The following is a 57,671-nucleotide window of genomic DNA, read 5'->3' on the forward strand; positions in this document are numbered from 1 at the left end:
TAATCCGCGATGAACCTTTTCTTTTGGTTCAGTATTCATTATTTATAACGAATGCCGCGCTCCACTTCTGGGTCTTCCATGGTCTTAAAGCGCTTGTGCAGCCACATCCACTGTTCTGGTGCTCTTAAGATAATCTTCTCAAGGTAGCGGTTCATGTAGGCGGCAGCCGCTTTCTCATCTTTCTGTGGATAGTCATCTTCGATCGATTCATCGGCCATGATCTCATACTTGCCATCGGCATTTCTAAAACCAGAACCCGGAACAAGTGCGCATCGGCTCGTATAAGCCAGAATACTAGTGCCTGTTGTAGTACATGCATCTTCTACCGCGAAGAAAGGCACAAACACTGCTTTGTTACGGCCGTAATCATGATCCGGAAGGTAGAAAAGGATCTCACCCTGACGCAGGATTCGAATCATACGCTTCACGTCTTTACGGTGAATCAGGCGGTTGCCGTTTTGAGTACGACCACGGTATTGAATGAATTCATAAGCCGGATTGTTGTGCGGGCGATAAACACCTAAACCTGAAATACCGAGAACAGCCATTGCTCGCGCAGTGATCTCTAGGTTCAAGGCATGCACACAACACAGCAGAACACCTTTGCCGTTAGCTTTATGTGTACGCAGCATTTGAGTGTCTTTATCTACTAAGATTCGCTTGAAGCGCCACGTCGGCCAAAACCAGGTAATGCCGGTTTCGATGAGTGCCATACCTGTGTTCTTAAAGTTCTCACTGACCATTGCCGCGACTTCATCTGCTGGCTTGTCTGGGAAGGCGAGCTCCAAGTTACGTGTTGCTACCGCGACGCGCTTTTTACCATAGCGAGCACCCAAAGAGCCTAACGATCGGCCTAACAGCAGTAAGAGGCGATAAGGGAGAACGTTAACAATAAGCGCCAATAACCCAAAACCAAACCATACACCCCAATATTTAGGGTGAAGTAGAGCTAGAGTAAAAGGCGGCTTAGTAATCACGTGTTGTGCTGTGCCGTTTGCTGAAGAAGTTTTCGTCGTCATAACCATCACTTAAGATTTGATTGCCACTTAATTTGATTGCTACTTAATCTGAGCGCTTAGCAGTGCCCAATAAGCATCAAAGTTTTCTGTTGGTTGATATTTGAAGTCTGAGCGAACAAATCGATTCAAGCTGCCTTCAACTTGACCGAGCAGTTGAGCGGCTAAGATTTTCTCATCAACCGGGAATGATTTCCCTTCACGAAGCTTTCTTTCACGCAGGATCTGGCGAAGTTGCGTCTCAATGCGTTCGAAAAGTTGGTTGATGCGATCACGCAGGCGTTCATTTTCAAACATTAGAGCATGACCAGATAAAATTCGAGTCAGGCCTGGGTTACGTTCTGAGAAAACTAAGATAAGTTGTAGTACTAGGCGTATGCGCTCTAGCGTGTCTTTCTCTTCATCCAGAATACGGTTGATTCGAGACATCAACGCTTCTTCAATGAACTCGATCAGGCCTTCAAACATGCGGGCTTTGCTTGGGAAGTGGCGGTATAACGCAGCTTCAGAAACACCCACTTGCTTGGCCAACTTTACCGTTGTGATACGAGAAGCACCTTCGGTCGATTCCAACATTTGTGCGAGAGCTTGTAGGATTTCTTCACGACGGTTTGATTTTCGAGTACCAGCCATCTATTTACTTCCTTTCCTAAAGATGAGGATTGAGTGAAGAAGGATTATAAACACCATTCAATTCTGTTTCCTAGTTTTGTAAGCCCTAGGTCAACAGAATCGAGAGGTGTCAGCAGATTATCAGAGCAAATTTGTGCGTTTATACATTAATAAGCTGTTGGATCTGATCGAGGATCTGGAAACCAAGTGTGTCTTTGCTTTCCAGTGGCAGAGATTTATCGCCGCCTTTCCAATAAAGGTGCAGCTCATTGCTACTGCTATTGAAGCCTTGTCCTTCAACTGAGACGTCGTTGGCGCAGATCATATCGAGGTTCTTTCTTTCCAGTTTACCGCGTGCGTACTTCTCAACATCTTGAGTTTCTGCTGCGAAGCCGACAGTAAATGGGCGACCTTCGGTCATTGAAGCGACAGAAGCGACAATATCTGGGTTTTTAACCATTTGAATGGTCATGTCGTCTTTACCGTCGACCTTTTTAAGCTTTTGGTCTGCAATGGTCTCAGGGCGGTAATCGGCAACTGCGGCGCAGCTGATGAAAATATCGTGTTGAGAAGCGTTAGCAGTAACGGCATCAAACATCTGTTGTGCGCTGTCGACATCAATACGATTAACTTTATTTGGCGTTGCTAATGAAACAGGGCCGCTGATTAGAGTCACTGTTGCGCCTTGTTTCGCGGCTGCTTCAGCCAGAGCATAGCCCATCTTGCCCGAGCTGTGGTTGGTAATGTAACGCACAGGGTCAATGGCTTCACGAGTTGGACCCGCCGTGATTAACACAGAGCGACCAGCAAGAGGTTTAGGTTGGAAGAAGTCTTCACAGCGGTGCACGAGCTGCATAGGCTCTAGCATGCGACCCATTCCCACATCACCACACGCTTGTTCGCCAGCCGCCGGTCCCCAAATCTCACAACCACGACGTTTTAGTGTTGCGATGTTCTCTTGAGTGGCAGGGTGGCTGTACATCTGTTGGTTCATTGCCGGAGATACCGCAACTGGCGCATCGGTTGCTAGAACCAAAGTGGTCAGTAGGTCGTTACCCATGCCAGCTGTCATGCGCGCAATCAGATCAGCGGTTGCTGGCGCTAGTAATACCAAGTCAGCCCACTTTGCGAGCTCGATGTGCCCCATGGAAGCCTCAGCAGCAGGATCAAGCAAACTATCAGACACTGGCCTTCCAGAGACTGCTTGCATGGTGAGAGGAGTGATGAACTCCTTGGCTGCATTTGTCATCACGACTTGTACTTGTGCTCCACGCTCAATTAAGCGTCGAGTCAGTTCGGCACATTTATACGCAGCGATACCACCACTAATGCCAAGTAGGATTTTTTTCCCAGCTAGGCCTTGTAGGTCAGCGTTATCCAGTTGATTAACCAATGTTTGCATGATTCTGTTCCTTAATTTCTCTGGGACTTACGATATCAGAACAAAGGATTAGTGCCTAGAAGCAGAATTAGAACAGATTTGACGCTCATCAAGTTGGTGTTATCAAACTTATCAATTACACGGTTTTGCTAGTGACTCATTTCCTTTGATCTCTATCGAAGGATCTCTGATTACGATCTCATTAAGGTGATGGGTTGTGTTCATGACCAATGATTGTCTTTATATGCCAATAGATAAAATACCTGCCGAATCGATGCCGAGAGAAAAGTTATTGAGTCGAGGGCCTGATTCTTTGAGTGATGCGGAATTGCTCGCGATATTTCTGCGAACAGGGACACAAGGAATGAACGTGTTGGAACTTGCTGACAAGTTGATCAAAGACTTTGGCTCGCTCCGTCATCTTTTTTCAGCAACGCAGGAAGAATTTTGTGCCCATAAAGGGATGGGGCAGGCCAAGTATGTTCAATTACAGGCTGTGTTAGAGATGACACAGCGCTATCTAGCAGAGACGTTATCTCGCGGAGATGCACTCACTAGCCCTAGTCATACTAAGCTTTATCTTTCGAGCATGTTGCGTGATCGCCAGCGAGAAGCCTTCTATATATTGTTCCTCGATAACCAAAATAGGGTAATCAAAGACGAAGTTATGTTTGAAGGAACCATCGATGCCGCATCGGTTTACCCACGGGAAGTGGTTAAACGGGCACTTCATCACAATGCGGCGGCATTAATCTTGGCTCATAACCATCCTTCGGGTGTCGCGGAGCCCAGCCAAGCGGATAGGAGGATTACACGCCGATTGACCGACGCATTAGCGCTGGTGGACATCCGAGTTCTCGACCATTTTGTCGTTGGAGATGGCGAAGTTGTCTCTTTTGCAGAGCGTGGATGGATTTGAATCACATTTTAGGTTGTTAGTTGCGTTAAATCTGCTATTATTCCGGCCACATTTTTAGACCTAAAATCAGCTCTGATTACTCAAGCAAGCTGCGCTGCACAAAAAAAGATCACGAAATCCGTAAAAAGGATCTGTTCGGGTCTTGAGCAATGCGTGTCAAGTTAGTATAATGCGCGACCTTTGATAGCCTTGTATGGATTTTCCATAACGGTTTTTACCTTCTATTTTAATTGATAGAGAGGTTCGGCCACCAAGGTTGATATCGAGCTGAAACGATTGGAGAAGACATTCATGTCCCGAGTATGCCAAGTAACTGGTAAGCGTCCAGTAACGGGTAACAACCGTTCACACGCACGCAATGCTACTAAGCGCCGTTTTCTGCCGAACCTACAAACTCATCGTTTCTGGGTAGAGAGCGAAAAACGTTTTGTTAAACTACGTCTAACTGCTAAAGGCATGCGTATCATTGATAAGAAAGGCATCGATGCTGTTCTTGTTGATATCCGTGCACGTGGCGAAAACGTTTAAGAGGAATTAAGCAATGGCTAAAGGCATTCGTGAGAAAATTCGTCTAGTATCTTCTGCAGGTACTGGTCACTTCTACACAACTGATAAGAACAAGCGTAACATGCCAGGCAAATTTGAGATCAAAAAGTTTGATCCAGTAGTTCGCCAACACGTTATGTACAAAGAAGCTAAAATCAAGTAATTGATGCTTTTTTTGCTCTTCTTCAGTAGAAGAAAGAATTGAAAAACCCAGTTTAATCGCTGGGTTTTTTTATATCTACAATTTGAGGAACTCAATTATTCTTGCTTGATATAGCCTCTGATAGATAGAAATCTGTACAACATAGAAAGTATTGCCACTTTCACGATATACTGAATGTTCAATAGGTTAGATGAGCAGAATCAGATGAGATATCGTGGACGCCGGTGGAACAACATACTCATGTTCAGTGTGATCGCTTTTATTGGCGTGTTAAACCTTCCAACATTGATCAAAGCGTACCTTATCGAGCCTGAACCGCAGGTTGATAGCCCTTATCCTTATCTCCTGAACCCAACAGCAAAGCTTCAAGCGTTACACTTTGCTAAGTGGTCTGTCATTCAACAAGATAATCAATGGGTTTACCAGTTCGAAGATACTGACTTTCCTCAAGCCACCAATGCACAAGAGCTGTCACAACGTTGGAAAGAGCTTGTGGGCACGGAAGTCGACTCACAGACCTACACAGACCTTACGCCTCGGTTAAATACACCACACACCATCGAAGTATGGTATCAAGACCAAGAAGAGCCCCAGCGTATTACCTATTATCAATTGCCTAAGTTCTGGTTGTTAAAAAACTGGAATGATCAGTGGTTGGCGGTGTCTATTGAAGAGAGCTACCTGTTTCCAAGCTTTAACGCTAACCACTCCTCTAAATCGGACGACTAACTATGCCTGAATTACCCGAAGTCGAAGTAAGCAGAATGGGGATCTCGCCTCATTTAGTCGGTGAGACCATTAAAACTCTTACTTTTCGCACGCCCAAGCTGCGTTGGGATATCCCACAAGAGTTAAAAGCATTAGAAGGGCAGGTGATTCGCTCTATCTCGCGTCGTGCAAAGTACCTATTGATTGAAACGGATACTGGCACTGCCATTGTTCACCTTGGTATGTCTGGCTCACTACGCGTATTAGACGCTGACTTTCCAGCAGCCAAGCACGATCACGTGGATCTTAAGCTCACCAATGGCAAAGTATTGCGCTACAACGACCCTCGCCGCTTTGGCGCTTGGTTGTGGTCGGCGCCTGATGAAGTCCACTCTGTGTTGCTTGGTTCTGGTCCTGAGCCGTTAACGGACGACTTTAACGCTGATTACATCGCTGAGAAAGCAGAAAAGCGTAAAGTCGCAGTCAAGCAGTTCATCATGGACAACAAAGTAGTGGTTGGTGTGGGTAATATCTATGCCAATGAAGCGCTATTTGCTTCACGTATTAGCCCTTTGCGCCCTGCAAGCAAAGTGACAAAACAAGAGTGGGTCTTGTTGACCAAAGAGATCAAACAAGTGCTCGCCACCGCCATTAAACAAGGCGGTACTACGCTAAAAGATTTCGCACAAGCAGATGGCAAGCCGGGGTATTTCGCCCAAGAGCTGCAAGTGTATGGGAAAGCGGGTGAAAAGTGTCCAAGCTGTGAAGCTCTGATTCAAGAATTGAAAATAGGGCAAAGAAATACGTTTTTTTGCGAAGAGTGCCAAGTATAAAAAAACTGAACGCGCGTTCACTTTTTACTGCTAGTAGATATAAGTGCTAGTCGCTACAATTACATTAATGATATGAATTGAGAATAGTAGAATGAAATATTTAGTAACTGGCGTTGCCGGTTTTATCGGATCTGCAGTGTCAGAGCGACTATGCGCAGCAGGCCATGAGGTTGTCGGTATTGATAACTTGAATGACTACTACGAAGTCTCTTTAAAGCATGACCGCCTTAAACGTATCGAACATGAAAACCTGACCTTTATTGAGCTGGATCTTGCTGATAGAGAGGGCATGGCGAAGCTGTTTGCTGAGCAAAAATTTGACCGTGTGATTCATTTAGCAGCGCAAGCTGGCGTTCGTTACTCAATTGATAACCCAATGGCGTATGCCGATAGCAACCTTGTCGGTCACTTAGCTATTCTTGAAGGCTGTCGCCATAATAAGGTTGAACACCTCGTTTATGCTTCATCGAGTTCCGTTTATGGCTTGAATCAAAAAATGCCATTCCATACAGCAGACAGTGTTGATCACCCGATTTCACTGTACGCCGCGACTAAGAAGTCGAATGAGTTGATGGCGCATACCTATTCTCATTTATACGACGTACCAACGACAGGTCTTCGCTTCTTTACGGTTTACGGCCCTTGGAGTCGCCCTGATATGGCGATGTTCAAGTTTGCGAATCTAATCGTAGCGGGCAAAGAAATCGACATTTATAACAACGGCGACATGATGCGTGACTTCACTTATATCGATGATATTGTTGAAGGTATTATTCGTGTTCAAGATCGTATTCCAGCCAAGCAACCAGATTGGACCGTTGAACAAGGGTCACCAGCAACCAGTTCTGCTCCGTATCGCGTGTTTAACATCGGTCACGGCAGCCCGGTTAAATTAATGGACTACATCGAAGCATTAGAAGGTGCTTTAGGTATTGAAGCGAAAAAGAACTTCATGCCAATGCAACCAGGTGATGTGTACGCGACTTACGCTGATACGGAAGATTTGTTTGAAGCGGTTGGCTACAAGCCTCAAGTGAAGATCCAAGAAGGCGCAAAAGCTTTTGCGGATTGGTATAAAGCTTACTACTCACTATAAGAGTTAGTTTCTCTTATAAAAATAGCGCTCAATGAGCGCTATTTTTTTCGGTGTAGGTAAAGAGAATTACTTGGCAGTCTTCAGCTTTATCTCGGCTGCCACCTTTTGTGGTACAAACTGGCTAATATCCCCTCCGTGTATAGCGACTTCACGAACAATGGTTGAAGAGAGGAAAGCATACTCTTCTGAAGGGGTCAGAAATACGCTTTCAAGGCCAGGTAGGAGCTTACGATACATGCTAGTGAGACCAAACTCGTACTCAAAGTCCATGGTTGTTCTTAGACCACGTACTAATACGTTTGCTTGCTGCTGTTTAGCAAAGTCGACTAGTAACCCTGAGAATCCCTCTACAGATACGTTAGGTAAGTGAGACACCGCATCACGTAACAACTCTACACGTTCATCTAACTCAAACATGGTTTTTTTACTTGGGCTCGCTGCTACTCCAACAGTGATATGGTCAAACATGCTAGCGGCACGAACAATGATATCAAGGTGGCCATTGGTCACCGGATCAAAAGTTCCTGGATAAATAACGTGTGTGCTCATTTTAGCTGTCCTTGCTTAATGTAGTGTTCGAATTCGGTGCTTTACTAGAGTTTAAGGCCTTATCGAGTTGCTGCTTTACCATATCGAGTGTGATGTCTTTCATCAGGTCATCGCCTTTAGCACGGGTTCCCCATGGAAGGTCTGCGACTGGTTTACCTTGTTGTGCTTCTACGTGCTGTTGATAAACACTCACTACGATATCGAGATCGTTGTAAGGTCCTGTTCTACGAGGGTCGCTGTGTGCGTACAAGCCGATTACAGGCGTTGACTGCGTAGTTGCCAAGTGGGCTGGGCCAGTATCAGGTGCCAATACCACCGTTGCATGTTTCAGTACGGCAGTCAGTTGCTTCAAGTTCGTTTTTCCAATCAAGTTGGTTACTGGCGACTGGCATAATTTTTCGATGTCGCTACCAAGGTTAACTTCTCTTGGTGCCGGAGAACCACATAACACCACTTGCATGCCTTGTTCGACAGCATAATCAGCAATAGCTGCATATCGCTCAGTTAACCAATTGCGTGAATCTTTGCTTGCAGCTGGGGAGATAACCAAGGTCGGCTTGTCTGCCATGGTGCTAATTGCGAGTTGTTCATCTTCAGGTGTTAAAGGGATATCCCATTGAGGCTTATCGAAGGGGGCACCAATGTAGCGAGCAAATTCGGCAAAGTTATCCAACACATGAAACTTATCTGAAATAGGTAGATGGTGGTTGGTAAAGAATGACTGCATTTCACGAGTACGGTTTTTACCAAATCCCACTTTGCACTTCGCCTTTATCCCCCAAGATAGCACGCTGGCTCTGAGTGCGGCTTGCATATGCAGAAGTGCATCAAATTTACGATCAGATAGCTGACGCCATAATTCACGCATTCCTTTGAAGCCTTGTTTCTTATCGAAAACAATCACCTCAATACCGGGTAGATCGCCGATCAGCATGGCTTCTATTTTGCCCGTTATCCAAGTGATTTTCGTTTCAGGCCACTGCTTCTGGATGGCTTGAACCACAGAAATAGCATGACAAACATCGCCAATCGCGGAGAGGCGAAGTATGCAAAGAGATTGAGGTGCAGTTGAGAACAGTGACATAAAGTGCCCGAAAAAAGTGAATAACATCAGAATTATGCAGATACTCGCATTAGTTGTAAAATAGCAATGACGAAAAGCGACCCAAAGGCCTCATAGATGGAAACGATTAGCACCAAGAACCAAACAATTTGGTACGACCCTGAACTTTTGGCTCAGGTACCAGAGGGCGATATCGCTCAGATTTTTGAGGCTGAATATTGGCAGCAACAAGACGCCATTTCAGGCAGTGCTCAAGGACGCGGTACCACATGGTTCATTCAGCTTGATGGAATACAGGCCGCATTGCGCCATTATCGCCGTGGCGGATTGTTTGGGAAGCTAGTCGAAGACCAATATCGCTTCTCTGATTGGGAAAGCACGCGCTGTGCGATGGAGCTTAATGTTCTCAAGGCATTGGCAAACTCAGGTGTGAATGTACCGAAGCCCATTGCTGCTAGAGCCATTAAAAGCGGACTACTTTATCGAGCGGACTTAATGTCTGAACGAATTCCCAATGCCAAAGATCTGGTTGATGTCTTGGTCAATGGCCCGATAGATGCGGATGTTTATCGTCGAATTGGCCAAGAGGTACGCAAGATGCACGATGCTGGGGTTAATCATACCGATCTCAACATTCATAATATCCTGCTTGATGACTCGCAAAGGGTGTGGATTATTGACTTTGATAAGTGTGGTCAGCAAGCGGGTGATGACTGGAAAGAAGGCAACTTGAATCGCTTAAAGCGCTCGTTCTTAAAAGAAGTGAACAAGCGCCAGATTCAATGGCAAGAGTCGGATTGGGAGCCGATATTAAAGGGTTATCAAGGTTAGATGTTAAAGGGCTACCAAGGCTAATTAGGTCAAATAGTTGTTAGCTAAGAATGTATTCCAAGGTTTTATCCAACGCCCCTCGGTTCTGCTCAACTACTTGATAAGCCGCTAAGCCTTTAGTTTTGCGCAGCTCTGATTGTTTGAACAGTCGTTGGAGTTGGCCTGCGATATCTTGGCTATCTTGACATATAACCACGGCATTGGCTTCCAGTAGCTTGTCTGAGATCTCGCTGAAGTTAAAGTAGCTAGGACCATTCAATAAAGGTAGTTGTAGGGCTGCTGGTTCTAGAAGATTGTGGCCACCTACCTTATCGCCTACAAGGCTTCCTCCCATAAAACACACATCAGCACCACCGAGTAAGGTCAACATTTCTCCCATCGTATCAGCAATATACACTTCAACATCAGAGGCGATAGGTTGTTGACTTGTTCGAGTGATGGTGTTGAATTCTTGCTGTTTAGCCAGTTCCGTCACTTGGCTGAATCGTTCAGGGTGACGAGGCACAATCATCAGCAAGGTATTTGGATTGTCTTTAAGGAGCTGTTTATGAGCGTCTAAGATAATTTCATCTTCGCCTTGATGAGTGCTGGCTGCTATCCACACACAGCGTTCAAAGCCAATTTGTTCACGTAACGCTTTGCCTTTTGATACTTGTTCAGCTGAAACTTCAATATCAAACTTGATCGACCCAGTCACATGCACAGATGCTTTATCTAACCCTAATCGTATAAAACGCTCAGCATCACTTGGGTATTGGCAAAGTACTTGAGAGAGATTTTTGGCTAAGAGATCAAAAACGGCTTGGAATTTAGCATAACGCTGGCACGAGCGTTCAGATAGGCGAGCGTTGAGTACCGAAATGGGGATTCCAGCTTTCGCGACGCAGTGCAGTGTGTTTGGCCATAACTCGGTTTCCATGATTAGCATCTGTTTAGGCTGAACAGTCTTCAAAAAACCTCGAATACACCAAGAAAAATCAATCGGCATGTAGCGATGCTCGACTAAATCACCGAGTTTTTCTATCTGCTCTGCACCCGTGCTGGTTGTCGTGGTAACGATAATGGCTTGGTTTGGATTGCGTCGCTTCAGTTGCTTTATGATCGGTACGGCGGCAATCGATTCACCAACCGATACTGCGTGAATCCAGATAGGATTCTTACCTTGAGTTTGCGGTGTGATCCCGAAATGTTCTTTCCAACGCTGACCAAAACTTGGCTTTCCAGGTTTGCTCTTATAAAGCCCATACAGCAGTAGCGGAGAAGCTAATGACAATATGAGAGTATAGATAAGTCGTATAAGCATAAGAACAGTGACACCAGAAGGCAAAATCAATATTCAGAAGAGTATTTTCTTCAATCTCGAAAGTAAAGAGCGTTATAATTAAATGCTTAGTTGCGCTTTCAAACGGACATGGTGAATTTTATCTCATCGCTTATGCAAACCGATCAAACCTATCGTTTCTTGCTCTACGTCGAGCAAAATTATTCATTTGCTATTCTTCGCCCATTCTATGATTACGCGAAGCAACTCGGCCATGAGGTTAAGTGGTTGCTTGTTGGTGAAGACGCTTCTGAACATCTTTTACTGGATCAAGAGCAGAGCGTCTCTTTGACAGAAGCTATTGCCTTTAATCCTTCTGCCGTTCTAGTGCCCGGCGATCGTGTTCCAGCGTTTATTCCAGGGTTGAAGGTACAAGTATTTCATGGTTTGAACGAGAGCAAACGTGGGAACTTATACCCTGAACGTGGTCTATTTGATTTGTATTGCACCGAAGGCCATGAAAGAACAAGCTCGCTTGAGCCGCTAGCTAAGCAGCGCGGCTATTTTCAAGTTAAAGAGACCGGGTGGCTGAAGCTCGATAGCTTGTTTAATTATCAAACCAGTGACAAGCATTTTGAAAGACCTCAAATTCTATTCGCTTCCACTTTTTCGCCAAGTTTATCCTGTGCTGAATTGGTTTATGAAGAGCTTAAGCGCCTAAGCAAACTGAGCCAGTGGCAATGGTTAGTCACATTGCATCCTAAAATGAAGCAAGAGACACGAGAAAAATACCAGGCGTTGGAAGGGGACAACCTTCTGTTCTTCGACAATGATCGAGTGATTGAAATGCAGCATCGTGCTGATGTGATGGTATGTGACAACTCATCGATCTTTCAGGAGTTTTTGTTGCTCAATAAGCCGGTTGTTACGGTAAATAACCGAGAGCCTCAAGCGAGCTTCATCAATATTACCCAAGCAGAGCAGTTAGAATCAGCAATTCAACAAGCTATGCTGCCTGATGAAACAAGAGATAAAGCCATTGCTAATTATGGTCCGTCAATAACGCCATATTTGGACGGTCAATCCTCAGCGAGAGTTCTGAGTGCTATTACGGATGTGCTAGAAAGCGGTTGGCAGGATAAAAAACCAAAAAATTGGATTCGTAACTTTAAAATCCGTAAATCATTAAACTATTGGAAATTCTAGGGCTGAATAATGAAAATATTAGTTTGTGCATCATATCTACATGCCTGGAATAGTATTCGCCCTGAAGCGGAGATATTTGTAGAACTAGCAAATCAAGGACATAACGTGACGGTTATGACCCAAGGTGAGTCTGAATACGTAGAGCGGCTTCGAACAAACGGTGTGAAGGTTATTGACTGTTATCCTAAAAGAAAGGTTTGTTTTGAGACGATCAAGAGTATTCGAAGTGAGTTAAAGAGTGGTGAATATGACATCTGTTATGCCTTTAACTCAAAAACTATTCCGAATGCCGCATTTGCATGTATCGGGCTTAAAGTGAAGTTGATCGCCTACAGAGGAACAACGGGTGGCTTGTATCGACACGATCCAAGTGCTTACTTAACTCAACTTCATCCCCGTGTCGATGGCATCGTTTGCGTATCTGAAGCTGTTCGACAGGATGTAATCAAGCGAGTTTGGAAGAACAAAGATAACGTTGTCACCATATATAAAGGGCATCAACTAGAGTGGTATCAAGTCGACCCCACTTCTAGGGAGTCGCTTGAATTGAATCAGACCGATGTTGTTGCTTTTTGCGCTGCGCATGTGCGCCCCAGCAAGGGAATATCTATTCTCCTCGAGGCGACTAAATATATCACAGTACCCAATTTTCATCTGGTTCTTGCGGGTAGTGGTTATGAGCCCCACTTCGACGAGATGAAAAGTAGCCCGATCTCAGATAGAATTCACTATATTGGTCATCGTAAAGACATTCCATCATTAATGGCCATGGCAGATATTCAGGTACAGCCATCCGTTAGTGGTGAGGGGCTGCCTCGTACAATTATTGAAGCGATGGCTAATGGAACAGCATCAGTTGTTACCACTACAGGCGGAGCGCCAGAGCTTGTCGATGATGGAAAAACAGGTTTTATTGTTCCCACTGCTGATGCTCAGGCACTAGGTGAAGCGATTAATAAAATTGCTCAGGATAAACAACAATGTTCTGATATGGGGCTTGCTGCAAAAGAGAGGCTAGCACGTCACTTTAGTTCTAAAGTAACGGTTGCTGAACACTTAAAGTATTTTGAACGCTTACTAGGTCATTCAAACTAGCTCAATGAAAAAGGTATATTGATTCAATGAGAACATTATCAGCGTTAATTATTTGTAAAAACGAAGAAGACCGTATTCGACCTTGTTTCGAATCGTTAAAAGGTTTTGCTGATGAAATAATTGTTTATGATTCTGGTAGTACGGATAAGACAGTTGAAATAGCAAGAGAATATACGGATAAAGTCTGGGTTACCGAAGATTGGCCTGGTGATGGTTATCAGAAGGCTAGAGCTTTTGAACAGGCTACGTGTGATTGGGCACTAATTATTGATGCAGATGAATACTTGGATGAAGATATGAAATCCGAGATAACACTTCAGTTAAGTGATCCGAATTTAGAAGAAGTAGCCTTCAAGCTACCTTGGGGTAACCTTATCTTAGGTAAACAAATGCGTTTTGGTCGTTCATCCAGAGCCCCTAAACGTCTTTTTAAGCGTGAAGGAGCCTCTATTACTAAAGTTGTAGTACATGCAAATGTAGAAACTGAAGGGAAGGTATCTACACTGAAAAAAGGTTTTTTGATGCATAACTCGTTGCGTGGCTTTGATCATTTGATGGAAAAAAGCCGAGTATATGGTTGGGAAACCACAAAAAAATATTACAGCAAGGGTAAGCCAAGTTTAGGGATTCCTTTCGCTATTGTGCGCTCAGTTTGGACATTTTTCCTAATTTATATTATCCGATTAGGATTTTTAGACGGTAGTCGTGGTCTATTAATGGCAGTGAACTTTGCTCAATCCTCATTTAACAAATATGCGGGTCTGTGGTACCTAGAGCAAGAAGCCAAGCTGAAAAACAATAAGCATTCAGATAAGAATTAATAGAGATTTTAGTATGTTAAACAATAAGACAGTATTAATTACAGGTGGCACAGGGTCGTTTGGTAAGCAATTTATTAAAACAATTCTAGAACGATACCAAGACGTGAAGAAGATCATTATCTTTTCTCGTGATGAATTGAAGCAGTTTGAAATTAAACAGCAATACCCTGCTAAGGACTTCCCTCAATTACGTTTCTTCATCGGTGATGTGCGTGATCGTAACCGTATGATTCAAGCCTGTGAAGGTGTTGATGTAATTATTCATGCTGCGGCAATTAAGCAAGTTGATACAGCAGAATACAATCCGACCGAGTGTATTCGTACTAATATTGATGGGGCTGAAAATGTAATTAATGCCGCACTACAGTGTGGTGTAAAAGATGTAGTAGCACTATCTACGGATAAAGCGTGTGCTCCGATTAACTTATATGGTGCTACGAAACTTGCATCGGATAAGCTATTTGCCGCTGCGAACAATATTAAAGGCTCAAAAGACATTCGTTTCAGTGTCGTACGTTACGGCAATGTTATGGGCTCTCGTGGTTCGGTTATTCCATTCTTTATGCAGAAAAAAGAAGAAGGTGTACTGCCAATTACACATGAAGAGATGACGCGTTTTAATATTTCTCTTCAAGATGGCGTGAATATGGTCATGTATGCACTTGAAAACCATTTGGGTGGTGAGATCTTTATTCCTAAGATCCCTTCGTACAAAATTCTAGACATCGCTGAAGCTATTGCGCCGGGCATGGCAACGAAGGTTGTTGGCATTCGCCCAGGAGAAAAACTTCATGAAGAAATGATCACTGATACTGATTCTCTCAATACGATTGATTTAGGTCGTTATTACGCGATCCTTCCTTCTGTCTCTTTTACATACACAGAAGATGAGTACATGAATCACCATAAGGCTGAGAAAGTGCCTTTTGGTTTTAAATACAACTCAGGCACCAATACTGAGTGGGAAACGATTGAAGGTCTACGTGACCTAATCAAAGAACATGTTGATCCTAAATTTACAGTGTGAGTAGAACAGTGATTCCATACGGCAAGCAAGATATCAGTCAGCAAGACATTGATAGTGTAGTTGATGTCCTTAAATCTGATTTTCTAACTCAGGGGCCACAAGTTCCTGCGTTTGAAAAAGCGTTAACAGAACATACTGGTGCTCAGTATGCGTTAGCAGTGAATAGTGCAACCTCGGCTCTGCATATCGCTTGTTTGGCTTTAGGTTTGGGGGAAGGTGACTGGTTGTGGACAACGCCTGTTACTTTTGTTGCGTCTGCAAACTGTGGTCTTTATTGCGGAGCTAAAGTGGACTTTGTTGATATTGATTCAGCAACTTATAACATGTGCCCTAAAAAGCTAGAGCAAAAGCTAATTACTGCTAAAGCTACAGGAACTCTACCTAAAGTCGTAGTTCCTGTTCACTTATGTGGTCAGCCTTGTGATATGGAATCCATTGCTAAGCTAGCCAAAGAATATGGCTTTAAAGTCATTGAAGATGCTTCTCATGCTATTGGTGGTCAATATCATGAACAACCAATCGGTAATTGTAAGTATTCTGATATTACAGTGTTCAGTTTTCACCCTGTAAAAATTGTCACAACGGCTGAAGGTGGTGCTGCATTAACGAACCAGAAAGAGCTAGCGGATAAAATGGCTCTCTTGCGCAGTCATGGTATTACACGAGATCCTGAAATGATGACGGAAGCTTCTCATGGTGGCTGGTATTACCAACAGGTTGATTTAGGTTTCAACTACCGCATGACAGAACTTCAAGCGGCGTTGGGTGTCACGCAAATGCAACGTCTTGATGAATTTGTTGCGGCGCGCCATGTGTTGTCTAAGCGTTATAATCAAATGTTATCTGAATTACCCTTGGTACTTCCTTATCAACTTGAAAACACATACTCAGGTTTGCATTTATTCGTAATTCGTTTGAAGTTGGATGAGATATCATTAACTCATAAACAAGTGTTTGACGCCCTGCGTGAAAATGGTATCGGTGTTAATTTGCATTACATTCCTGTGCATACTCAGCCATATTACCAAGCTATGGGCTTTACTGAAGGGGAATTCCCTGAGTCAGAACGCTACTATCAAGAAGCCATCTCACTGCCAATGTTCCATGGTATGACGGAAGAACAGCAAAATACCGTTGTTCGTGTAGTAACTGAAATTTTGACAGGTAAATAATGAACGTTGCTATTATTCCTGCACGTGGTGGCAGCAAGCGTATTCCTCGTAAAAATATAAAGCACTTTCATGGCAAACCTATGATCGCTTACTCAATCGAGGCTGCACTTGCTTCGGATTGTTTTGATAAGGTTATTGTCTCTACTGATGATGCTGAGATAGCCGAGGTAGCGATAAAGTATGGTGCTGAAGTGCCATTTTTACGGCCTTCAAATATCTCCGATGACTATGCTACCACTATGGATGTGATACACCATGCAATAACTTGGTGCGCTAATAATGGCTGGGATATTGGTGATGTTTGTTGTTTGTACGCCACTGCTCCGTTTGTTTTACCTGAAGATCTTCAGAAAGGCTACGAGCTACTTAGAGGAAATAGTGTGCAATTTACATTTGGTGCCACATCGTTTCCTTTTCCGATTCAGCGTGCCATTAAGCTTGATGAGCAAGGCTATGTTTCGATGTTTTCGCCTGAGAACGAACAGGTAAGATCACAAGACTTGGAAGAAGCGTATCACGATGCTGGCCAGTTTTATTGGGGTCGTAAAGATGCTTTCCTGAATAAACTATCGGTGTTTTCCAGCCACTCTAAGGCCGTGCTCTTGCCGAGAAAACGCGTTCAAGATATTGATACCCAAGAAGACTGGGAACTGGCCGAATCTCTTTTTTCAGCATTGAGGTTAGGATAAATAATGAAGGTTACCTTCCGAGTGGATGCGTCACTATTTATCGGTAGTGGCCACGTCATGCGCTGTTTGGTGCTTGCTGATATATTAAAAAGCAAAGGTTTTTCTGTATGCTTTGCTTGTCTGCCTCAGCCTGGGGACATGATTACATATATCCGTGATAGAGGCTTTGACGTATTAGAGCTGACTCCCTCTTGTCTACAAATGACTCCCTCCCATAGCGTTGATTATAAAGCTTGGCTTCAACGTAGCGTTGAAGAAGATGCAAATGACTTTCTATCTAAAGTTGATTCTTCCGAGTGGGTGATTGTGGATCACTATGCGCTGGACCATGAATGGGAAAGTATCATTATAGGTAAGCTGTCATGCGCTATTTTATCGATTGATGACCTTAACCGTGAACACTGTAGTGATATTATTCTCGACCAAAACCTATGGCCGAACATTTCAAAAAGATATTCGGATTGTTCTGCTACTAAGCTCCTTGGTCCTGAATATGCTCTTTTAAGAGAGAGCTTTTCAACATTGCGGGATTCGCCCCGAGATTCAATATCCAATCAACTCTTAGTCTTTTTTGGTGGAACAGATCCTACAAATGAGTGCGAGAAGTTTATTCTTGCAGCAAATGAGTTTAAGAGGCTCCCGTTTAATACTATTTTGATCACGGGGAGAATCAACCCTCGTTTTGATGCTTTGATAAAGCTTAATCAAAAGAGCAATGTTTCTATATACAAAAATTTAGAGAGTTTTGATTTATCTTTAAGTAATAGCAAATATGCAATTGGCGCCTCAGGAGTAAGTAACTGGGAGCGTTTTTGTCTCAGAGTTCCAGCCTCGATAGTTTCCGTAGCGGAGAATCAAGTAATACTTTCAAATTACTTGTCAGATTTAGGGTTTGTTGAATACTTAGGTGAAGGTATAACGACGAGTACCGATACTTATGCACTTGAGCTAGCGCGTTTATGTGAAAGGTGGGATGACATCAAACCTTTTAGTGATTTTGAAGTTGATGGCTTCGGTGCGAATAAGGTCGTTCAAACAATGGAGAGCTTTTGTCGTGAAACAAAGAGTGATTAAATTTAGGCCACTTGAAGAAAGTGATTTAGAAGAAATTCTTGCTTGGAGAAACTCTCCAGATGTTAGAAAAAATATGTACACCTCTCATGAAATCACTATGGATGAGCACAAGTCATGGTTTTCTAGCATGTGCAAGGATAGTTCAAAAGAATATTTTCTAGCAGAGTTAAATGGAGAGCCAGCAGGGGTTGTTGGATTTACTGATATAAATAGAATTCCTAGAATCGCTTCTTGGGCATTCTATGCGTCGCCCAACGCGGTAAGAGGCACCGGATCTTTGATGGAATATCGGGCCCTAGAGCATGCATTTACTGAATTAGATTTACACAAATTACGCTGTGAGGTTTTAGGCTTTAATCAACCAGTAGTGAAATTACACTCCAAATTTGGCTTTAAAGTTGAAGGTACTCATCGAGATGCTTTCTTCAATGGGACTGAATATCACGATGTAGTACATTTGGGTATCTTTTCACATGAGTGGAAAGATATTAGAAACCTTATGAAAGATAAATTGAGAGTATACGAAGAAAATGAATAAAAACATATACATCGATAATCGAGAAATTGGTCCTAATTGTCCTCCATATATTATTGCTGAGCTTTCTGCTAACCATAATGGTGATATAAACCGAGCTTTTCAGATTATGGAAGAAGCAAAAAAAGCAGGTGCTGATGCGATTAAACTTCAAACCTATACCCATGAAACTATCACTATGGATAGTGACTCGGAGGAGTTTCAAATTCATGGCGGTTTATGGGATGGCCAAACTCTGTATGAGTTGTATAAAGAAGCGCATATGCCTTGGGAATGGCACAAGCCTTTGTTTGAAAAAGCAAAAGAGTTAGGTATTACGATATTTAGTTCACCATTTGATTTTACCGCTGTAGATTTATTAGAGGAGCTAGACGCTCCCGCATACAAAATAGCATCTTTCGAAGTGGTTGATTTACCTCTGATTAAGCGTGTTGCTCAAACGGGTAAGCCGATGATTATTTCAACCGGAATGGCCAACGAGGAAGAGATTGCAGAAGCAATAAAAACAGCGCGAGATAATGGGTGTAAGGAATTGGTTGTATTGCATTGTGTAAGCGGTTATCCAGCCCCTGCAGAACAATATAACTTAAAGACGATTGCCGATATCGCAGAGCGGTTTGACGTTTTATCTGGCCTTTCTGATCACACTATCGACAATGCTACCGCCGTTGCTTCGGTTACTCTAGGCGCATGTTTGATTGAAAAACATGTCACAATGGATCGTAACGGGGGCGGTGCAGATGATAGCTTTTCTCTTGAACCTCATGAATTAGCTGCATTATGTAAAGACACGAAAACGGCTTGGCAAGCGATGGGGCAAGTGAACTACGAAAGAACAGAAGCTGAAAAAGGTAATGTTAAGTTCCGTCGCTCTTTATATGTAGTAAAAGACATAGCGAAAGGTGAGTTATTGACGCCTGAAAATGTTCGTAGTATCCGACCTGGGTTTGGTTTAGCGCCAAGATACTACGAAGACGTTATAGGAAAAAAAGCGTTATCCAATATAGAAGCAGGAACCCCTTTAGCTTTTGAATTATTTGAATAAAATATTATGTCATTTGAGATAGCTGGATAGAGATTATCTCTCGAAGGCTATCTTTGTTTATTTCTAATTTACTTATGATATCTACAAAGTTAGAAACTTCACTATCAGGAATTAATTTATATATATTACAATACTCTTCCATACCAATACCCGCTGAAGAGTTAATAGATATTATGTTAACAGTGTCTGTGCTAGAGAGTAAATAAAGCTCTAAAGGCTGTTTATTCGATAAGAAAGTTACACCCTTTTCTTTAAAAGATAAATAATCTGATTCATTTTCTTTCGGATGTAATTTTAAAACTGGTTCAAATCCTTCACTTCTACTTTTCGATATTATCAAATCATAAATTTCATGAAAGAAACCGTTATCAATAAGCTTCCCCTTCAATATATTGAATGTTGGCTGCGTGGCGATGATGAGTGTCTTTTTATCTAAGCTATAAGATTTGTTAAATCTAAAGCAGCGCTGAATATTTGAAGTATATGTTTTGTTTTTGGATAGTACTAATTTTTTTCCCTTATGTAATACGGATTTAGGAAGTTTTTCTGGATGTATCGCATAGATATCATCACATTGCTTCATCTCACCAAATACATAATACTTAGGGTCTCTGTTTGATAGGTAACGTAGTAGTTGCTTTGGTTTAGAGCTTACTTTATGCTCAACATAATTCCCCATACCATCTTCAATCATAGAGTATGAACTTGACAATAATCTGAATAATCTAGACATTTTATTGTTTTCATTATAAAGGTAAAGTTTTTTTATTGTGCAGGAAAAGTCCAAATTGTTATCGTATTCTTTTATTAACGATGTTAACGAATTCTTTATGTTGTTATTTATGGATAATCCGCGAAGTGAACAGAATAAAATGTACTTACCTAAAAAACCGTTTTTTTTAATATGCTTAACTAATAATTTTCTACTCACCAACGCTAGCTCTATGTTTTTAGGTAATACACTAGTATCTATGGATTTTGGATCAACATCTTGATAATCATAGAAGAAAATTATTTTCGATAATGTATTGCTGTCTGAACTCTGTGACTTATACAGGCTAAATAACAGGTGTCGGACTGTTGAGCAGATATATAAGTTCATTACTTTTCCTTTTCGAGTTTTATTTTATTTATTAGTATTATAGATGTAAATAAGTAGAGGAAGTATGTCCCTGGATGCGACAGAGGTATATAGCTTAATCCTGCTACAAATATAAATATGGGCATGATTATTAGTAAGTATGAATAATCTGATTTTACATTTTTAATGCCATAAATAAATGGAATTAAAAGAGTGCCAATATAAAGAAACAATCCTAGGAACCCATATTTTACAGTTCTATCCACTATGCTGTTATGGAAGTTTTTATTATCAAAATTAGCTAATGAACGCCTTACTGTTCCTTCTTTATACATATCTTTTATCATTTTCAAATGTGCATCTTGTCCTAACCCTATCCAAGACGGATTATCTTTTATGATGTTGTAGCCTACTATCCAAAGTTGAATTCTTATTCCCCAAGATGTGTCTAAATTTCCAGAGTTTAAGAGTTTTACTTCTTGTACCGACCGTTCAATTCGACTTTCTATAATAGGGTAGCTTAATATAATTACGCTTGTGAATAACAACAAGCTTGTACAAGCAAGCTTCCAGTTTCTTTTTTTTATAAAGATAAGAGAAATGATTGTTATATATGTTGCGATTAAAGCTAACCACGTCCCTCTTGTGTCAACCAATATGACGTTCATGCTCAGTAAAATAAAGCTGAATGTAGAAAGAAAGAAAAGTAATTTACTCCTGCTTATATAGCAGAGGTAAAGCGTTATGATAGATAATAATCCAATGAAATTAGAGTAAGGAATAGGGTTTAATGGGAGTTTCATCTTCCCTAACTCCTCAAATTCTATAATGTTCATGGTTTGGTAAGATATGTATATAGAGCTTAGAGTAGTTATATATATTAAAAAACGGTAACGAATTGACTTGGGAAAGGATATTGTTGAATATAGTAGTGTGCTAATGAGGACCCTTATCTCAGAAGAACTATAACCATTATAATAATACTTAAACGAAGCATAAGCCGTAGATATCAATATCAATATAATTATATTGTTGTATTCTATTTTTATATTGTCAATTTTTACTAGGCTACATAATATCTTGGTTATTAAAGATATTATGATTAGAGCTACCAGGATTTTATCTCCATTATGGATGATAAAAAGGCCGCTAACGGCCCAATAAATGGGAAGCAAGTGTATAAATTTCATTATTTGTCGAAACATATTATTTGTACGGGTTTATATTACTTTCAGGACGAGTCTTAAGCAGTCTTAAGATCCACATATATTGCTCAGGCTTTTTGCTTACGTAGTCTTCAATACATTGGTTCATCATACGTGCGTCCTCTTCTTCGCTTCCTGTTGGGAAGGGTAGAGCAGGGTAGAAGTCCAAGGCGTATTGGCCTGTACTGCTATCGTATTGAGCAAACAAGGGCACAATTTTAGCTTTACTTAGTTTTGATAGGCGACCAAGGCCTGAGATAGTTGCTTTTTGAGTCGCGAAAAAGTCAACGAAGACACTGTGCTCACGGCCAAGATCTTCATCAGGGAGGTAGTAACCCAGGTACCCATCACGTACCGACTTGATGAAAGGTTTGATACCACCACTGCGATCATAAACACGACCGCCGTATTGCACGCGTTGTCGGTGCATTAGCCAGTCACTGAGTTTGTTTTTTTGTGCTTTCGCCATCGCAGATACAGGTAAATTGCGTGAAGCTAATAATACCGCTGGGATATCGATAGCCCATGTGTGTGGCACCAGCAAGATCACATTCTCGCCACTGTCTGTAATATCGGTTAGATTGCTCAGGCCGTTTATCGAAGTATTATTCTCTAGCCAAGTTTTACTCTTGAGTGTCAGTGAAGCAAATCCCATCAAAAATGAGATGGAAGTAACGTATGACTGATAGAGAGTTTCTTCGCGCTCTTCGATAGATTGCTCAGGGAAACACATCTCAAGATTCACTCGAGCCCGGCGGTTAGCCTTATTCTTAATTTTTACAGCTTGCTTAGCCATAAACTTAGCTAATGCTAAACGAATGCTATTAGGTAAGAAGCAGACTAAAGACGATAACAAAACAGCAATCCAAGTTCCCCAGTATTTAGGTGCTAGAAAACCCCATTCAAACTCAGGATTGTAAGCTTTTGGATCAAAATCATTGCGTTGTGTGGTCATTCATTCACTACATTATTTAAATCAGAGAGTTAACTTAATATCGGTCACTCTGGGAATGATTATATTCGTTAGACACTCCCAATAATATACGCTAAAAGTAGGGTGTATTATTGGTCCTAATCTGAAATATACCGTTAAGCGTTTACGATCTTCATGTACTCAGCAACGCCATCGGCTACTGCTTTAAACTCGATATCGCAACCTGTACCGCGAAGCTTCGTTAGGTCTGCTTGAGTGAATTCTTGGTAAGCACCTTTTAAATGCTCAGGGAAAGGAATCGTTTCGATTTCGCCTTTACCATGGTGCTTGATAACTGCCTTGGCGACTTCTTCAAACGACTCAGCATTGCCAGTACCTAGATTAAAGAGGCCTGATACCCCATTTTCTAAGAACCACAAGTTTACAGCCGCAACATCACCTACATACACAAAATCACGCTTAAAGGTTTCGCTACCTGCGAACAATTTCGGGTTTTCACCGGCATTCATTTGGTTGTTTAGGTGGAAAGCGACAGAGGCCATGCTGCCTTTGTGTTGCTCGCGTGGACCATAAACATTGAAGTAACGAAACCCTACGATTTGCGAAAGCTTTTCGTTGTGTGCTGCTGCATCCGCGGTTAAGCGGCGAACGTAGTTATCAAATTGTTGTTTTGAATAGCCGTAGACATTCAATGCACCTTCGTACTCTCGTTCTTCAATGAAAGTGTCGGTTTCACCGTAAGTTGCAGCTGAAGAGGCATACAAGAAAGGAATTTCACGTTCAACACAGTAATGAAGTAGCTCTTTTGAGTATTCATAGTTGTTGAGCATCATGTATTTGCCATCCCACTCAGTGGTAGCAGAGCATGCTCCTTCATGGAAAACAGCTTCAATATGACCAAAATCATCACCGGCCATGACTTGAGTTAGGAAGTCATCACGATCCATGTAATCCGTGATGTCTAGGTCTACAAGGTTCTTAAATTTCTTACCATCTTTTAAGTTGTCGACGACTAGAATATCGTTGTGGCCCGCTTCATTAAGCGCCTTAACAATATTGCTGCCAATCATGCCTGCACCACCAGTTACGATAATCATAATTTCTAACTCTTTTGAATACAAAACTGTCACGAGTATAGCAAGGAATGGATAAAGCGGGCTAGTGGAATAATTCCCCAACCAGAGTATGATACGGCAAGCTAAGTTATAAATTATGTTGAGTTAATTACTCAAAACTATAGGTATTATCATGAAGATTGCAGTAGCCGGTACAGGGTATGTGGGTCTATCAAACGCTATGCTTTTGGCACAACATCATGAAGTCATTGCGGTAGATATCATCGATGAAAAAGTGGCAATGCTAAACAATAAGCAGTCACCGATTGTAGACAATGAGATTGAGCACTTTCTATCAAATAAGACGCTGAACTTCATGGCAACAACGGATAAAGCCGCTTACAAAAATGCTGAATTTGTCATCATTGCTACACCTACCGATTATGACCCTAAAAACAATTATTTTGATACCAGCTCTGTAGAATCTGTCATCAAAGACGTCATGGAGATCAATCCTGATGCGGTGATGGTTATTAAATCAACGGTGCCGGTTGGCTATACCGAGCGTATTAAGCAAGAGCTGAACTGCGAAAACGTCATGTTCTCACCGGAGTTTTTGCGTGAAGGCAAGGCCCTGTACGATAATCTACACCCATCACGTATTATCGTTGGTGAATGTTCTGAACGCGCTAAAGTGTTTGCGAATCTTCTTGTGGAAGGTGCGGAAAAAGAAAACATCGACGTACTGTTTACTCACTCAACGGAAGCAGAAGCAGTAAAGTTATTCTCAAATACTTATCTAGCGATGCGAGTTTCTTATTTCAATGAGCTTGATTCTTACGCGGAAGCGCATGGCTTGGATTCTCGTCAGATCATAGAAGGTGTTGGCTTAGACCCTCGTATCGGCAATCATTACAACAACCCTTCATTTGGTTACGGTGGTTACTGCTTACCAAAAGACACCAAGCAACTATTAGCAAACTATCAAGATGTACCAAACAACATTGTGGGTGCGATTGTTGATGCAAACCGTACCCGAAAAGACTTCATTGCGGATTCAATTATTAAGCGCTCGCCTAAAATTGTTGGTATTTATCGTTTGATCATGAAGGCGGGCTCTGACAATTTCCGTGCTTCTTCCATCCAAGGGATCATGAAGCGTTTAAAAGCCAAAGGCATCGAAGTCGTCGTGTTTGAACCGGTATTGAAAGAAGAGCACTTCTTTAACTCGAAAGTCTATTCTGATCTTGCTGAGTTCAAAGCGGTGTCCGATGTGATTGTTTCTAATCGAATGGTAGAAGAGATCGCAGACGTTGCAGATAAGGTGTACACACGAGATCTGTTTGGCAGTGATTGATTCGGCTCTATTTTAGCTAATGCTAATTAGACCAGATGTTAACAGCTCGATCTATCCGTTTAGTGGCGATATACTGAACCCCTAAACGGATAGGGATACTAATAACTAATGAAAACACGTGACAAGATTGTTTACGCTGCTCTAGAGCTTTTTAATGAGCACGGTGAGCGTAGTATTACGACCAATCATATTGCTGAGCATATCGAGATTAGCCCTGGTAACCTCTACTACCATTTCCGCAACAAGCAAGAAATTGTCCGTGACATCTTTACTCTCTATTCGACAGAGTTACTTGAAAGGTTCACACCGATTCAAGGCCAACAAGAAAGCCTGACGTTACTAAAGACTTACTTAGATTCTATCTTCACACTGATGTGGAAGTACCGATTCTTCTATGCGAATCTGCCTGAAATATTGTCACGTGATGAAAAACTCCACCTTGATTACATGGCCGTACAAGAAAAGCTGCAAACGAATCTTGTCGATATCATGCGAGCCTTCGTTGAGTTGAACCTGCTCAAAGCAACGGATACGGAAATGAAATCGATGGTCACTTCTCTTCACTTGATCGCATCGGGTTGGTTGGCGTATCAGTCTGCGATGTCTCCAAAAGCCCAAATTACCGAGCAAGTCGTTCATCAAGGAATGCTGCAGATGATCGCGACGGTTAAACCGATTGCGACAGCTCAAGGTTTTGAGCAGCTGACATTATTGGAAGATGGTGTAAGGGCGTTGAACTCTAAATAGAAAGAGACGAGTAAGCGATATACGGGATTCGAAGAAAGATACTTGCATCCCGTATCTGCTCTTTATCGAACCAACCAGCTCTTTGGATTCTGAGCTTGGCTGTTTCTACGAATTTCAAAGTACAATGATGGGCGTGTTTGGCCGCCAGTGTCACCTGCAAGCGCGATGGCTTCACCCGCTTTAACCTTGTCACCTTCTTTCTTCAGTAGTGCTTGGTTAAAGCCGTAGAGCGTCATATCACCTTTACCGTGGTCAAGTAGCACCACTAATCCATAGCCACGCAGATACTCTGCAAATACCACCGTGCCAGAGTAAACCGATTTTACCTGCTGACCGTACTTGGCGTTGATCACCATGCCTTTCCAGTTAATTTGCCCCGTTTGACGTGAACCGTAGTTATGTAGAACTTTATCTTTGATCGGCCAAGGCAGCTTACCTTTACGTTTTGCTAGGCCATCCATCGGGACTGCATTACGTCGTTCTCGAGCCGCTTTTTCTGCTTTCGCTATTTCAGCTTTGAGGCGTGTTTCATTTCGCTGAAGCTCTGCTAGGTAATTCTTGTCACCCGAGATGTTTTTCTTGATGCTGCCAACCGTTTTCTTACGCTGCGTTTGAGTTTTGGCTAACGTATCGCGCTTGGTGGTTTGCTGTTTTAGCAGTGTTGCTATCTGTTCTTGCTCAAGTTGACGCTGTTTATGGCTCTCTTCTAATTCAAGTTGCGTCTGTTCAATCGTTTTAATGGTTGCGGAGCGAGCTTTGGCAAGGTGCTGGTAATAATGACTGATGCGATCTTCTTCTACACCGGTGTTGAGAATGTGAGAAGAAGCCTTAGCTCGACTCGTCATGTAGTAAGTCTGAATGAGCTGCTCTAACTTGTCTGTCTGGACTTTTTTCTGTGCAGTGAGCGCTTTAATCTTTGTGTCTAAATTAGCAATATTAGCATTAGCAGTATTGAGCTGCTTTTTACTGTCTAGAATCGCTTTTTCAAGTGAAGCGATGGACAGCTCCTGCTTCTTGAGGTTTGCCTGTAGGCTATCGAGTTTCTTTTGCTGGGAAGAGAGCGCTTTCTGTTGACGAGAGATTTCGCTTGATACGCCTTTCAGTTCACCTTGAGATGCAGCAAATGATGATGAAGACAAAAGAGCAACACCAAGGCTGGCAGATATCAAAAGAACAGTGCTCATTGATTGAACGGGTTTCATCATTATCGTCATTTTGCTCTTATTAATAATCAGCATCTGCTGCGAGTCTTTTCGCATCTCGGCTATCGGCTATTCGTCGGATCCCGAATCTGCTCTTAAATCCCATCACCATGGATGAAGTTCTGAGAGCGACCGTTAAACCCCTGATCCATGTCTAAAGATGGCTTATCAGTTTTCGGCTTTCCAACAATTTTTGCAGGAACACCAGCGACAGTCGTATGAGGCGGAACGGCTTGAAGAACCACAGAGCAAGAACCAATTTTCGCGCCTTCACCCACTTCAATATTGCCAAGTATTTTAGCGCCGGCACCGATCATTACACCTTCTCGGATTTTAGGGTGACGATCGCCACCTTCTTTACCCGTACCACCTAAAGTCACGTCTTGAAGGATAGATACATCATTTTCAACTACGGCTGTTTCACCAATCACGATACCGGTGGCGTGGTCGAGCATGATCGCTTTACCGATACGAGCGGCTGGGTGAATATCCACTTGGCAAGCAACCGAAATTTGGTTCTGTAGGTAAGTAGCAAGTGCAATACGCCCTTGCTTCCATAGCCAGTTAGCCACTCGGTAACCTTGCAAAGCGTGGTAGCCTTTCAGATAAAGCAGAGGCATCGAGTACATCTCGACCGCAGGATCTCGATTTACCGTCGCACAGATATCACAAGCAGCCGCATCAATAATCGATTGATCTTGCTTGAATGCTTGTTCAACCACCTCACGCACCGCCATTGCGGGCATTGAAGCCGTCTTTAGCTTATTGGCTAGGATATAACTTAATGCAGCGCCTAAGCTTTCGTGGTTGATAATGGTGGCATGGTAAAAACTCGCAAGCATAGGTTCTTGCTCTGACTGCTGTCGAGCTTCCTTCACAATGCATTGCCAAACCTTTTGCTGTTCACAGTGTTTCATTTTTCCATCCATTTTATCTATTTCATTCCACGACTTAATAAGCGATGTTATCGCTCTGACTTCTTGTCTCGAGCAAGCAGATCTTGCGCAGCTAAGTGTGCATCCTTTCCTTGATACAGCACTTGGTAAATTTGTTCAACAATTGGCATCTCAACGCCCATACGTTCTGATAGTAACCAAACTTCTTTAGTGTTGCGATAGCCTTCTACCACCTGGCCAATTTCTTCTTGTGCAGTATCAACATCTTTACCGGAACCTAACGCTAAACCGAAGCGACGGTTACGCGATTGGTTATCAGTACAGGTTAGTACTAGATCGCCCAGCCCTGCCATACCCATAAAGGTTTCGGGTTGTGCACCCAGTGCAGCACCTAAGCGACTCATTTCAGCTAAGCCACGCGTGATCAGTGCAGTACGAGCATTGGCACCAAAACCAATGCCATCCGACATGCCTGCGCCAATTGCGATAACATTTTTCACCGCGCCGCCAAGTTGCATACCGATGAAATCTGAGTTTGCGTATACGCGGAATGTTTTACCGCAGTGGATCTTCTCTTGCAGCTCTTCTAAGAATACTTCATCTGGTGAAGCGACAGAGATAGCCGTTGGCATGCCCATCGCTAACTCTTTGGCGAAGGTCGGTCCTGATAGAACCGCTAACGAGTAACCATCACCCAGCACATCATGCGCGACATCTTTAAGCAGGCGGCCTGTTTCTGGCTCTAGGCCTTTGGTCGCCCAACAGATGCGAGAATCCGTACCTAAGTAAGGTTTCAGGCTGTTTAGAACAATACCAAACACGTGGCTAGGTACAACAACGAGAAGGTCACGACTTGCTGTTACTGCTTTCTCAAGATCGGATTCGATGATTAGGCTTTCTGGAAAGTCGATATTTGGCAGGAACTCATTATTAGCACGCTCAGATTCAAGACGAGCCATATGAACAGGGTCGTGTCCCCAAAGAACAACATTGGCACCGTTACGCGCTAGAGATATCGCTAAAGAGGTTCCGTAAGAACCGGCGCCTATCACTGTCATGGCGATATCTTTGCCGTAAGCGCTGTCTTTACCGTAAGCGTCTGCCGTGTTAGTCGGGCGAGTTGTGTCTGTCATGCTTCCACCTAAAAATAATGAGGGAAATCGAAGAGTTTTGGAGAAACTCTCTATTAAGAAGAAAGTGTTCTACTAAGAAGGAAAAGCTATCCACAAAAATAAGAAGAGCTTTCAACTTTAATACAGTGTAAAGAAAAAATGCACATCGCAGAAGTTGCGATGTGCATTTAAAAGCGAACTAGCGCTTGAATCGTTAGAGTTAAGTTCTACTTTGAGACTTAAGCCTGTTCGCCTTCAGCTTGCTGAGCTTGGTTCTGTAGGTAGTTCATGAACAAAGCATCGAAGTTTACAGGTGCTAGGTTCAGTTGTGGGAACGTACCTTTAACCACTAGGCTAGAAATCGTTTCACGAGCGTATGGGAACAGGATGTTCGGGCAGAATGCACCTAGGCAATGAGCCAGTTGGCCAGCTTCCATTTCGCTTGCAGAGAAGATACCACCTTGCTGAACTTCACAAAGGAATGCTGTGTCATCTGCGTTCTTAACAGTGACCGTTAGACGTAGGATTACTTCGTAAACACCTTGGCCAAGTTCACGGCTCTGAGTGTCTAGATCCAGTTTTACATCTGGGTTCCACTCTTTTTGAAACATGTCTGGAGAGTTTGGCGCTTCGAAAGATACGTCTTTTAGAAAGATACGTTGGATTGCAAAGTTTTGTTGTGCGTCTTGTTGTGCTGCTTCAGCCATTTTCTTGTCCTTAAAAATTTATAATTAGGTTTTGTTCGTTATATTTGCCGAACAAAACCTTAAAGTCATATTCGTTGAATCAGGTCAGCTTACTTTTTGCCTTTAACCAAAGGTAAGTTAGCTTCGCTCCAAGCGACTAAGCCACTTTTCAGTACGCTTACGTTTTCGAAACCTGCTTTAACCAGTAGATTAGCGCTTTCTTGAGCGGTTTGACCTGTCTTGCATACTACGATGATTGGGTCTGCTTTGTGGCTTTCAAGGCTACCAAAGCTATTTGCTTTGATGTCTGACGGCAAAATGTGAACTGCGTCCGTAATATGGCCCTTTTTGAACTCATCCTTAGTACGAATATCAACCACAACACCGTTTTCACGGTTAATCATCTGTGTGGTTTGCGCTGCCGTGATCTCTTTGTAGGCTGCGTTTGATGTCTTGATAACGTTCGCAATGATGGCAACAACCAAGCCGATCCATACGATGGCTAAAATCATATTCTCTTGAACAAATGGAACTAACTCTTGCATATCTTGAACTCTTATTCGTTATTGGGCGAAAATTTATAGGGTAGGAGTATAGCGAGATTTTGGGTTTGGTGTACATAGCGTTAGCTTCATCACGCACACAACTAGATTTTTTTTTGATTATATTCGTTGATACATAGATAATGGAGATATTTACATTTTTAACTTTGAATGCGTAGTGTGGTTTCGCTTTGTGACCAATGGGCGGTAGCGTGCCTAACGGATATTACTCGTGCGTGTTAGGTTTTTTGGTTTTAAAGCTTTATTTTAGGAGTTTTTGTGAAGATATTAGTCACCGGTGGCGCTGGTTTTATCGGCTCAGCAGTTATACGTCACATTATAAATAATACATCTGACAGCGTAATAAACGTTGATAAGCTGACTTACGCAGGTAATTTAGAATCTCTTATCGAAGTGGACTCGAGCGAACGTTACGCATTTGAGCAAGTGGATATTTGCAAGCGTTCAGATCTTGACCGAGTGTTCGCTGAGCACAAACCGGATGCGGTAATGCACTTAGCCGCTGAATCGCATGTTGACCGTTCTATCACTGGGCCTGCAGCATTTATTGAGACGAATATAGTTGGTACATACACGCTACTAGAAGCCACGCGCGAATACTGGAATAATCTTGAAGATCATGTAAAAACAGATTTTCGCTTTCATCATATCTCTACTGATGAAGTTTATGGTGACCTGCCTCACCCAGATGAGGTTCCAGAAGGTGCTGAGCTACCAATGTTCTTGGAAACGACATCTTATGAGCCATCTAGCCCTTACTCTGCCTCAAAAGCATCAAGTGACCATTTAGTGCGTGCATGGTTGCGTACTTACGGCCTGCCAACTATCGTCACTAATTGCTCAAACAACTATGGCCCATACCACTTCCCTGAAAAATTGATCCCACTTGTCATCTTGAATGCTCTAGAAGGAAAAGACCTTCCTATCTACGGTAAAGGTGACCAGATTCGTGACTGGTTGTTCGTAGAAGACCATGCTCGAGCGCTCTACAAAGTAGTTACCGAAGGTAAAGTCGGCGAGACTTACAATATTGGTGGCCATAACGAAAAGAAAAACATTGAAGTTGTGAACACGATTTGTGAAATCCTTGACGCTCTAGTACCAAAAGGGAGCAAATACGCAGAGCAAATTACGTATGTTCAAGATCGTCCTGGTCATGACCGTCGCTATGCCATTGACTCATCTAAGATGCAACGTGAATTGGGTTGGACGCCAGAGGAGACGTTTGAGACAGGTCTTCGTAAGACAGTTCAATGGTACCTAGACAATGCCAAGTGGTGTCAAAACGTACAAGATGGTAGTTATCAACGTGAGCGTCTAGGTGTCATGGCAGGAGATAAATAATGAAAGGTATTGTATTAGCAGGTGGTTCAGGAACACGTTTATATCCACTTACACGTGGCGTGTCGAAACAACTGTTGCCGATTTATGACAAGCCAATGGTGTTTTACCCGATTTCTACATTAATGCTCGCTGGTATTAAAGATATTTTGATTATCACTACGCCGGAAGATAATGCGGGTTTCAAGCGTTTGTTAGGTGATGGCTCTGATTTTGGTATTAACCTTGAATATGCAATTCAACCAAGCCCTGACGGGTTGGCTCAAGCTTTCATCATTGGTGAAGAGTTTATTGGTGATGACAGTGTGTGTTTAGTCCTTGGAGATAATATTTTCTACGGTCAGTCATTTTCACAAACCTTACAAAATGCGGCATCAAGAGAATCTGGAGCAACGGTTTTCGGTTATCAAGTGAAAGATCCGGAGCGTTTTGGTGTTGTTGAGTTTGATGAAAACATGAAAGCGGTATCTATTGAAGAAAAGCCAGCAACGCCAAAATCAAATTATGCAGTTACAGGCTTATATTTTTACGATAACCGTGTGGTTGAAATGGCAAAGCAAGTGAAGCCATCTGAGCGTGGTGAGCTAGAAATAACGACCCTTAATGAGATGTACCTAAACGATGGCTCATTGAACGTTGAGCTACTAGGTCGCGGTTTTGCGTGGCTAGATACCGGTACACATGAGAGCCTTCATGAAGCGTCTTCTTTTGTACAAACAATTGAACATGTTCAAGGATTGAAAGTGGCTTGCCTTGAGGAAATTGCTTTACGAAATGGATGGCTATCTAAGGAAGAAGCAATCAAGAATGCTACTCCTATGAGTAAAAACGACTACGGTAGATACATCATTAATCTAGCTAAAGGTGACTAATGGAATCACAACATAACGGAGTGTTAATTACTGGTGGCGCCGGATTTGTTGGTAAAGCGTTGATTCGCAAATTACTAGATAACAATATACCAACAGTTGCCTTAGATGTTGTAGGGAAACCTGATTCTTTGCCTGAGTTAAGTAAGAATTTCAAGTGGCTTGAGCTTAGTTACCTTGAAGTCGCTATCGATAAAGGGCAACTGAGCAGAATTATAGATTCAAACAATGTAAAGACGGCTATACATTTAGCGACGACAATGTTTCCATCAGCGTCAGAAACGGACTTAGATAAAGATCTGTTAGACAACATGTTGGCGAATACTCGCTTATTTAGAAGTCTTTATGAGAGTGGCTGCGAAAAAATCATATTTGCATCATCAGGCGGAACGGTTTACGGACAGTCGGATAAAGTGTTTCACGAAAGCGATGGATACAACCCGAACATTTCATATGGGGTGAATAAGGCTACTACAGAAGTTTATTTGAATTATCTTGCGCAAAAGTATGACAAGCAGGCGGTATCCCTCAGGATCTCAAACCCTTATGGTGAAGAGCAAAACTTAGAGGGGAACCAAGGAGTTATACCTATATTCTTAAATAGGGTATCGAAGGGATTACCATTGACGATAGTTGGTTCGCTAAAAAATAAGCGAGATTATGTTTATATTGGTGATCTTACAGATGCTTTTATAAAGGTGATTGAATATAAGGGACAACAAAAGGCTTTTAATATAGGTTCGGGAGTTCCGACCTCACTAACTGAACTTATCAATATGATTGAGCAAAAAATGAGTACCAGTGTAGAAAAAAAGCTGGGTGACCAATCTATTGATATTGAAAATAGTGTTAAGTTAGACGTGAGTAGGGCTAAGCAAGAGCTAGATTGGCAGGCTAGTGTTAGCCTCGCATGTGGCATTGAAAAACTAATTAAATTTCATAAGTTGAAGAAAAAATGAAAAAAATACTAATCATTGGTTCAGGTTTTAGTGGACTTACAATCGCAAGGTTGCTCGCCGAAAAGGGAGTGAAGGTAAAAGTAGTAGATGATAGAGCACATATTGGCGGTAACTGCTTCGATAAGAGGGATGAAAAAACTAACATAAATGTCCACGTCTACGGGCCACATATTTTTCATACAGATAATAAAATGGTTTGGGATTTTGTTAACAAGTGGGGAGATTTTGAACCTTACATAACAAGAGTGAAGGCAACTGCTAACGGAAAGGTATACTCACTACCTGTAAATCTTCACACGATAAATCAGTTTTATGGAGCTGCTCTCTCTCCCACAGAAGCTAAGCAATTAATTGAGTCGAAAGGTGACCAGAGTATCCAGGCACCGAAGTCATTTGAAGAGCAAGCTGTAAAATTTGTTGGTGATGATTTATATAAAACTTTTTTCTACGGCTATCCAAAAAAACAGTGGGGGATGGATCCTACAGATATTCCTGCATCTGTATTGAAGCGTTTGCCTGTCCGGTTTGATTACAATGATAACTACTTTTCACATCAATACCAAGGTATTCCAAGAGATGGTTATACTGCTATTTTTGAGAATATGCTAAATCATCCTAATATTGAGTTAGTGTTAAATGTTAAGTTAGTTAAAGAAGATGTGGATAAACTCATAGATGAAGAGGGCTATGAACATGTATTTTTCTCAGGAGCTATAGATCACTTTTATAACTACGAATTTGGTAGGCTAGAATATCGAACTTTAAAGTTCGAAAAATTTTATAGTGAAGATGATTACCAGGGTTGTGCTGTAATGTCTTACTGTGATGAAAATGTCCCATTTACTCGAATTACGGAACATAAATACTTCACTCCGTGGGAAAAGCATGAAAAAAGTGTCATGTATAAAGAGTACAGCAAAAAGTGTGAGGATGGTGACATTCCATATTACCCAGTTCGACACGTATCGGGAGATGATGTTTGGAATTTATATGAAGCACGCTCGAAAAAAGAAAAGAATATAACTTTTGTTGGCCGGCTAGCGACTTATCGTTATCTTGATATGGATGTATGTATTAAGGAAGCGATTGAGTGCTTCGAAAATTATTGTCTAAAAAGCGGAATATGATATTTACAGTTGTGATTGTGTCCTATAATCGGACTCAAAAGTTGCAAGACTCAATCCAACAACTATTACGCACCTCTTTGGACGAAATAGTTGTTGTTGATAATAATTCATCATCGTTAACACGGGATATTTTAGACGAATTTTCAGAAAAGGATTCTAGAATTAGTGTAATTAAGCTTGATCAGAATAAAGGGGCTTCATTTGGTTTTTTTACTGGTCTTGAGCACCTAGAAAAAAAATATGATAAGTTTGTCATTACGTTTTTAGATGATGATGCCTTTTTTGGTGAAGATTTTTTAGATGAAATCAAAAGTTCTTATAAGAACCTTGGGAGTAATTATGCTTATTTAGCTCCTCAAGTTATCAATAAGAATAAAATTAGACTAAATATGAATAGACCGATGAACTTTGTACCTAGTTCAATAAAGAAAAGTCTAAAATTTTTGATAAATCGTCGAAACTTTGGTGAGATAAGTGGTTCAATTGAAGCCGCTAGTTTTATTGGGTTAACAATCTACAATGACGGAATTTTCAAATACTCATCGTTAATACCAACTGACTACTTTCTTTATTTCGATGATCTGACATTTACTCATAGACTGTCCAAAAAAATGAGCTTAAATGGCTACTATCAAGATAAATTAATTGTAACTCATGATGTGGATGATATCGGTAGAGAATTTGATGAATTTCGACTTTCTTATATTCTAAAGAATAGTAGGAGGTTTAATCGTGAAATTAATGGTATTTTCGGTATTTATCCGTTATTAGTTCATATTTATTACTTTTCCATCTTTGCTAAAAAAATGAAATTGAATGTGTTTTTTAAAGCATTATTTAAGAGAAACTCGTTATGAGCCGCATGCCCTTTAGAACTTTAGAGCTAGTATGGATAAAAGCCAAGCTTAATTTAAAGTCAGAAGCTTCGATCAATTACCTTAGTTATGCATGGTGGATTATTGAGCCACTATTGCAAATGGCTATTTACTATTTAGTTTTTTCTTTTTTGCTTAAGCAAGGTGGGCCTGATTATGTCCCTTTTTTGCTAACTGGATTGATTCCTTGGATATGGTTTGGGCGTAGCGTGAGTCACGCTCAGGGAAGCATTATACAAGGTAAGTACCTGATGAGTCAGGTACATGTACCTAAGATATTCTTTCCTTTAACTTTCATATTACAAGATGCAATAAAACAAATCCTAGTGTTTCTATTGCTTTTCGTATTTTTACTAATTTATGGTTATGAATACAACTCAGTCTTGCTTTGGTTTATTCCTATAGTTTTAATTCAATTATTACTTATAGTAGCGTTCTCATTAGCCGTCTCATTAATAGTTCCATTTGTTCGGGATTTTTCCTTTGTGATTGAAACAGGATTGCAAATAATGATGTTCTGTTCTGGTATTTTCTTTAACTATAGAGATATACCTGCAATGGAGTCAAAGATCTTTTTCGTAAACCCAATGGCGGTTATGTTAAGTTCATATCGCGATGTATTAATGTACAAAACAGTTCCTAATTTGGACCTGTTGTTATATGTAATCATATTGTCTTTAACCATTATTTCGGTATGTTTATTCGCTTTTAAAAAACTAGAATATATCTTGCCGAGAGTAGTACAAAAATGACTATTGATAAAGCCATAGAATTACAAAACGTTAGTGTTATCTATAAGGAAAGAACTAGTCTTTTTTCTTATGATCAACACACAGCCTTAAAAGATATTACATTTGATGTATTTAAAGGTGAGACATTAGGCATCATTGGCCGTAATGGTGCGGGAAAGTCAACATTACTAAGAATCTTGGCTGGAATTATTAAACCTGATGGTGGTAATATTCATATTAACACACAAAGCGTTTCATTAATGGCACTACAAGCTGGCTTTGATCCTAATTTATCAGGAAGGCAAAATACTATAATTAGTGGAATGTTGCTTGGACATAGATTATCACATATTAAGAATCTTATTGATGATATAAAAGAATATTCAGAGCTAAAAGAGTTTTATGAAAAGCCGATTAAGAATTATTCATCGGGTATGCTAGCAAGGTTAGGCTTTTCTATTGCTATGTATACAACTCCAGAGGTACTACTTATTGATGAGGTTCTTGGTGTTGGTGATGTGACATTTGCAGAAAAGGCTCAAAGCAGCATTAAGGAAAAAATAAAATCTAATACTACTGTGATAATAGTTTCCCATGATGAAGCTCAATTGCGATTGCTTTCTGATAGGTTGGTATGCATCGAGGATGGTGTTGTTATAGCTGAAGGTAGTAGCGATTCTGTATATATAAAATATAACATGATGATGAAGTTAACTAGCTATGGCTTAGCTTTTTCAAATTATGCTAATCCAGATGTGGTTGAATTAGAAATTGGAGATATAAATGTCTCAAAAGAGTATGCAGATATAGAATTTAATAAGAATAATTTGAAATCGTTAGAATTTTTCGTTGATCCTGATGATGTTCAATCGCTAGATGCAGGTGTTAAAACGTTTTGGATGCGAATTTTTTATGATACGAACTACACACTAGTGGTCCATGATGGTATCCAAAAAAAAATTAACTTCAACATCTCTATTTCTGTTTAGGTAAGCATCGCAAAATGATATTTTCATCACCGGAATTTATATTCTTCTTCTTGCCAGTAGTTGTAATTTTTTACTTTCTTTTCTCTAGATTTGTAAGCTTTTTTTCTGCAAAGCTATTTTTAATAGCAGCGTCATTGTTCTTTTATTCTTATTGGAATGTAAGCTATTTTTATATAATTGCAATCTCTGTTATTTTTAATTATTTTATTGGTGAAGGCATAAGGTCAGCAAGTAAACTAGGTAAAGTAAAGAAAAAGAAAGTAATGATTAGTTTAGGTATAGTAGCGAATGTATCTAGCTTGATTTACTACAAATATTATGATTTCTTTATTGAAAATATCAATGGTATTTTTGGTGTGAACATTTCTTTACTTTATCTTCTTCTTCCTTTAGCTATTAGCTTTTTTACATTTCAGCAAATAGCATATTTGGTCGATATCTACAAAGAAAAGTGCTCAAAATACAACTTTGCAGATTATTCACTTTTTGTACTATTTTTTCCTCAACTCATTGCAGGACCAATTGTGCATCATAATGAAATGATGCCACAGTTTGAAAATAAGGCCAATCGAAACCTAATCATAGGAAATGTGGTTTTAGGGTTACAAATATTTTCGGTCGGTTTATTTAAGAAAATTGTTATCGCAGATAGTTTCGGAACTATAGCTGATATAGGATATGCGAACACAATAAGCCTCGACTTTTATTCATCGTGGATGACTTCGATATCGTACACACTACAGTTGTATTATGATTTTTCTGGCTATTCGGATATGGCTGTGGGTATAGCATTGCTTTTCAATATCGTATTGCCCCAGAACTTTAACTCCCCTTATCGTGCTTTGAGCATTCAAGACTTTTGGCGTAGGTGGCATATGACTTTATCTCGTTGGTTGAGGGATTATGTTTATATTCCGCTTGGAGGAAGTAAATGTAACGAAGCCGTTGTTTGTAGAAACTTAGTGTTAACATTTCTAATTGGAGGGATCTGGCATGGAGCCGGTTGGACTTTTATTATTTGGGGGTTGCTACACGGTATAGCTTTAGTATGCCACCGACAGTGGCAAAAAAGCCAAAGGTTCCAGCTTCCTCGAGTTTTAGCTATTTTAATTACTTTCATGTTTGTAAATATTACTTGGGTATTTTTTAGGGCTGAAGACCTTTCATCTGCTATGGATATCCTACAAAGCATGTTTAACTACACTTCCAGCGGCTTATCGCTAACAGCGTTGATTGGAGACTCATACAATCAGTCGATAATTCTGAAAAGTTTGGGTGCGCTATTAAATGATAATAATGATACCTTGCTTATTACAACGGGAATTATATTGCTATTGACTTTTGCTAAAAAAAGAAATGCTTATGATTTACTTGTAAAAAGAGAACAGCTTTCATTCAGAAGTTGTGCGTTTATTAGCATAATGATTTTTGTCAGCTACGCCGTTACTATTAATGCTTCCGTTCCTAAATTCTTATACTTTAATTTTTAATTATGAACCCAATAAGATCGATAGTCACAGTTTTACTGATGGTACCAGTTGTTTTGGTATCGTATTATTTTGTAGTAGACTTTTATCTCACAGATAGACACTCTGGTAAGTACAGTGTGGCATTGAAGTACTACCTTTCTGAACTAGAAACTAATCAAAATAGAATTTTTATTGTTGCAGGTTCTAATGCGACTTATGGTTTTAATGCGGAAGCAATGTCGAAGAAGCTCAATGTGCCTACAGTTAACTTGGGTGATAATGGTGGCTTTCCCCTGTCGCATAAGATCAATGTCTTGAAAAAATTAGCAAAACCAGGTGATACGATATTGTTTCCACTGGAGTGGAATCATTATACTTATGGCGACTCAATCCCTTCAAGTTATCTGGACGTGATGTTTAATTATCCTATTGGTTTTGGATATTATTACAAGCATATGCCGTTTTCTAAAAAAGTAGAGTTCGTGTTTAAAGATATGCCTTTTAATTACTTTTTTTCATCCCTTAGAGGAGTGTTTAAAAGAGACTTTTATAATGATAGTAAATATTTGACATCTTATGAAGCATTAAAAAATACGCTGTTGATTGACGATAGAGTCTCTTATGGTGGTATTATTTCAAATGATAGAATACCAAACGGTGACAGGGAGACATCTCTTTATCAGTGTGATGAATACCTATTTGGTACAACAGATATGTCTGATGTTAACCCGAGCAGGCGCTTTATTAATAATTTGAGTGAAATTTCGTCACTTAAAAAGCAGGGCATCAACGTTTACTTACTTTGGCCTAATGTTACTTCCAAAAATGACGTATCTTGTTATAGTGAACTCATTGACAATAGCTTTGAAGAATATGTTGAAAGAATAAAGTTGGTAGCATCAGAATTTGATATCGATTATCTAATTGATGACCCATATAGTAGTCGTTATGATGAAAGTTGTTTTGTTAATACACCATATCATATAAAGTCTACTTGCGCTGATAAGAGAACATTAGACGTAATTAATGCTCTAAAGAATAATGGAGTTTTTGAACCTACTGGCACCAATGACTTTTTGAGATTCGCCGTAAGTGAACTTAGAAAGACGATACTAAAGCTGGAAGATACAAATTATTTGCCAACATTTGAGCTATCGAAAAAATATACCGCGAATGAATTGAAAGAAAGCCTTCGTTCTGGTTGGTACGATAATGAAAAGTGGGGTGTTTGGAGTCAAGGTTATGCCTCCACTATTCAATTTAAGATCAGAAAGCCTGGGGATGTAGCATTATCGTTTTCCGGTAGCTACATTGTAAAAGAGCCAACTACTGTTATTGTAAATGGCACTGTTTTAGGTGATTTTGATCTTAATTCTGATGTCGTTAATATTCCAAAGTCACTTATAAATGATCATATTGTTTCTATTGAATTTAAATTTGGTAATATATATGTACCATCTGAAATTAGTGACTCTAGTGATAATCGAGAACTGAATTTTGCGTTAACAGGAATGATATTAAATGAAATTTGATAAGAGTGTATATGTACTAGGTTCTTCAGGTTTTGTTGGAGATTATTTATACAAATATTTAGATTTTTCTAACAAGTTTACCGTCGGAAGAACTAACTGTGATGTGTCTTTAGACCTATCAAGTAACAACTTTGATGATTTACTTTCTAGAGTCCAAAAAGATGATGTTGTTGTTTTTCTTGCGGCTATATCCTCCCCTGACCTGTGTGAAAAGAAATTTGATCAAGCTTATAGTATTAATGTAACTAATACGATCCTTCTCATCGACAAGCTTATTGCCAAAGGCGTAAAAGTGATATTTTCCTCGAGTGATGCAGTGTTTGGAGCCGCTAATAAACTGTGCTTTGATGACTGTGAAACGAAACCGTTTGGTCAATATGGGAAGATGAAATCTCAAGTTGAAGAGAGTTTTAAAGGCAATGAGAATTTCTTTGTTGTTCGATTTTCATATGTTTTAGCCAAAGATGATAAATTTTCTCTGATGATAGGTGATCATGCAGATACAGGGCAAAACCTTGATGTCTTTGACGGATTTGAACGAAACGTTATTTCACTTGATGACGTGTTATTAGGTATACAAAATATCATTGTAAACTGGAATGATATAGAAACCAGAACTGTAAATTTCTCCGGCCATCAACTTGTGAGTCGACAGGATATAGTGAAAGAATTCGCGGACCAAAAATATCCAAATTTAACCTATTCTTTTACGGACGCTCCAGTTAGCTTTTGGAAGGGCAGACCTAAGAGAATAAATACTGAAAGTAAATATTTAGATGCGATTTTAAAGAGACCCGCAAAATCGTATAAAGAATCTATCAAGGAGTACAATTAAAAATGAAAAACGTTCTGATTACCGGTTTTACCGGGCAAGTAGGCTCACAGCTTGCCGACTATCTTTTGAATGAAACAGATTACGATGTCGTTGGAATGATGCGTTGGCAGGAGCCTATGGACAACATTTATCAACTGACAGAAAAGATCAATTCTAAGGAGCGTGTTTCTGTTGAGTACGCTGACTTAAATGACTTTGCATCTCTTTATGAGCTAATCGATTCAAAGCGTCCTAGTTTTATTTTTCATTTAGCAGCGCAGTCCTTTCCTAGGACTTCTTTTGATATCCCTATTGAGACTCTACAGACCAATATTATCGGTACGGCTAACTTACTTGAATGTGTTCGCAAGTTAAAAGCAGCAGACGGTTACAATCCTGTGGTGCATGTTTGTTCATCTAGTGAAGTATATGGTCGAGCAAAAGTTGGTGAAGCTTTGAATGAGGAATCACAATTTCATGGCGCTAGCCCATATAGTATCAGTAAGATTGGTACTGACTACCTTGGTCAGTTTTACGGTGAAGCATATGGCATTAAGACATTTGTGACGCGTATGGGGACTCATACAGGTCCGAGACGAAGTGATGTATTTTTTGAGAGTACTGTTGCAAAGCAAATAGCCCTTATCGAAGCAGGCTATCAAGAGCCTAAATTAAAGCTTGGTAATCTTGCAAGTGTTAGGACATTCCAAGATGCTAGAGATGCGGTTAGAGCGTATTACCTTCTTGCTCTCGAGAGCGAAAAGGGCAACGTGCCTTGTGGTGAGGCATTCAATATTGCAGGTGAAGAGGCATTTAAGCTTCCTGAAGTTATTGAAATATTATTAGGTTTTAGTACTCGCAATGATATAGAAGTTGTAACAGATACAGATCGTTTACGTCCTATTGATGCCGATTATCAGATGTTCGACAACACTAAGATCAGAAATTTTATTGATTGGAAGCCGGAAATTGCTACATCAGATATGTTCAAAGATTTATTACAGCATTGGCGTGATGAAATCTCTTCTGGTCGTATTCCTTTAAATCGTTAGGAAAAAATATTAATGAAAGTTAGAAGCAAAGCGCCTTTACGCCTTGGAATTGCCGGAGGGGGGACTGATGTGTCGCCCTACAGTGACACATATGGCGGATGCGTACTCAATGCGACCATTAATATGTACGCATATGCATATGTCGATGATGAAATTGAAGGCAATAAAGTCTATTTTGAAGCTGTTGATTTAGGGATTAGCGAAGAGATAGACTTGAGTCAAAATGAGTTTGGGTTAGAAGGTAAACTCAAGCTTCACCGCGCTGTATATCTTCGAGTTATGAATGATTACTTCGGTGGAGAGTTAAAGCCATTGAGAATTATTACTCACTCAGATGCTCCTGCAGGCAGTGGTCTTGGTTCATCTTCAACCGTCGTTGTTTCAATGCTTCAAGGGCTTACTCATTTATACTCATTGCCTCTAGGTGAGTACGACTTAGCTCAGTTGGCCTTTAGTATCGAACGAGTTGATTGTTCCCTTTCTGGTGGAAAACAAGACCAGTATGCAGCAACGTTTGGTGGTTTTAACTTCATGGAGTTCTATGCTAAGAATCATGTAGTGGTGAACCCATTGAGAATTCGCCGCTATATTGTGAATGAACTTGAATCATCTTTAATACTCTATTTTACAGGAACATCTCGTGACTCTGCTAAAATTATAGATGACCAAATCAAGTCTTTAGAGGAGGACAAAGACTCTAAGCTTGAAGCTATGCATAGTGTAAAGCAATCTGCTTACAGAATTAAAGAGCATTTGTTGAAATCAGATATTGATGCGATGGCTGCTGATTTTCTTGATGCATGGGAAAGTAAGAAAAAAACGTCATCTTCAATAACGAACCCTATGATCCAAGATATTGAAAATGAAATATTCAATATCGGTGCCAAGTCAATGAAAGTGTCTGGAGCAGGTGGTGGTGGCTTTATGATGATATTTGTTCAGCCAGAAAAGAAAAATATAGTAGAACGTAAGCTTGAGCAATTTGGTGGTCAAGTATATAAATTCCAATTTGTCGAAGAGGGAGCATATTCGTGGACAATCTAGAATACATCCATAGCTATTTAAACAAGAGTATTTCAGTTAAACAAAAGTTAATTTCTTCAAATGAAGTATTAGCTCAAGTTTCTAAAGTTGCAGATTTAATTATCGAAGCATATCGTAACGGTAATAAGGTTATTATAGCAGGTAATGGTGGTAGTGCTGCTGATGCGCAACATATCGCCGCTGAATTTGTGAGTAGATTCTTTTTTGATCGACCTGGTTTGCCTGCTTTAGCTTTAACAACGGATACATCTATGCTGACGGCAATTGGTAATGATTACGGATTCGATAAACTTTTTGCTCGACAATTACAAGCACAGAGCCGAAGCGGGGATATCTTTATTGGGATTAGTACCTCAGGAAACTCTGAAAATATAATTAATGCTATGAATCTAACTAAAGATTTAGGTGTGACAAGCGTTGCATTGTGTGGCGAAAGCGGTAAGTTAAAGGATATGGTTGACTACTCTATTAACGTACCTTCTACCGTGACTCCTTACATACAAGAGTGTCATATATGTATCGGTCATATGATCTGTGCGATTGTTGAAGAAGTTATATTTAAAACGGAAGAGTAAGTTTATGCATGATGTAGTTATCTTAGCTGGAGGGTTTGGAACCCGCTTGAAAACAATTAGTGGCGAGTTACCTAAGCCAATGGTGGATATCTCTGGGCAACCATTTCTTTATCGACTAATGAAGTACTTAGAGGAACAAGGTGTAAGAAGAATCATTCTGTCACTCTCCTACAAAGCTAACTACATCATTGATCAAGTGCAGAAAGATAATCCAGTTAGTTGTGATGTAGATTTTATAGTTGAAGATGAACCGCTTGGTACTGGCGGTGCTATAAAACTTGCAACCAGTAAAGTGAAAAGTGAACAGTTTATAGTTTTAAATGGTGATACGTATTGCGAGCTTGATTATAACGCGTTTATTAATAGCTCTAAAAATGTTCAATTGCTAATTTCTGGTGTAGAGGTCAATGACGTAAGTCGGTATGGAAGTCTCAAGCTAGACCGTGATAATAATGTGTTAGCAATGGTTGAGAAAGGGCCTGGCGGGAACGGAATTATCAATAGTGGAATTTATCTTCTCGATAAAAATATTATCGAAAATTACTCGAAAAATAAATTCTCATTTGAAACGGACTTTTTACCAGGTTTTAATGGAGTATTTAAGGCTTATACAAGTAAAACATATTTTATTGATATAGGTATTCCTGAGGATTATCATAAAGCGTGCGAGAAATTCAAATGAAAATTGCCTTTCTAGATCGCGACGGTGTAATTAATCGAGAAATTAATTATCTCTACAGAATAGAGGATTTTGAATTTACTGAGAACTGTATTTCAGGTATGAAGCGGTTGATTGAGCATGGTTTTCAAATCATTATTGTGACGAACCAAGCTGGTATTGCAAGAGGATACTATACCGTTCATGACTATGAAATTCTTACAAAGTGGTACCAGGAAGAATTATCTAAACATGGAATAGAGGTTTTGGATATCTTATATTGTCCTCACCATAAAGAAGGTTCTGTCGCTGAATTTAGTTTTGGGTGTCGTTGCAGAAAACCTAACACTGGCATGTTAGAATTGGCATCGACTAAATATGATGTTGATTTGAACGAATCTATAATGATTGGTGATAAAGAAAGCGATGTATTAGCTGGGATTAAATTTGGTTTGTCAAAAGTATACATGGTCGAAACTGGTCACGAGATTGAACTAAAACATTACACTAAATATGATATATACCCAAACTTACTCTCTATTCCATTATAAAAAGGTCTTGTTTTGAATCGAATTAAGCTGTTCTTTGTTAAATGTTATCACACTAGAGTCGGAAGACGGGTATGGGGGCTGTTTGTTAAACTAGTGAATTCATATTACTTTAGGCGATTATTAAAAAAAGCACTTAATATCGTAGAGAAACTGCCTGAAGACACAACGGTACTACCTAAAATAATTAAGTCTCACTCTAAAAAAAATGCATTAGTAGTCATGCCATTTTATGGCTCTGACGCTGTTGGTAAAAATTGCGACTCTAAAATAAGAGCCTTGAAGAAATTAGGCTATTCAATACATACTGTGATTTATAATGATTCTCCTTGGGATTCAAATAATGACTTATGGGATTATACTTATAATTTAAAAGCTATAGGTGGTAAATTTGGTCAACTTAAGCGAGATGTTAACCAACAAGTAATCGCAGATGGTAACGGTATTGATGATTGGGTCGATGACAGAGCAATGCAGTTTGTGGGCGCGCTCTCTGCTACTAATCAATTTGATGTTGCGATGATCAATTATGTTTTCCTTTCTAAACTTTCAACTGCGGTAAATAAAGATGCAGTTATTATGTTAGATACGCATGATGTATTCGCAAACCGAAATTCCCGAATGAGTAATATAGGTGTTGCTGAAGATAAATTCTATTTTTCGACTTCACAAAGTGAAGAATCAATTGGGCTTTCTCGATCTGATTACATTATAGCGATTCAAGAGGCTGAGGGTGAGTACTTCCGAGACACAACATCTTCAAACGTGATTGTGCAACCCCCTATGATACCAAAGAACTTCTTAGATTATACGCCTCAAGGAGGTTCTCAGCTTGTTGTTGGCTTTATGGCGTCAGGACATTACCCGAATGTTGTTGCGATAAAGAACCTGATAGAGAGCTTATCTAGAAGGGAGCACAATATAAGATTGAATGTGACGGGCACTATATGTGGTGCTTTAGATGAACTAGAGTTACCAAAATTTGTAAAGGTCTTGGGCTTTTGCGAGAGTTTGGAAGAATTTTATGCATCATGTGATCTCATAGTAAACCCTGATGAGTTGTTGTCTGGGATGAAAGTTAAATGTTTAGAGGCGTTATCTTTTGGGGCTCCATTAGTGTCAACTAAAGCAGGTATGGAAGGTATTCAAACTTCAAAAAGCTATCACCAATTAGAGTCGGCAGATGAGTGTGCTGAATTTATATCTCTACTAGATAAAAGTAGTCTGACCTCTATGGCAAAAGACAGTCAAAGAGTTTTTGAAGCATTCAATGATAGATACGATCTAGAGTCAACATTAAAGGCAGTTCTTAAGAGTTATGAATAGTATGGAATACAAAATATCAGTGATTCTTCCCGTTTATGCAGGAGAAGATACATTACCACAGTGTTTAGACAGTGTCTTAGCTCAAAGTCATCAAAATCTTGAAGTTATTATTGTGAATGATGGGAGTCCAGATTCCTGCCATGAAATTATTGATGATTATGCTGGTGCGGATAATCGTGTTATAGCTATTCACAAAGAAAATGCTGGCTATGGAGCGGCAATTAACTCTGGGTTAAGTATTGCTACCGGAGACTTTATTGCAATTGTCGAGACTGATGATTGGATCGAGTTAGACATGTTCGAGCGCCTTGTAGAAGCTTATCAACTTGTACCTAATCCTATCGTTAAAGCTACCTTTAATCGTATACAAAATGACAGAGTTCTGAACACTCAATCTCTTAAGCACTTAACTAATTTTGATGAAAATAATATTGGTCGAGTAGTACCAAGTGAATCTGTAGAGTTATTCCTTTTAGAATCTTCTATTTGGACTGGATTATATAAGCGCGACTTTTTAGAAGAGAATTTAATAAGATTTTATGAAAGTCCAGGTGCATCTTATCAGGATATGCCATTTAAGTTTATTGCATATTCTATTGTCGATGAAATAACGCTTCTAGATGTTCCAGTATATAACTATCGTGTTTTAAATGAAGGTTCATCAAGTGCGAGTTCTGATAAGGCTCTAATTTCATTTGGTAATTATGACGTAATTAAAAGGTTCCTAGTAGAAAGTGGTCGCTTTCCTACTTTCGTACAGGCTTTCTATTTTCATCATATGTTTGATTTGGTCTTCCATGCTTCGCGACTCAAGGACCAAGGTCTGAAGCAGTATTTGGCCAAGGCGAATTCAGTTTTCGATGAGGCTAAATTAGACGGCTTTGACGTTGATAACGCATCGTTTTCTCCAGATACCAACGACTATTATTATAATCACGTGTTACCTCTGTATAAGAGCCTCATATCGGAAAAAACAGTTGCTGTTAAACAAAAGACAGCTTCAATACGACGTAAATTAGTCGAGAAGGCACGTTTGATATGTAATAAACTTATTGTTGACCCGGTTGTTGCTACCTTGAGTTCATCATTAAACTCCGTTATCACTAAGAATTCTGGTAAGTTGGTATCGCGTATCAACGAACTTGAATATGGCCACCTTTCAACACAAATAGACAGGGTTTCTGATCTCATTTCACAGCGAGATCTTTACGATAGTAAGAGGTCTGACCCTAGCGTTACTTTGATGGTCGCACCAACAAATCAGTTTCACTACTATATTCGAGCTAATGAGAAGCGAATTTCGATGCTCAGAGACGAATTTAGAGAGGGGCTCGATGAGTTTAGCCTTCTTAATGAAAGAAAGCTGTTTGGGCTTTACGAAATATTACCTTACTTTGAACATCAAGGCTTAGAGCTCAAGCTCCCTCTTTCAACGACTTTGTTTACCGATGAAGATAGGCTTATTCTTTCTAACCTCGAAGTTATTATGAATAAGCAAGAGCTTGACTATGCTCATTTAGATCTAGCCGAATTACCAATAACGTTGGCTACGAATTATTTTAAGTCAGGTATTAAGTATCTTCCTGACTCAATTCCAGAGACATTTAAAGGTAAGTTGGCTTTGGACTGTGGGGCATGGGTAGGTGATACAGCTATTATGTTTGCAGGTTTTGGTTTTGAAAAGGTCGTTGCAATTGAGCCAATGCTTGATAACTATAATTGTCTAAAAAGGAACCTTGAACGAAATGAGCAATATTTGGGGGATGTTATTGAACCTCGTAATATTGCTGTCGGCGAGACAGTAGAAACACTTTCAATGAGAAAGGTTGGTGATGATGGTGTCGGTTCGTGTATTGTTGAAGGTGGCTCTGAAGGCAGTATTAAGGTCGAATCAGTTAGTATTGATGCACTTGTTAGCTCTGAATACGAAAATGGTGATGTTGGCTTAATTAAGTTTGATGTGGAAGGTTTTGAATTAAATGCCCTGAAAGGAGCTGAGGCTACTATTAGGAAAAATAAACCTGTATTACTGATATCTGTCTACCACCTCTGGCTTCAGCCAGAGCAAATCTTTGATTGTAAGAGATTCGTAAAGGAATTGGACTTAGACTATCAATTTAAGCTGGTTCACCTACAGCCAGAAAAAGATTTAATCTACGAATATATGTTAGTTTGTTGGTAGTGAATTAGGTATGACATTAAGGGAGAACTAAGGTTCTCCCTTAACTCTATTTTTACTTCAAATGTTACCTGGTTAACTTTAACTAGTGTTTTTTTTATGGCGAGTTATGAGTAAGAAGATATTATATGTAATAAATGTTGACTGGTATTTCCGACTTCATTGGTTAGAGCGGGCAGAGTATTTTAAGTCCTTAGGTTTTGATATACATATTGTTAGCAGTTTTTCAAATGATGCTATCAAGAACGAATTAGTTTCTAAAGGCTTTACTTGCCATCAATTATCTGTCAAAAGAAAAAGTGTAAATTTTTTTCGAGAGATAACTAGTACTTATAGGCTTAAAAAAATACTAGATGGTATTGAACCTGACTTAATACATTGTGTAACAATCAAGCCTAATATATATACTGGTTTACTAAATAGATTTTTTTACCAAAAACCAATTGTTTACAGTGTTACTGGCTTAGGGGCTGTGTTTAGTTCTAATGCTATGAAGTTCAAATTATTAAAACTTATAATTGCTAATCTCTATCGCTTTATATCCTCCTCAAGCTCTCGCTTTGTTTTTGAGAATAACGAAGACTTTGAGTTATTTGGTGAGCTCGGTATTTTAAAATATCATAATGGTCGCGTGATCAAGGGGGCTGGAATTGATTTGGCTCGTTTTTCCCCTTCATTAGCTCCCTTAAATAAAAACGTTTTGTTTGGTGCAAGGCTTTTAAAAGAAAAGGGGTTGGAGTGTCTAGTTCGAGCAAAGCATGAGCTAGAAAAGCAAGGGTTGAGTTTCACGCTCAATATTGCAGGAATTATTGATAACGATGTTTCTTCTGCTATACCTCTAAGCCAAGTGAAGGCTTGGGCAAGTTCCCGAGATATCAATTGGTTAGGCAACGTGCAAGATATGCCTAAGCTAATAAAAGAAAACGATATAGTGTGTTTACCTACGACTTATGGTGAGGGGGTACCTCGTATTTTGATCGAGGCAGCTTCTTGCCAAAGAGCGGTAATCACGACAGATGTTGTCGGCTGTCGCGAAATAGTATCACATAACGTTAATGGTTTATTGGCGAAGCCTGGGGATGTTATATCACTCGCTAGCTGTTTACGCATCTTACTGGAGAGTGATGAAAAAACGCTTGAGTTTGGCGTTCAAGGGCGTAAAAAAGTTGAAGAAGAGTTTTCTCAAGAAATGGTTTTTGAAAAAACTCTCAAGGTTTATGAAGAGATTAGTATTAGTGCTGGTCGTTAGAGTTGGGTTTATAACCAGTTGGTGCATTTAATAGAATCGTCATAATGCATTCTTCATCAAAGTTATGACAACACCCATCGAGTTGTTCCAAAAGAGGCTGCATCTCATTCCAAGTTAGCATCTGTTCTTTGGCCGTCATGATTTTTTGATGGCCGCTTCCTTCCACATTATCTCCAATCAAAAGCTCTTCATAAAGTTTTTCTCCTGGACGTAATCCTGTGAACTTTATAGATATATCGCCTTCTTGAGAATCGCCCTCGACATGCTCTTGCATACCCATCAAATGAATCATGCGTTTTGCAAGGTCTAGAATCTTGACGGGTTCACCCATATCAAGAACAAATACTTGTCCGTTGTGACCCATGGCACCAGCTTGGATAACCAGCTGAGCTGCCTCAGGTATAAGCATAAAGTAGCGAATGATATCTGGATGAGTTACGGTTACAGGGCCGCCACATTTTATTTGCTTTTTAAACAGTGGAACAACAGACCCAGAAGAGCCCAAAACATTACCAAAGCGTACCATTGTGAAAGTGGTGGTATTTTGCTTATCGGCCAATGCTTGAAGAACCAACTCAGCCATGCGTTTGGTTGCGCCCATCACGTTAGTTGGTCTTACTGCTTTATCTGTCGAAATGAGAGTAAAGTTCTTCACACCTGTTTGGATTGCAGCTTCAGCGCAAGCAAGTGTTCCAAACACATTGTTACGAACACCTTCAACAATATTATCTTCAACTAAAGGGACGTGTTTATAAGCAGCAGCGTGATAAACCGTTTCAACTCCGTGAGCGGTCATCAGCTTTTCTAACCGATTCTGTCTCTGGACGGATCCAAGAGCCGCGACGATTTGAGTCTCGCTTTTTAAGTTGATTTTTGTTGAGTTTAACTCTTGATCGATTTTGTAAAGGTTGTATTCATTTAGCTCAAACAATACGAGTGTTTTAGGTTTTTGTGACATTATTTGACGACATAACTCAGATCCAATAGAGCCCCCTGCGCCAGTAACCATAACACTCTTATTGAAAATATTTTGTGCCAAAAGTTGCTTGTCCGGGTCAACTGCTGCTCTCCCAAGTAAATCTGCAACATCAAGATCTTTTACGTCAGTTGCTGTCGCTTTTCCTGCGGCAATATCTTCGACTGATGGTACAGATTGCACTGCGATTGGCCAGTGTGATAACTTTTCAACCAACCTCAAGCGCTCACCTTTATTAATCCCATTAATAGCTAAAAGCAGCTTTACGGGTTGATATAATGATTGAAGGTGCTCGAAATCGCTTGGGTGATGGACTTTAAGTCCAAATAATATTTGACCTGACTTTGTAGGGTCATCATCAAGTAATACTACTGGATTGTACTCATCACCCTGAATGAGAGCATACGTTAAGTCGCGGCCTGTAGCCCCTGCGCCATAAATAAATACATTGGGTTTTTGGCGTTTAAACCAGTGATAATAGATCGAACGGATTAGTATTCTGGGGCCACCTAACGTCAGGGTTGCTAAACCAGCATATATAAACGGAACACTTCTAGGTATGAATGAGTGGAAAAAAAAGCCACTCATTATTAAAGCTAGGGTCGATATTATAACCCCAAAGAAAATGTTGCCAACGGCTGGTAGCATCATATAGCGTAAGACCGCTCGGTACATTCCTAATTTAACGAAGCTATAAATTGTGATTGAAACAGTAATAAAAAGAGTTATTAGCTCCTCTATTTCGACTGCAAAAAATGCATTTCCAAGCCTTAAGGCAATGGCTAAATAGAGTGAAATCACGATAGCGAAAATATCATAGCCAATACTGATGAAACGCTTGTTCTTGCGTTTGGCATTAAGCAATATATGTATTGGTCTGATCATGGTGTTCCTTAGCGAGCCACTGAGCTTCTTAAGTTTGATAGTTATAGTTTTTAGATTGTATTTTAATGTCGTTGAGTGCGGTAAGCTACCTGTAATTGATTGTTATGTGTCACCCAGTAGTTTTACTGTTAATTCTGTTTGTTATTTGTTCGATTTTAGGCTTCTGCATTATGAAAATTTTGGTTACTGGTAGCACTGGCTTTGTCGGTTCTCGAGTTGTTGAGTTGGCTAGAGAGCGTGACTGGAATGTCACTTCGGTTGTGCGTAAGCAAATAGAGCCACTAACTAATAGCTTGGTTATCCCTTCCATTGACGGTTCTACCGATTGGTCTGGTGCATTCGAAGGTGTCGATTGTGTGGTTCATTGCGCTGCTCGAGTGCATCAAATGAATGAGAGTGAGCTAGATGCCCAAGCTGCGTACCGAGAGATAAACACTCTTGGGACGTTGAACCTTGCAAAGCAAGCCGTTGAAGCCGGGGCTAAAAGGTTTGTATTCGTCAGCTCTATTAAAGTTAATGGCGAATTTACTGAGCCGGGCTCACCATTTCAGCCTGACCTAAGTAATATCCCTCAAGACCCTTACGGCTTGAGTAAGTATGAAGCCGAAGTCGAGTTGAATCAGCTGTCAAAAGAGACTGGTTTAGAAGTGGTTATCATTAGGCCGCCTTTAGTTTATGGACCGGGAGTTAAAGCCAACTTCTTATCTATGATGCGTATGATTGATAAAGGTATTCCATTACCGTTTGGTGCTATAAAAAACCAAAGAAGTTTGGTTTATCTAGAGAATCTCTGCAGCTTGATACTGACGTGTTGTCAACACCCCTCAGCTCCCGGACATACGTTCTTAGCTTCTGATAATCATGATGTATCCACTACTCAATTAATGCAAACTATCGCTTTATCAATGAATAAGACACCGAGGCTTTTACCTATCCCAATGTCCTGGATACAATTGGTAGCCTCAGTATTAAAGAAACAACACATTGCACAGAGAATATGCGGTAGCCTTCAGGTTGAGACTCGTTTGACGAAAGAGATCTTGGGATGGGTACCTCCCGTAACTTTTGAAGAAGGGATTAAAAAGACGGTGGATGCCTACTTGAAGTCGCATTGATATGCTTTAAGAGGAGTCTTACGTTCATATTCGTAAGTGAGTAAGATACACTTTATTAATTAACGGCACTTATGCCATTCATCATATTTGTTTAATCAGAGATTTAAGGCATACATTTTGATTCGTTTGTTAGATTTCTTTTTTGCTTTCTTTGGTCTGTTGTTTCTTTGGCCAATATTTCTCGTCATTTGCATCATCGGCTATTTTGATACCGGTTCTCCTGTTTTTTTTCAAACTCGAGTGGGACGTAACAAAAAGCCATTCACCTTAGTCAAATTCCGAACCATGCCAGTGGATACAAAGTCTGTAGCGACTCATTTAGTTGGAGCGAGTTCAGTGACTAAGCTCGGTGGATTCCTGCGTAAAACCAAGCTTGATGAACTGCCTCAGTTATACAACGTACTTAAAGGTGAAATGAGTTTAGTTGGTCCAAGACCATGTCTGTTTAACCAACAGGAACTCATCGATGAGAGAGAATCAAGAGGTGTCCTTGCTGTTAGGCCTGGTGTTACTGGTTTGGCGCAGATTAACGACATTGATATGTCTACGCCTAAGAAACTAGCCGAGTGGGATCAACGCATGATTCACACGTTGAATACTAAATTGTACTTCCAATACATAATTCAAACAGTATTAGGTAAAGGTTCGGGCGACCGCGTTTAATTTGCCTTCTTTCTTATCTTTCACCTCTCTCTGACGCAACTCTGACGTTTTTTTGAATCGTTGTGGTGCGTTTGCTAATTATACATTTACTTGATAGCGGTTATTACCTATCATGTTGTTCAATTAGTTGTTTAATCAGAGTAATTCCTTTTTAGGCTATCTATCATTGATTAGGTGGTCTTAGTTGGATATTGAAAGCAACGCAGTAATCTTTTTGTGTTGATTCCTTGTGAGTACCATTTTTGTAGTGTCATACGAAAAAATTATGCTAACTGCTCGCTTGTAATAGCTTAAGCAAGCTACTCTCAAGTTCTTTGTGCTTGTTAAACAACATTGATAAATCTGGCGAAATTCAAAAGTACAGTATTGAGTTGCTTCTAGCTTCTAGCTTCAGCATGCAATATTGTTCAATTGTGTCAGTAGCTTTGGTACGGAATGGCGTGTATGAGTGTCTGCTTTTGGGGCTTTCATACAAAAACTGATTAGACTATCGCTTAGATTTGCTAGGAAAATCAGCCTCAGTTCAGTTTGAAATATGGAAGATATAATTATATGAAAATGCAGTGGTTAGCTAGGGTTTCTCCTTTGTTGTTGCTATCAGCAACAGCTGTTGGAGCTGAAAATTTATACGTGGGCGCTAAAGTTGGTAATGTAACGGCCGATAACTTTGCACCATTAGTCGAAAGCCGCACGGCTATTGATGACTCAGACACATCTTACGGTCTGTTTGTTGGTTATCATATCGTAGATACACTGGCCATCGAAGGTGGTTATAACTACCTTGGCGAGTATGATCTTAAAGACATTGCAGGTGGCAGCTACGAAGCAAGCAGCTTTGATGTGGTTCTTAAAGCCTCTGGAAATGTAACGGACAGCTTAGCGTTATACGCAAAAGGTGGCATCGCCATTTATGACTGGAAAGCAAACGGTCCAGGTGTTGAGTCTGACGATTCTGGTGTGACTCCAACGATTGCTTTTGGTACTGAATACTCGATTACATCAGCGATGAAGGTTGGTATTGAATACCAGCTATATCAAGATATTGGTGGTGTCGATATCGACTCGTTTAATGTTGCCTTGTCTCATAGCTTTTAATCATTTGTAGGGATAAATTGTGAAATATAAAATTTTAGCGTTATCAGTCGTTGGTGCAATCCTTGGTGGTTGTGGCAGTGACAACAACAACAGCGTGCCGCCTGAGCAAGCGTACCGTAATATTATGGCATTCGACCCAGCAGTTATGGGTATGAAAGGCACCTACAGCTGTGACAATGGCAAAACTGGTTCTCTAGAGGAAACAAACTACTACGGTGTTTCTGAAGTTACTGAACTTACTGTTCTGAACTACCCTGAAACTTGTTCATTTGCTTACAACGCAACAGCAGGTGCAGTGGACGTTTCTAACGGTAAAGATATGAGCAAGGTAAGCTACAAGTTCCCTAAAGGCTTAGCGAACTACGATGACCTTGTTACATCTTCTCCAATCTCTACTTTGATCGAGAAAGAGCTAGATGGCCAGCCATATACTGAAGCTACAGGTGTTCAAGTGCTTACAGACCTTGGCTTAGATGGCTTGCTAAACAATGGTGTTACTTCAGTAGCTGACTTCCTGCGTCGTACACAAGAAATTATTGAAGACCTTCCAGCAAAAGATGCTAGCTTAGTGTCAGCGACAGCTGCGGTACTATCAGACGTACTTGTAGTAAGTTCTGATAAGTCAGCAACTGAGCTCTCTAAGGCAGCTGTTGCAATTACAAAGGAAGTGATCAAGACCTACCCAGAGTATCCTACTGCTCCTGGCGGTGATGATATTTACCTAGATCTAACTACAGACCCTGACTTTATTAAAGATGTCGTGGCTGACCCAAGTGCCCCTGTGACAATTCCACCTTCAGCAGAGAAACCATCTGAACCTGTTCCAGACCCAGATGATGGTACTAACCCACCAACTGGCGGTACTGGTGGTACTGGTGGTACTGGTGGTACTGGCGGCGGCGGTAACGGCGGTGGTACTGGCGGCTAATTTAAAGATTGATAATAAAAGGCACCAATCGGTGCCTTTTTTACTGCTGTTACTATTAACATAGTTACAATCAAACATAGTCGCTATTAAACATAGCCACTTGCGAATACTGTTATAACCTATTGCATACCAATGAAAATACTCAGCCACTCTAGAAACGCAGCGCTCATTGCATCCGTCAGTGCATTAGTTATTGCTCCTAATGCCTACGCTGTCGATAACTTGATGTCGTCCCAAAGTTATACCGGCGCAATCATTGTGCCCAATGCTCAAGTGATGGACACTGGCGACATTTCCTTCCTCTATGGCCAAGGCGTGCCATATAGAGGGAAAACCAGTGAGTTAGATAACATATTATTTAGCGTTGGTCTGTTTGATGGCTTTGAAGCGTCAGGCAGAATTGTCACAAAAACTTATGACTGTCACCTTTACCCAAATGTACCGAACTACAATCCTAATTGTGGTAATGGTATTCGTGACCTGTCTGCATCGTTTAAGTACCAGCTCCCGTTCGTTAAAGATTGGACTGGGTTTGATCTGGCAGTAGGTGTTCAAGATTTAGGTGGTGCTGCCAGCAACTTCGAAACCTTCTATGCTGTTGCTGATTTTGAGCCTGATTTTGTACCAGCAAGGTTTAGTGCGGGTTACGGCAAGTCAGAAGTCAGCCATGGCGTTTTAAACGGGCCATTCGCTAGCTTAGAGTATCAGCCTCTGGACTTTGTTCAGCTTATTGCAGAGCATGATTCTCACCAATTTAATGCTGGCCTTAAGGTGTTTACACCAGAACATTATTTACCACTGGATACGCAGTTATCTTTTCAATACCAGTTTTACACCAGTGGTAATGCCGATATCGATATTTGGTCGGTAGCGGCATCAACCCCTTTAATGGGCTTTTCCGAGTCTCGCCGAGTTAATGAGTTAACCCTAGAAGATAAGATCGCAGTAGAACAGGCGCATCATAAATTCGCCGGTCTGGTTCAGCTTAAAAAAGCCTTGGTCGATGAAGGTTTTCTTAATGTGAGAATCTCTGCGGACGATATTGGTTTAAACGTCGCGTTAGAAAACCGCCGTTATAATCGTAACCAAGTGGATGGTGTTGGTGTGGCTTTAGGTATCATCTCTTCTTACGTGGGAGAGGGCATGCTTCAAGACCTTGGCGTTAAGAATTACCAACAGCAAAACATTCGTTTGTTTAACTTGGTTAACGATATGCCGATGATGGAAGTGATCACGAGCGCACCATGTTACCGTGAGTTTGTAAAAACAGGTGAGCCTTGCAAAACACTTCTTGTTCGTACCTCTGATGTTAAAAAGAGCTACGCCAAAGCGAATTTTGGTGAAGAGGTTACTCGTTCTGGTTTCGGCCGCACACAGGTGATTGTGTCTCCTGCTTTGTATCACAACACGGCGACAGAATACGGTGTATTTGATTACTCTTTAGCGCTGGCTACTAACCTTTACACACCTTTGTGGAAAGGTGCTGCGTTGGATGTTCGACACGTAATGCCACTGGCAGAGAGTGATGACTTTGAAGAGGGTGAAATTTGGGGTGACGACGCGTTTGAGAATGAAGTGGATAGGGTTCTTTTCCATCAAGCATTCCAGCTGCCTTACAATCTCACCACTCAATTCTCATTTGGGCAAGTTTACGGAAACTTCCTGGGCTTTTTGAATGAAACACAGTATGCGAGCAATAGCGGCCGACATATTCTGGGTTCCGAATTCGCCAACTTTTCTGCTCAAGACGAGTACGATTCAAAAGGGAAAGCCATCTTAGATGCGACCCCTATGATTGGCCACTACACCTACTCAAGACCGGACTGGAACTGGCAAGGTAAAGTGCAAGCCGGTCAATTCTGGAAAGGCGATGAAGGGGTACGCGTGACCACCAGTCATTGGTTAGGTGACGTAAGAGTTGATGCGTCATACCAAACCACAAAAGCAGTAGGAAGCAGTGAAGCCGAAGATTTTGTGACACTTTCTATCGCAATCCCGCTGACACTATGGCGAGATATGAGCCCTAACTACGTTCAATTACGTGGTATCGACCAGTTTGTATATGCACTTCAAACTCGCGTTGGTGAAACTCACAATAATTTAGGCACAGGCTTGGGTGTCGACACTGGCTTACAACACAATATTGAAAGACAGTACTTCAACCGTAACCGCATCGGTGCGAGTTACTACTA

General features: G+C 40.5%; 57 protein-coding genes (1 of these 57 running past the window's edge). 41 read left to right on the forward strand and 16 right to left on the reverse strand.

Annotation, left to right across the window (positions count from 1 at the left end):
- Window positions 1-38 precede the first annotated feature (38 nt).
- The 3 genes from lpxL to coaBC form a co-directional block, all read right to left on the reverse strand.
- Window positions 39-1,019, reverse strand: coding sequence for an LpxL/LpxP family Kdo(2)-lipid IV(A) lauroyl/palmitoleoyl acyltransferase (gene lpxL, locus AB4482_RS21610; RefSeq protein WP_371725378.1), 981 nt, complete (start codon window positions 1,017-1,019; stop codon window positions 39-41).
- A gap of 39 nt (window positions 1,020-1,058) precedes the next feature.
- Window positions 1,059-1,649, reverse strand: coding sequence for a nucleoid occlusion factor SlmA (gene slmA / locus AB4482_RS21615; RefSeq protein ID WP_004741428.1), 591 nt, complete (start codon window positions 1,647-1,649; stop codon window positions 1,059-1,061).
- A 139-nt stretch (window positions 1,650-1,788) separates the two neighbouring features.
- Window positions 1,789-3,030: a bifunctional phosphopantothenoylcysteine decarboxylase/phosphopantothenate--cysteine ligase CoaBC gene (gene coaBC / locus AB4482_RS21620; protein WP_017063087.1), complete on the reverse strand. Its 1,242-nt coding sequence runs from the start codon at window positions 3,028-3,030 to the stop codon at window positions 1,789-1,791.
- 223 nt (window positions 3,031-3,253) lie between these two features.
- On the opposite strand from coaBC, the gene radC reads away from it, so the two are divergent.
- From radC to AB4482_RS21650, 6 genes are all read left to right on the forward strand, one after another.
- Window positions 3,254-3,928 carry a DNA repair protein RadC gene (gene radC, locus AB4482_RS21625; RefSeq protein ID WP_372116076.1) on the forward strand — a complete coding sequence of 225 codons (675 nt, stop codon included), beginning with the start codon at window positions 3,254-3,256 and terminating at the stop codon, window positions 3,926-3,928.
- A 291-nt stretch (window positions 3,929-4,219) separates the two neighbouring features.
- Window positions 4,220-4,456: a 50S ribosomal protein L28 gene (gene rpmB, locus AB4482_RS21630; RefSeq protein WP_004728407.1), complete on the forward strand. Its 237-nt coding sequence runs from the start codon at window positions 4,220-4,222 to the stop codon at window positions 4,454-4,456.
- A 13-nt stretch (window positions 4,457-4,469) separates the two neighbouring features.
- Window positions 4,470-4,637, forward strand: a complete 168-nt coding sequence (gene rpmG / locus AB4482_RS21635) for a 50S ribosomal protein L33 (protein WP_002535344.1) — start codon at window positions 4,470-4,472, stop codon at window positions 4,635-4,637.
- Window positions 4,638-4,841: 204 nt separating this feature from the next.
- Window positions 4,842-5,366, forward strand: a complete 525-nt coding sequence (locus AB4482_RS21640; protein WP_372110047.1) for a hypothetical protein — start codon at window positions 4,842-4,844, stop codon at window positions 5,364-5,366.
- 2 nt (window positions 5,367-5,368) lie between these two features.
- Entirely contained in the window at window positions 5,369-6,178 is an 810-nt protein-coding gene (gene mutM, locus AB4482_RS21645) for a bifunctional DNA-formamidopyrimidine glycosylase/DNA-(apurinic or apyrimidinic site) lyase (protein WP_102332610.1), read from the forward strand.
- 91 nt (window positions 6,179-6,269) lie between these two features.
- Window positions 6,270-7,274, forward strand: a complete 1,005-nt coding sequence (locus AB4482_RS21650; protein WP_016784074.1) for an NAD-dependent epimerase — start codon at window positions 6,270-6,272, stop codon at window positions 7,272-7,274.
- Between the two features lie 66 nt (window positions 7,275-7,340).
- Here the strand turns inward: AB4482_RS21650 and coaD are convergent, their stop codons facing one another.
- Entirely contained in the window at window positions 7,341-7,823 is a 483-nt protein-coding gene (gene coaD, locus AB4482_RS21655) for a pantetheine-phosphate adenylyltransferase (RefSeq protein ID WP_010433787.1), read from the reverse strand.
- Between the two features lies 1 nt (window position 7,824).
- Window positions 7,825-8,907, reverse strand: a complete 1,083-nt coding sequence (locus AB4482_RS21660; protein ID WP_372181647.1) for a glycosyltransferase family 9 protein — start codon at window positions 8,905-8,907, stop codon at window positions 7,825-7,827.
- Window positions 8,908-9,003: 96 nt separating this feature from the next.
- Between AB4482_RS21660 and AB4482_RS21665 the strand changes: the two genes are divergently transcribed.
- Window positions 9,004-9,717 (forward strand): 3-deoxy-D-manno-octulosonic acid kinase, encoded by a 714-nt coding sequence (locus AB4482_RS21665; RefSeq protein ID WP_017071073.1) that lies wholly within the window; start codon window positions 9,004-9,006, stop codon window positions 9,715-9,717.
- Between the two features lie 40 nt (window positions 9,718-9,757).
- Here AB4482_RS21665 and waaA read toward each other — a convergent pair whose 3' ends face one another.
- Window positions 9,758-11,020 carry a lipid IV(A) 3-deoxy-D-manno-octulosonic acid transferase gene (gene waaA, locus AB4482_RS21670; RefSeq protein ID WP_372129183.1) on the reverse strand — a complete coding sequence of 421 codons (1,263 nt, stop codon included), beginning with the start codon at window positions 11,018-11,020 and terminating at the stop codon, window positions 9,758-9,760.
- A 132-nt stretch (window positions 11,021-11,152) separates the two neighbouring features.
- Here waaA and AB4482_RS21675 point away from each other — a divergent pair, with 132 nt between their 5' ends.
- Genes AB4482_RS21675 through pseI form a run of 9 tightly spaced genes read left to right on the forward strand, consistent with a single transcriptional unit; the run spans window position 11,153 to window position 19,642 of the window.
- Complete coding sequence (locus AB4482_RS21675; protein ID WP_017069245.1) at window positions 11,153-12,184, forward strand: CDP-glycerol--glycerophosphate glycerophosphotransferase; 1,032 nt, start codon at window positions 11,153-11,155, stop codon at window positions 12,182-12,184.
- Between the two features lie 9 nt (window positions 12,185-12,193).
- Complete coding sequence (locus tag AB4482_RS21680) at window positions 12,194-13,279, forward strand: glycosyltransferase family 4 protein (protein WP_372181650.1); 1,086 nt, start codon at window positions 12,194-12,196, stop codon at window positions 13,277-13,279.
- 26 nt (window positions 13,280-13,305) lie between these two features.
- Window positions 13,306-14,100 (forward strand): glycosyltransferase family 2 protein, encoded by a 795-nt coding sequence (locus AB4482_RS21685; protein ID WP_372181652.1) that lies wholly within the window; start codon window positions 13,306-13,308, stop codon window positions 14,098-14,100.
- Between the two features lie 13 nt (window positions 14,101-14,113).
- Window positions 14,114-15,127: a UDP-N-acetylglucosamine 4,6-dehydratase (inverting) gene (gene pseB, locus AB4482_RS21690; protein ID WP_372181654.1), complete on the forward strand. Its 1,014-nt coding sequence runs from the start codon at window positions 14,114-14,116 to the stop codon at window positions 15,125-15,127.
- Complete coding sequence (gene pseC, locus AB4482_RS21695; RefSeq protein ID WP_016797626.1) at window positions 15,124-16,299, forward strand: UDP-4-amino-4,6-dideoxy-N-acetyl-beta-L-altrosamine transaminase; 1,176 nt, start codon at window positions 15,124-15,126, stop codon at window positions 16,297-16,299. Before pseB ends, pseC begins: the two co-directional genes overlap by 4 nt.
- Window positions 16,299-16,988, forward strand: coding sequence for a pseudaminic acid cytidylyltransferase (gene pseF / locus AB4482_RS21700; RefSeq protein ID WP_016789203.1), 690 nt, complete (start codon window positions 16,299-16,301; stop codon window positions 16,986-16,988). The genes pseC and pseF overlap by 1 nt, the downstream gene beginning before the upstream one ends.
- A 3-nt stretch (window positions 16,989-16,991) precedes the next feature.
- Window positions 16,992-18,062 (forward strand): UDP-2,4-diacetamido-2,4,6-trideoxy-beta-L-altropyranose hydrolase, encoded by a 1,071-nt coding sequence (gene pseG, locus AB4482_RS21705; protein ID WP_372181657.1) that lies wholly within the window; start codon window positions 16,992-16,994, stop codon window positions 18,060-18,062.
- Window positions 18,043-18,600: a UDP-4-amino-4,6-dideoxy-N-acetyl-beta-L-altrosamine N-acetyltransferase gene (pseH, locus tag AB4482_RS21710; RefSeq protein WP_065100867.1), complete on the forward strand. Its 558-nt coding sequence runs from the start codon at window positions 18,043-18,045 to the stop codon at window positions 18,598-18,600. The genes pseG and pseH overlap by 20 nt, the downstream gene beginning before the upstream one ends.
- Window positions 18,593-19,642: a pseudaminic acid synthase gene (gene pseI / locus AB4482_RS21715; RefSeq protein ID WP_016789200.1), complete on the forward strand. Its 1,050-nt coding sequence runs from the start codon at window positions 18,593-18,595 to the stop codon at window positions 19,640-19,642. Before pseH ends, pseI begins: the two co-directional genes overlap by 8 nt.
- Before the next feature lie 4 nt (window positions 19,643-19,646).
- Here pseI and AB4482_RS21720 read toward each other — a convergent pair whose 3' ends face one another.
- The 4 genes from AB4482_RS21720 to rfaD all read right to left on the reverse strand — a co-directional run bounded on the left by AB4482_RS21720 (window position 19,647) and on the right by rfaD (window position 23,959).
- The gene (locus AB4482_RS21720) at window positions 19,647-20,744 is read right to left on the reverse strand and encodes a hypothetical protein (protein ID WP_372181660.1); all 1,098 of its coding nucleotides are present in this window, start codon (window positions 20,742-20,744) and stop codon (window positions 19,647-19,649) included.
- Entirely contained in the window at window positions 20,744-21,526 is a 783-nt protein-coding gene (locus tag AB4482_RS21725) for an O-antigen ligase family protein (RefSeq protein WP_372181662.1), read from the reverse strand. Before AB4482_RS21725 ends, AB4482_RS21720 begins: the two co-directional genes overlap by 1 nt.
- A 403-nt stretch (window positions 21,527-21,929) precedes the next feature.
- Window positions 21,930-22,883 (reverse strand): lauroyl-Kdo(2)-lipid IV(A) myristoyltransferase, encoded by a 954-nt coding sequence (lpxM, locus tag AB4482_RS21730; RefSeq protein ID WP_372181664.1) that lies wholly within the window; start codon window positions 22,881-22,883, stop codon window positions 21,930-21,932.
- A gap of 134 nt (window positions 22,884-23,017) precedes the next feature.
- Complete coding sequence (rfaD, locus tag AB4482_RS21735) at window positions 23,018-23,959, reverse strand: ADP-glyceromanno-heptose 6-epimerase (protein ID WP_372058101.1); 942 nt, start codon at window positions 23,957-23,959, stop codon at window positions 23,018-23,020.
- 151 nt (window positions 23,960-24,110) lie between these two features.
- Here rfaD and AB4482_RS21740 point away from each other — a divergent pair, with 151 nt between their 5' ends.
- Both AB4482_RS21740 and AB4482_RS21745 read left to right on the forward strand, forming a co-directional pair.
- Window positions 24,111-25,274: a nucleotide sugar dehydrogenase gene (locus tag AB4482_RS21740; RefSeq protein WP_017071086.1), complete on the forward strand. Its 1,164-nt coding sequence runs from the start codon at window positions 24,111-24,113 to the stop codon at window positions 25,272-25,274.
- 108 nt (window positions 25,275-25,382) lie between these two features.
- Window positions 25,383-26,021 (forward strand): TetR/AcrR family transcriptional regulator, encoded by a 639-nt coding sequence (locus AB4482_RS21745; RefSeq protein WP_017063104.1) that lies wholly within the window; start codon window positions 25,383-25,385, stop codon window positions 26,019-26,021.
- Window positions 26,022-26,083: 62 nt separating this feature from the next.
- On the opposite strand, the gene AB4482_RS21750 is transcribed toward AB4482_RS21745, so the two are convergent.
- The 5 genes from AB4482_RS21750 to AB4482_RS21770 form a co-directional block, all read right to left on the reverse strand.
- On the reverse strand, window positions 26,084-27,235 hold the full coding sequence (locus AB4482_RS21750; protein WP_017066282.1) for a murein hydrolase activator EnvC: 1,152 nt from the start codon (window positions 27,233-27,235) through the stop codon (window positions 26,084-26,086).
- A gap of 83 nt (window positions 27,236-27,318) precedes the next feature.
- Window positions 27,319-28,140 (reverse strand): serine O-acetyltransferase, encoded by an 822-nt coding sequence (gene cysE / locus AB4482_RS21755; protein WP_009847961.1) that lies wholly within the window; start codon window positions 28,138-28,140, stop codon window positions 27,319-27,321.
- 47 nt (window positions 28,141-28,187) lie between these two features.
- On the reverse strand, window positions 28,188-29,252 hold the full coding sequence (gene gpsA / locus AB4482_RS21760; protein WP_372014016.1) for an NAD(P)H-dependent glycerol-3-phosphate dehydrogenase: 1,065 nt from the start codon (window positions 29,250-29,252) through the stop codon (window positions 28,188-28,190).
- Window positions 29,253-29,470: 218 nt separating this feature from the next.
- On the reverse strand, window positions 29,471-29,938 hold the full coding sequence (secB, locus tag AB4482_RS21765) for a protein-export chaperone SecB (protein ID WP_004741403.1): 468 nt from the start codon (window positions 29,936-29,938) through the stop codon (window positions 29,471-29,473).
- A gap of 89 nt (window positions 29,939-30,027) precedes the next feature.
- Complete coding sequence (locus AB4482_RS21770; protein WP_281053200.1) at window positions 30,028-30,462, reverse strand: rhodanese-like domain-containing protein; 435 nt, start codon at window positions 30,460-30,462, stop codon at window positions 30,028-30,030.
- Window positions 30,463-30,738: 276 nt separating this feature from the next.
- Between AB4482_RS21770 and rfbB the strand changes: the two genes are divergently transcribed.
- The 18 genes from rfbB (at window position 30,739) to AB4482_RS21860 (ending at window position 49,817) form a co-directional block, all read left to right on the forward strand.
- The gene (rfbB, locus tag AB4482_RS21775) at window positions 30,739-31,824 is read left to right on the forward strand and encodes a dTDP-glucose 4,6-dehydratase (protein WP_171732270.1); all 1,086 of its coding nucleotides are present in this window, start codon (window positions 30,739-30,741) and stop codon (window positions 31,822-31,824) included.
- Window positions 31,824-32,693 carry a glucose-1-phosphate thymidylyltransferase RfbA gene (gene rfbA, locus AB4482_RS21780; RefSeq protein WP_102311749.1) on the forward strand — a complete coding sequence of 290 codons (870 nt, stop codon included), beginning with the start codon at window positions 31,824-31,826 and terminating at the stop codon, window positions 32,691-32,693. Before rfbB ends, rfbA begins: the two co-directional genes overlap by 1 nt.
- Window positions 32,693-33,649: an NAD-dependent epimerase/dehydratase family protein gene (locus tag AB4482_RS21785; protein WP_171732269.1), complete on the forward strand. Its 957-nt coding sequence runs from the start codon at window positions 32,693-32,695 to the stop codon at window positions 33,647-33,649. Before rfbA ends, AB4482_RS21785 begins: the two co-directional genes overlap by 1 nt.
- Complete coding sequence (gene glf, locus AB4482_RS21790; RefSeq protein ID WP_171732268.1) at window positions 33,646-34,776, forward strand: UDP-galactopyranose mutase; 1,131 nt, start codon at window positions 33,646-33,648, stop codon at window positions 34,774-34,776. Before AB4482_RS21785 ends, glf begins: the two co-directional genes overlap by 4 nt.
- On the forward strand, window positions 34,773-35,633 hold the full coding sequence (locus tag AB4482_RS21795) for a glycosyltransferase (RefSeq protein ID WP_171732267.1): 861 nt from the start codon (window positions 34,773-34,775) through the stop codon (window positions 35,631-35,633). The genes glf and AB4482_RS21795 overlap by 4 nt, the downstream gene beginning before the upstream one ends.
- The gene (locus tag AB4482_RS21800) at window positions 35,630-36,403 is read left to right on the forward strand and encodes an ABC transporter permease (protein WP_171732266.1); all 774 of its coding nucleotides are present in this window, start codon (window positions 35,630-35,632) and stop codon (window positions 36,401-36,403) included. Before AB4482_RS21795 ends, AB4482_RS21800 begins: the two co-directional genes overlap by 4 nt.
- On the forward strand, window positions 36,400-37,371 hold the full coding sequence (locus AB4482_RS21805) for an ABC transporter ATP-binding protein (RefSeq protein ID WP_372181666.1): 972 nt from the start codon (window positions 36,400-36,402) through the stop codon (window positions 37,369-37,371). Before AB4482_RS21800 ends, AB4482_RS21805 begins: the two co-directional genes overlap by 4 nt.
- A gap of 14 nt (window positions 37,372-37,385) precedes the next feature.
- Window positions 37,386-38,861 carry an MBOAT family protein gene (locus AB4482_RS21810; RefSeq protein ID WP_372181667.1) on the forward strand — a complete coding sequence of 492 codons (1,476 nt, stop codon included), beginning with the start codon at window positions 37,386-37,388 and terminating at the stop codon, window positions 38,859-38,861.
- A gap of 116 nt (window positions 38,862-38,977) precedes the next feature.
- The gene (locus AB4482_RS21815) at window positions 38,978-40,372 is read left to right on the forward strand and encodes a hypothetical protein (protein ID WP_372181668.1); all 1,395 of its coding nucleotides are present in this window, start codon (window positions 38,978-38,980) and stop codon (window positions 40,370-40,372) included.
- Entirely contained in the window at window positions 40,362-41,207 is an 846-nt protein-coding gene (locus AB4482_RS21820; RefSeq protein WP_372181669.1) for a sugar nucleotide-binding protein, read from the forward strand. Before AB4482_RS21815 ends, AB4482_RS21820 begins: the two co-directional genes overlap by 11 nt.
- 2 nt (window positions 41,208-41,209) lie before the next feature.
- On the forward strand, window positions 41,210-42,238 hold the full coding sequence (locus AB4482_RS21825; protein WP_372181670.1) for a GDP-mannose 4,6-dehydratase: 1,029 nt from the start codon (window positions 41,210-41,212) through the stop codon (window positions 42,236-42,238).
- A 12-nt stretch (window positions 42,239-42,250) separates the two neighbouring features.
- A complete protein-coding gene (locus tag AB4482_RS21830) occupies window positions 42,251-43,282 on the forward strand; it encodes a hypothetical protein (RefSeq protein WP_372181671.1) in 1,032 nt (343 codons plus the stop codon).
- Window positions 43,270-43,857, forward strand: a complete 588-nt coding sequence (locus AB4482_RS21835) for an SIS domain-containing protein (RefSeq protein ID WP_102306737.1) — start codon at window positions 43,270-43,272, stop codon at window positions 43,855-43,857. The genes AB4482_RS21830 and AB4482_RS21835 overlap by 13 nt, the downstream gene beginning before the upstream one ends.
- A gap of 4 nt (window positions 43,858-43,861) precedes the next feature.
- A complete protein-coding gene (locus tag AB4482_RS21840; protein WP_171732260.1) occupies window positions 43,862-44,539 on the forward strand; it encodes a nucleotidyltransferase family protein in 678 nt (225 codons plus the stop codon).
- Complete coding sequence (locus AB4482_RS21845) at window positions 44,536-45,066, forward strand: D-glycero-beta-D-manno-heptose 1,7-bisphosphate 7-phosphatase (RefSeq protein ID WP_171732259.1); 531 nt, start codon at window positions 44,536-44,538, stop codon at window positions 45,064-45,066. The genes AB4482_RS21840 and AB4482_RS21845 overlap by 4 nt, the downstream gene beginning before the upstream one ends.
- A 12-nt stretch (window positions 45,067-45,078) precedes the next feature.
- A complete protein-coding gene (locus AB4482_RS21850) occupies window positions 45,079-46,389 on the forward strand; it encodes a glycosyltransferase (protein WP_171732258.1) in 1,311 nt (436 codons plus the stop codon).
- A gap of 1 nt (window position 46,390) precedes the next feature.
- Window positions 46,391-48,571: an FkbM family methyltransferase gene (locus AB4482_RS21855; RefSeq protein WP_171732257.1), complete on the forward strand. Its 2,181-nt coding sequence runs from the start codon at window positions 46,391-46,393 to the stop codon at window positions 48,569-48,571.
- A gap of 106 nt (window positions 48,572-48,677) precedes the next feature.
- Entirely contained in the window at window positions 48,678-49,817 is a 1,140-nt protein-coding gene (locus tag AB4482_RS21860) for a glycosyltransferase family 4 protein (RefSeq protein WP_213864834.1), read from the forward strand.
- Here AB4482_RS21860 and AB4482_RS21865 read toward each other — a convergent pair.
- On the reverse strand, window positions 49,801-51,678 hold the full coding sequence (locus AB4482_RS21865) for a nucleoside-diphosphate sugar epimerase/dehydratase (protein WP_171732255.1): 1,878 nt from the start codon (window positions 51,676-51,678) through the stop codon (window positions 49,801-49,803). The genes AB4482_RS21860 and AB4482_RS21865 overlap by 17 nt on opposite strands.
- 170 nt (window positions 51,679-51,848) lie before the next feature.
- Here AB4482_RS21865 and AB4482_RS21870 point away from each other — a divergent pair, with 170 nt between their 5' ends.
- The 5 genes from AB4482_RS21870 to AB4482_RS21890 all read left to right on the forward strand — a co-directional run.
- Complete coding sequence (locus AB4482_RS21870; RefSeq protein WP_372181673.1) at window positions 51,849-52,793, forward strand: UDP-glucose 4-epimerase family protein; 945 nt, start codon at window positions 51,849-51,851, stop codon at window positions 52,791-52,793.
- Window positions 52,794-52,907: 114 nt separating this feature from the next.
- A complete protein-coding gene (locus tag AB4482_RS21875) occupies window positions 52,908-53,456 on the forward strand; it encodes a sugar transferase (protein ID WP_372181679.1) in 549 nt (182 codons plus the stop codon).
- 552 nt (window positions 53,457-54,008) lie between these two features.
- On the forward strand, window positions 54,009-54,551 hold the full coding sequence (locus AB4482_RS21880; RefSeq protein ID WP_050652060.1) for an outer membrane beta-barrel protein: 543 nt from the start codon (window positions 54,009-54,011) through the stop codon (window positions 54,549-54,551).
- Between the two features lie 19 nt (window positions 54,552-54,570).
- Window positions 54,571-55,479, forward strand: coding sequence for a serine/threonine protein kinase (locus AB4482_RS21885; protein WP_372181675.1), 909 nt, complete (start codon window positions 54,571-54,573; stop codon window positions 55,477-55,479).
- A gap of 132 nt (window positions 55,480-55,611) precedes the next feature.
- Window positions 55,612-57,671 carry the 5' portion of a YjbH domain-containing protein gene (locus AB4482_RS21890; RefSeq protein ID WP_372181677.1) on the forward strand. The gene runs 58 nt beyond the window's last position, so only the first 2,060 of its 2,118 coding nucleotides appear in the window; its start codon is at window positions 55,612-55,614; the stop codon falls past the right edge of the window.

The sequence above is a fragment of the Vibrio sp. 10N.222.55.C7 genome, assembly GCF_041473335.1.
Classification (GTDB): domain Bacteria; phylum Pseudomonadota; class Gammaproteobacteria; order Enterobacterales; family Vibrionaceae; genus Vibrio; species Vibrio crassostreae_C.

Coding starts and splice junctions, on each gene's coding strand:
- AB4482_RS21860 (WP_213864834.1), top strand. CDS start 48,678: ATGAGTAAGAAGATATTATATGTAATAAATGTTGACTGGTATTTCCGA.
- mutM (WP_102332610.1), top strand. CDS start 5,369: ATGCCTGAATTACCCGAAGTCGAAGTAAGCAGAATGGGGATCTCGCCT.
- AB4482_RS21840 (WP_171732260.1), top strand. CDS start 43,862: ATGCATGATGTAGTTATCTTAGCTGGAGGGTTTGGAACCCGCTTGAAA.
- AB4482_RS21865 (WP_171732255.1), bottom strand. CDS start 51,678: ATGATCAGACCAATACATATATTGCTTAATGCCAAACGCAAGAACAAG.
- AB4482_RS21880 (WP_050652060.1), top strand. CDS start 54,009: ATGAAAATGCAGTGGTTAGCTAGGGTTTCTCCTTTGTTGTTGCTATCA.
- cysE (WP_009847961.1), bottom strand. CDS start 28,140: ATGAAACACTGTGAACAGCAAAAGGTTTGGCAATGCATTGTGAAGGAA.
- AB4482_RS21810 (WP_372181667.1), top strand. CDS start 37,386: ATGATATTTTCATCACCGGAATTTATATTCTTCTTCTTGCCAGTAGTT.
- AB4482_RS21845 (WP_171732259.1), top strand. CDS start 44,536: ATGAAAATTGCCTTTCTAGATCGCGACGGTGTAATTAATCGAGAAATT.
- slmA (WP_004741428.1), bottom strand. CDS start 1,649: ATGGCTGGTACTCGAAAATCAAACCGTCGTGAAGAAATCCTACAAGCT.
- lpxM (WP_372181664.1), bottom strand. CDS start 22,883: ATGACCACACAACGCAATGATTTTGATCCAAAAGCTTACAATCCTGAG.
- AB4482_RS21685 (WP_372181652.1), top strand. CDS start 13,306: ATGAGAACATTATCAGCGTTAATTATTTGTAAAAACGAAGAAGACCGT.
- radC (WP_372116076.1), top strand. CDS start 3,254: ATGCCAATAGATAAAATACCTGCCGAATCGATGCCGAGAGAAAAGTTA.
- coaBC (WP_017063087.1), bottom strand. CDS start 3,030: ATGCAAACATTGGTTAATCAACTGGATAACGCTGACCTACAAGGCCTA.
- AB4482_RS21785 (WP_171732269.1), top strand. CDS start 32,693: ATGGAATCACAACATAACGGAGTGTTAATTACTGGTGGCGCCGGATTT.
- rpmB (WP_004728407.1), top strand. CDS start 4,220: ATGTCCCGAGTATGCCAAGTAACTGGTAAGCGTCCAGTAACGGGTAAC.
- rfaD (WP_372058101.1), bottom strand. CDS start 23,959: ATGATTATCGTAACTGGTGGTGCAGGCATGATTGGCAGCAATATTGTT.
- rfbA (WP_102311749.1), top strand. CDS start 31,824: ATGAAAGGTATTGTATTAGCAGGTGGTTCAGGAACACGTTTATATCCA.
- pseG (WP_372181657.1), top strand. CDS start 16,992: ATGAAGGTTACCTTCCGAGTGGATGCGTCACTATTTATCGGTAGTGGC.
- AB4482_RS21770 (WP_281053200.1), bottom strand. CDS start 30,462: ATGCAAGAGTTAGTTCCATTTGTTCAAGAGAATATGATTTTAGCCATC.
- AB4482_RS21720 (WP_372181660.1), bottom strand. CDS start 20,744: ATGAACTTATATATCTGCTCAACAGTCCGACACCTGTTATTTAGCCTG.
- lpxL (WP_371725378.1), bottom strand. CDS start 1,019: ATGACGACGAAAACTTCTTCAGCAAACGGCACAGCACAACACGTGATT.
- gpsA (WP_372014016.1), bottom strand. CDS start 29,252: ATGACAGACACAACTCGCCCGACTAACACGGCAGACGCTTACGGTAAA.
- AB4482_RS21680 (WP_372181650.1), top strand. CDS start 12,194: ATGAAAATATTAGTTTGTGCATCATATCTACATGCCTGGAATAGTATT.
- pseB (WP_372181654.1), top strand. CDS start 14,114: ATGTTAAACAATAAGACAGTATTAATTACAGGTGGCACAGGGTCGTTT.
- AB4482_RS21745 (WP_017063104.1), top strand. CDS start 25,383: ATGAAAACACGTGACAAGATTGTTTACGCTGCTCTAGAGCTTTTTAAT.
- secB (WP_004741403.1), bottom strand. CDS start 29,938: ATGGCTGAAGCAGCACAACAAGACGCACAACAAAACTTTGCAATCCAA.
- AB4482_RS21725 (WP_372181662.1), bottom strand. CDS start 21,526: ATGAAACTCCCATTAAACCCTATTCCTTACTCTAATTTCATTGGATTA.
- rpmG (WP_002535344.1), top strand. CDS start 4,470: ATGGCTAAAGGCATTCGTGAGAAAATTCGTCTAGTATCTTCTGCAGGT.
- pseF (WP_016789203.1), top strand. CDS start 16,299: ATGAACGTTGCTATTATTCCTGCACGTGGTGGCAGCAAGCGTATTCCT.
- waaA (WP_372129183.1), bottom strand. CDS start 11,020: ATGCTTATACGACTTATCTATACTCTCATATTGTCATTAGCTTCTCCG.
- AB4482_RS21820 (WP_372181669.1), top strand. CDS start 40,362: ATGAAATTTGATAAGAGTGTATATGTACTAGGTTCTTCAGGTTTTGTT.
- AB4482_RS21830 (WP_372181671.1), top strand. CDS start 42,251: ATGAAAGTTAGAAGCAAAGCGCCTTTACGCCTTGGAATTGCCGGAGGG.
- AB4482_RS21665 (WP_017071073.1), top strand. CDS start 9,004: ATGGAAACGATTAGCACCAAGAACCAAACAATTTGGTACGACCCTGAA.
- pseI (WP_016789200.1), top strand. CDS start 18,593: ATGAATAAAAACATATACATCGATAATCGAGAAATTGGTCCTAATTGT.
- AB4482_RS21805 (WP_372181666.1), top strand. CDS start 36,400: ATGACTATTGATAAAGCCATAGAATTACAAAACGTTAGTGTTATCTAT.
- coaD (WP_010433787.1), bottom strand. CDS start 7,823: ATGAGCACACACGTTATTTATCCAGGAACTTTTGATCCGGTGACCAAT.
- glf (WP_171732268.1), top strand. CDS start 33,646: ATGAAAAAAATACTAATCATTGGTTCAGGTTTTAGTGGACTTACAATC.
- AB4482_RS21800 (WP_171732266.1), top strand. CDS start 35,630: ATGAGCCGCATGCCCTTTAGAACTTTAGAGCTAGTATGGATAAAAGCC.
- AB4482_RS21660 (WP_372181647.1), bottom strand. CDS start 8,907: ATGTCACTGTTCTCAACTGCACCTCAATCTCTTTGCATACTTCGCCTC.
- AB4482_RS21640 (WP_372110047.1), top strand. CDS start 4,842: ATGAGATATCGTGGACGCCGGTGGAACAACATACTCATGTTCAGTGTG.
- AB4482_RS21870 (WP_372181673.1), top strand. CDS start 51,849: ATGAAAATTTTGGTTACTGGTAGCACTGGCTTTGTCGGTTCTCGAGTT.
- AB4482_RS21675 (WP_017069245.1), top strand. CDS start 11,153: ATGCAAACCGATCAAACCTATCGTTTCTTGCTCTACGTCGAGCAAAAT.
- AB4482_RS21855 (WP_171732257.1), top strand. CDS start 46,391: ATGGAATACAAAATATCAGTGATTCTTCCCGTTTATGCAGGAGAAGAT.
- AB4482_RS21650 (WP_016784074.1), top strand. CDS start 6,270: ATGAAATATTTAGTAACTGGCGTTGCCGGTTTTATCGGATCTGCAGTG.
- AB4482_RS21750 (WP_017066282.1), bottom strand. CDS start 27,235: ATGACGATAATGATGAAACCCGTTCAATCAATGAGCACTGTTCTTTTG.
- AB4482_RS21740 (WP_017071086.1), top strand. CDS start 24,111: ATGAAGATTGCAGTAGCCGGTACAGGGTATGTGGGTCTATCAAACGCT.
- AB4482_RS21795 (WP_171732267.1), top strand. CDS start 34,773: ATGATATTTACAGTTGTGATTGTGTCCTATAATCGGACTCAAAAGTTG.
- AB4482_RS21825 (WP_372181670.1), top strand. CDS start 41,210: ATGAAAAACGTTCTGATTACCGGTTTTACCGGGCAAGTAGGCTCACAG.